We start from the raw sequence: 57,671 nt of genomic DNA on the forward strand, positions 1-57,671 counted from the left end.
CTGGCTCATACCCAAATTGCGTTGAGCGGTCAGCGAGGCGACGTTCGTATTGATGGTGGAAGCCATTGCAAATCTCCTAAAAAGAACTGGCTAGATATGGCGTTGCCGCCGGCTGAGACCATGCCCTGGGACTGATCTCGTTGCCCCCAACAGCCCGGTGCCGGTCGGTGAGCAGCGGGCCGCTCGCGGTCCGTTGAGTTAGTTTTCGGGTGCGCCACGGAAAACTTAAGGGTCAAACGAAAAGTTTGTCTGGCTTTTCTCCCCCTTATTGAGCCAACGCTTCCGCACGCCATCAACACAATCACTCCATCGTTCCCACATCTGAGCCGGACTGGAGCACTCGAACCGGCGAACTTTTCGTCTTCGACGCCAAGGAGTACCGTTATGGCAGCCACTATCAACACGAACGTCGCCTCGCTGACCGCCCAGCGCAATCTGGGCATGAGCCAAGCGTCGCTCAATACTTCCATCCAGCGCCTGTCCTCGGGCCTGCGCATTAACAGCGCCAAGGACGACGCCGCCGGGCTGGCCATTTCTGAGCGCTTCACCAGTCAGATTCGGGGCCTGAACCAAGCGGCACGGAATGCCAATGACGGCATTTCGCTGGCGCAAGTAACCGAAGGTGCAATGAAATCCGCCGGAGACATCCTGCAGCGGGTGCGTGAGCTGGCCGTGCAGTCGGCCAATGCCTCCAACAGCGCAGGAGACCGCCAAGCGTTGAATCAGGAAGTCGGCCAATTGGTGGCTGAACTAGACCGTATCGCAAAAACAACAGAATTTAACGGCCAAAAGCTGATCGACGGAACGTTTGGTACGGCGCAGTTCCAGGTCGGAGCCAACGCCAATCAGGTTATCGTCGCCTCCACGGCCAACATGCGCACCAACGTGTATGGCAACAATCAAGTGATTGCTGCAGGTACAGGAGCGGGTACGGGGGCGTTTGGCGCCAATGACATCACTGCGGGCACTTTGGCTGTGAGCGGGTTCGTGGGAACCAAGAATATTGATATCGCAACCAGCGCCACCGCATCGGCCATTGCCGACAAGGTCAACGCCGTCAAGGGCCAGACAGGCGTGAGCGCTTCTGCCCGCACTGAAATGAGCCTGAGCTTCGTCGCATCGGGCGCCTACTCGCTGACGTTGCAATCGGACAACAGCACACCACAAACCATTTCCTTCACACTCTCGGCGGCGAATACCGCGGACGGACTTTCCGCTGCCGTGAGCGCGATCAATGACCAGTCCTCCAAGACGGGCGTTACCGCCTCGTTAAACTCTGACGGAACTCAGATCCTGCTGTCAAGTTCCACAGGCAACGATGTGCTGGTTGCAGATACCGCTGCAATATCGAACGCAGGCGACATTTCCGTCCAGAAACTCGACAACACAGGGACGGCTGTCGGTGCTGCGGTGACTTTGACCGCCGATGCCGTGGCAGAAAACGCGCTAGTTACGGGCTATGTGACCTTCGATTCAGAAAAGTCTTTCTCTGTCGTGCCGACCACGACCAACGCCATTAATGCAGGCACGTCATCCACGCTCATCAAAGTGTCAGACCTCGACGTCACCACGTTCGCCAAGGCCACAGAGGCGATGAAAACAGTTGACTCTGCACTAGCGTTCATCAATGGAGAACGCGCCAAGCTCGGTGCGCTGCAGTCTCGGTTTGAAACCAGCATCTCCGCCTTGAACATCACGTCCGAGAATCTGTCTGCATCCCGTTCGCGCATTCAGGATGCCGACTTCGCCGCCGAAACTGCGAATCTCTCACGCGCACAGATCCTGCAACAGGCTGGTACCGCCATGGTGGCGCAAGCCAACCAGATTCCACAAGGCGTGCTGCAGTTGCTGAAGTAGTCGCTTCACAATAGGGAGCCCAAAATCAAGCGCTTATTCAAGCGCTTGATTCTTTTGTAGAGCAGCAAAACCATTCGTCTGGCAGTGGTCAGCCCGTCAGACCGTCGTAACTACTGACACACGCCCCCATTTGCAGGAGAAGCATCGCATGAAGCCAATGGTCCAGCATGTTGACCCGATCGACGCGCAACTGCGGGCAGCCCACTCGGCACAGGACTGGCGGCGCCTCACGCAACTATGCAAGCAAGCGTTGCGAAAAAAGGGGCGCCACCTGCTGGCGCACCGGTATCTGGGCTATTCACTCAAGATGCAGCGTCAGATTGAACCGGCGATACAGGCGTTCAAACAGGCGGCCATCTATTTCCCGGACGACGCCGAACTCCTGGCCAACTACACCAACCTGCTGCTCGAGCAGGCTCGCCACCTCGACGCACTCCCGCTTCTTGAACAACTGTGTGCGTTGCGTCCCACCGACTCCAGCGGTTGGAGCAAGGTCGCACAGTCTTGCTATTCCATTGGTCTGCATGAAAAAGGCTTTGGTTCAGCCATGGTGGCCTACAACCTGGCCAAGACCGATATGGAAAGGGCCGCCGCGCTCACGCAGCGCGCGATTCACCGTCGCGAACTGGGACAAATACGAAATGCGGTAGAAGACTGTACGGCGGCCATCGCCCTTACCCCCACCGACCCGGCAAATCACACCAACCGGCTGCTGTTCATGCTGGGCGACCCGGACACCAGCGCAGAGCAACTGGCCAAAGCGGCGCGCGAATACGCGTCCATTTTTGAGCCCCCTCACAAGCCCCACTGGCCTAACTATGCAGAACGCCGTGGTGACCCATGGCGCAAGCTGAAAATTGGATTTCTTTCCCCGGACTTTCGTGTCCACGCGGTCATGTGTTTTGCCGAAGGGATCTTGGCACAGCTTGATCGCAGGCAGTTTGAGGTGTATGCCTTCCACCTTTATCCCAAAGATGATCTGGTAACAGAGCGCGTGAAATGCCATGTGGACCACTTCATTCGTCTCTCCGGCATGAGCCACGACGCACAGGCTGAGCGCATTCGCTCCCACGAGATCGATATCCTTATCGATATGACCGGCCACACCGGAAACAATGCCTTGCTTACCATGGTGCGCAAGCCCGCCCCTGTCCAGGTAACTTGGCTGGGGTTTGTAGCCACCACTGGACTGACGGCTATCGACTACTACCTGACCGACGAAATCATCACCCCCCCGGGCGTTGAGCCGCTGTTCAGCGAGACCTTGTTCCGTTTGCCCACTTACGCAGGTTCATATCGCGCGCTCAGCCGCAATCCCCTTTGGCGATACCAGCCCCTTTTCGCCGTCAGGCCCACCCCCGCGCTGCGCAATGGCTACATCACTTTCGGATCCTGCAATAACCTCGGAAAACTCACCGACGACGTACTGAGGCTTTGGGGACAATTGCTGCAACAAATGCCTACCGCGCGGTTGCTGATCGAAGGCAAAGGATTCGGAAAAGCAGAATTCGCCGACAGTTACCGCGCGCGCTGCGCGCAACAAGGGATTGACCCGGATCGGATTGATCTGATAGCGCTGGATACCAACAAGCAATACCTCGCCTACCACGACATCGATATCGCATTGGATCCCTTCCCGTTGACCGGGGGCACCACCACTTGCGACGTACTGTGGATGGGAGTTCCGCTGGTATCCATGGAAGGCCACAGCTCCCCCAGCCGGATGAGCACAGACGCACTCACCCATCTGGGCCGCACAGAATGGTTGGCCCAGACTCCAGAGCAATACCTGGCAATTGCCAAAGACCTTGCATCGGACATTGAACGCCTCAACACATTCCGCCTTGGATTTCGCGACGAAGTAGAGCACTCACGACTGATGCGCGACGACATCGTGTGCCACCACTTTGCTGAAGCGTTGCGCACCATGTGGCTGCGCTGGCAAGCACAACAGGATTTTCCGCAAGACGCACAAGCACGCGAACGGGCTGTTGCGACTTGGAATGCAGCACGACCAGCAGCGCTGGACGGGCCTCCACCATTGCAAGTAGGCCTGCCTAGCGGCGAGAAGATTCTTTTGACTGAGGCGCACCAACGATTGCAAAACCTCGTGAACCGAGCTCTCGCCAACAGCAAGGACAGAGTCGCAAGGTCTGCCCCGGGCCCCATGAACAAACAATGGATCGCCATCACGGAGCTGGCGGAATTGGTTCTGTGCGCCGTACCCAATGATGCCGTGGCGCTGGCATGCCTCGCCGAGGTGGAGCACGCCCACGGTCATACCGACTTTGCGGTGACCTATCTTCAGTACGCTACCAAAGCTCTTCAGTACAACGCACCGCTTGTTTCTCACTGATATGAACACCAACCCTGCCCTCAAGGAAGCCACCGTCCATGCCTACCAGACCCTGCGTAGCCAGACTCCGTGGCAACATGAAGGGAGCGAGATCCTGCACCATCGAATTCTGCCTTTCGCCACCCTCGCACCATGGCTGGCAGACCCCACGTTCATGGCGCTGTACGAACAGATCCAATCCAACACCCTTGTAGACATTTACAGGTGCTACGAGCTTTGGTCGCTCGCACAACAAGCGCGCTATGTGGAGGGCGATGTGCTGGAGGTAGGCGTATGGCGCGGTGGTACGGGTGCCATACTGGCCTCAGCCTTGAAGGATTCCAGTGACAAGACCATCTTTCTTGCAGACACCTTTGAAGGTGTTGTGAAGGCTGGCATGCAGGATACCCGCTACAAGGGCGGTGAACATGCCGATACTTCCGTTCAGCTGGTCGAAAGCCTGATGGTGCAACTCGCACTACCCAACACGCGAATACTCAAGGGCATTTTTCCAGACGACACGCAGGCGGCCATCCCCGGGAAAATTGCCTTCCTCCATTGCGATGTTGATGTCTACTCATCCAGCAAAGACATCGTGGAGTGGTGTCTACCCAGACTCTCCGTAGGTGCGAGCTTGGTGTTTGACGACTATGGGTTCTTTGGCTGTGAAGGCGTGACCAGGTTCTGTAATGAGCTACGCAATCGCAAGGACATGCGCTTCATCCACAACCTGAACGGACACGCCATCTTCGTGAAGCTGTTCTAGCATCGGCCTCTGGCAAATCAGATCCCCAAAAGGCGCCTGAGCCAGCTAATACCCTCTACCGAAGGATGCGCAGGGTTGCCGGCTTCGGTACTCGAGAGGCCATAGCCCCAGCGCGCACAGAAAAAAGGCACATCGCATGCCTGAGCAGCTAGCCGGTCTTCATCCCGGTCGCCCACATATAAGCAGTCTGCAGCTTGTAATTGGTGCAGCATCAGTATGCGGTCTATGAGCTCTGCTTTGGAAGGCAGTCGGGGCTCGAATGCGTCCAAGGCATAAGCCTCCTGGAACAGGTCTGTCCATCGCAAGTGTTCAAGAATCAGGCGAGTCGGCCGAATTCTCTTGTTCGTGGCGATGAGCAGGCGATAACCAGCCGACTGGGAATCACGCAACAGAGCATCCACTCCATCAAAGACCTGGGTTTTGAGATAACCCAAGTTGTCGTAGTGCTGCATGAAGGCCTGGGCCAAATTTGTGACGACTTCATCGTCCCCTTCCCCAGCGAGCTGCTGCAAGGTTTGCTGCAGCGGGGGGCCGATGATCGAGGAATCAAGTGGAATAACAGGCTCCTGCCCTGCACTCAAAAAAGCGGCCCGGTATGCATCCAGGATGCTTTCGGAGCTGTCGATCAGGGTGCCATCCAAATCAAAGATGACAGCGGATATGGTGGTGCTCATTCAGTCAGCTCCCTTGATTCCCCGAGCGGCCGCGATGATGGCATCCCTCAAGGGTACGGAAACACGCACTGCCAGCGCCTCTTGAGCCTTGGTGATATCAGGGATGTACGTGTTGCGCTGGTACAAGCCTTGGGAAGCAGCCCCCAATATCTCCACGGGCTTGCCAGGTGCAAGGGTATCTCGCACGAGATGCGCCAACTCGAGAACGCTGATGGCCTCATCCGAACCCACGTTGTAGGCTTGGCTGCCTTCTCCGCGCATCAGAAGCTCCATGAGCCAGTGCGCCAGATCAGATTGGTAGAGGTACGAACGCAGCGGGCTGCCATCCCCGCCTACGACAATACGCTCAGACCACAAAGCGTCCCGAATGAAGTTACCGATTGCGAAATGGACGTCTAAGGGAAGGTCTGGTCCCACAAACGCGAAGCATCGTGCGATGACTACCTGCAACCCGCCGGGCCGGGCATGAAGCACGCAAAGATGCTCCGCTGCGCGCTTGGCCACCCCGTAGGCATTCGCTGGATCAAGAGGGTCGGGCATACCCCGCCATGACTCTGGGATCTTCACAAGTCCCGGCGGTGGCGCCCCATAGACGGCGCCAGAGCTGGTAAACAATAGCTGGCGGGCACCAGACTGCACTGCCAGTTCAAGCACGTTGCGGGTTCCCTCCAGGATTTGGTCAAAGCGCTGCAAAGGGGAGAGTTGAGGTCCGAGCGTGGAGTCAGCGGCAGCGTGGATCACGTGGGTGAACGCTCGCCCCCTGGGCAAACTGGCAGGATCGCAGATATCGCCGGCTACCAACTCCAGCCCCGGCATGGCACACAGGTCAGGGTGGGCCTGCCTGAACCGGTCCGGACTCCTCGATACCACTGTCACACGCGCAGGCACCAGCATTGCGTCTCCGCCCTCAATCCAGCGACGCAAGAGAGCCCGGCCGAAAAACCCTGTTCCCCCTGTCAGTAGAAGGTGCTGCGGTGCTTCCGCCATGATCACTCGGGCTTTTCGTAAAGGAGGATGAGCGGGTTGTCCCATTGGGCGGACAACTGGCGCGAAATCTCGGCCTGCGCCCTATAGGAAGAGATCACAACAGGAACTTCTGGATACCCCTGCAATGTGGCGGGCTCCTGGATAACCCATTGGCCCAGCGTCTTCCCAACCAAGTTAGGGTTTTTATCTACAACCGCCAGAACCTCACAAGCACTAGTGTTACCTAGCTGCGGCAGCAACCGGGCGGTGTGAGAGCCAGCACCATACACAACCAACGGTGAAGGTGGTACCCGACTGAGGGCCCGCTGCATCGTTGAATGGGCGTCGCGCACATAGGTCTCCAGCATATGACCTGTGTCCGGCACCACTTCGTGCAAAGGCTGCAGATGACCGGACCATTCGAAGACACCAAACAGCGTCCCGCAGTGGATTGCGGGTAACTCCACAGTGCTCACGTGCATAGTTCGTGCGCCCAACTGCTCAAAGAAATTGCACAAAGACCTGGCGGTAAAAAACTGGATGTGCTCCAACGAAAACTCACCAAAAGGCTCTGATCGATCCGAAGCAAACCACTCCACGGCAGGCACTTCTACCAGCAGCTTGCAACCAGGTCGCAGCTTGACCAGCAAATCCGCCATGTTTTGACGCAGCTGCGGCAAGTGTTCGAGTACAGCCATGACGCTCACCACTTCTGCATCTGCCAGCGGTGCCGACAAATGAGCCCGCGCCATCGTGGCGCATTGCACCGAATCCAGGCCAAAAAGCTCCAGCGCGCGAATGGGCGCCTGAGGCGCCGGATCCACCCCGGCCAACCGACTCCAGCCAGCCTCCGAGAGGACATTCAGAAACGCTCCATATCCACACCCGATATCCACAATCAGTGAGTCTTTGGCAAACTGGGCTTCACAAATTTCCACAGCAGCGCGAAACCTCTCCTGATCCACACCAGAAACCGCCACGCCCAGATCGTATTTGGACGCCGCACGGTAGTAGCGCTCATACACGGTGGAGTCGGGCAATTGGTCTGCATAATAAAAGCCGCAGACTGCGCAAGAGCCTACCGTGTAGCTCATATCGAGGCCATCGAGCACCGCCATCCGATTGGCGTACAGGCGATGCACCTCAGAGTGACTACAGACGGGGCAGGATCGATGCATCAAAGGGCCTCACGAAACACGCATCGGCTCAAACCACGGCATAGAGCACTGCGTCGAAGCTGTTGGCATGGTGCTGCCGTAGAAACAGACGGTAATCCGCGCACAGTGACAAGACCCTGGAGGGAATTTCCCAAAGATCGTGCGGGTGGTGGTAGAGGGAGAGCGCAAGCACAGGGCGGTCACGTGCGATCAAGGCAGAGGCACCCTCAAGGGCCGCCACTTCGGCGCCTTCTACATCAAGCTTGAGAAAATCGAGTCTCTTGCCATGCACTATGTCATCCAGGGCGACCGAGGCGATCGTGGAGCCGCCAGCCTGGCCGATGGCGCCCGCTTCTCCATTACCGTCATGGAAACCCAACATTTCATACCCGGAAGATAGCGCCAGAGGCAGGCAAACCGCTGGAAAATTCACGTCACGGCATTGGTGCGTCAACTGCGCAAAGTTCTGTTGGCCAGGCTCAAAAAGATAGGCTATCTCAACAGCATGGTGCTTGGAAAACTCGATCAGCGTGTCGCCGTTATACGCTCCACCATCTACGTACACCGCAGGCTCTTTAGGGAGCGCTTTGAGCGTGATGGAATTGAAGTATTGGACATCCGAATGGACGAAGGCCGCATAGTCCGGCAGTAGCCCCATTCGGAAACGGCACAAATCTAGCAGGCACTGTCTGCTTGGCGCATCAGCCAGAGCCCAGTAGGTCTTTTCCAATAGGCTCGCATGGTCAGCGAGAAAACTGCTGGCTTCCAGCCAATAACGCCAGCCCATTTTTTCACGCACAAGGTCATAGACGTCCCACGGCATGAAGATGTCCTGAAACCCGGCGTCAGACGCCAGTGCATGCAGATGATTCAAGGGAGCGTCACGATTGAAGACGCCAATGACCAGTTGAGCCGTTGCTAAAGTTTCACGGGCCTGATCCCAGGTCAAGACCGGCAATCCGAGGGCAGAGGCCTGCCGAGGCTGAGACTCGACAAAACCCTGCACTTCTAACCCGCACGCCCTCAGTGCCGTGCAAAGGTCACGGCCAAAGCTGCCTACACCAAAGACCAGGATCGGCCTGCACGACACCAGTGCACGCGGAATAGCCTGTGCACGCTTCTGGCAGTCGAGCAGGAAACCCTCCCAATCTCTCTGTGCATCGTGCTCGCTGGGCATGGGGCAACCGCTCAGGACACTGCTGGCAGAGCCCGCGCCGACGCGCGCACCCGCTCCAGCACTTGTGGATCGAGAAATGGATGCATATCGTCAAGTTCAGGAGTTACAAACTTGCCCGCCTCATCCACACGCGACTTGATGCGGGGGACAAATTCCTGGCGCGGATCCACCACTAAGTCGATCAGCAGGGGCCCATTACCTTGCAGCAACAGATCAAGTTGCTCCAGGTCCTCTACCTGGCTGATCCTCGCAGCCCTTACCCCGTACGCTCTGGCGACTGCCACAAAGTCGGGAAACTCAACTCCGGATGCAGGAGTGGCACCCACCACACGACCGAAGAAGTTCTCATGGGTCTGCCAGATGGACAGATAGCCGCCGTTGTTCAGCACGACCACAATAACGTTGGCTCCGGTCGTCTTGAGAGTCTGCAGCTCCTGGATGTTCATCTGCAAGCTGCCATCGCCCGCGAAACAAATGACCCGACGCCCATCATCGTCACCACGAGCCGCTGCGGCCCCAATAGCCGCGGGCAGGTCGTACCCCATCGACGCTGATCCAGAATTGCTGAAAAGGCGCTGGCCCTTTTTCAGGCTGCCAATCTGGAAAGGCAGAATGCAGGCTGATGCATTTCCGCAAGCCACCACATCGTTCTCACGCAATTGACGAAAAATCCGGTCCACCACGCAATAGGGGTTGAGAGGGCCACCAGGTCTCTGCTGGTGCTCCCTTGATACCGCGTACTGCGCACCGATCTGCTGGCACCAAGCGCGCCAGGGCGCGTAATCAGGAAGCTTCTCGGCGCCGAGAGCAGAATCCATCGCAACCAGAAAATCAGATATGTCGGCAACCACTCGCTCGGCAGCCTGGACGCCAGGTTTTTCCAGTTCAGCGGGATCGATATCGACCTGTGCGATCCACGCATTTTTTCCGAAAGAATCCCAGTTGTAGCTGGTCTGCCGAATGTTGAGGCGCGACCCCAGCACCAAAATGAAATCTGCGCTCTGCAAACACAGGTTGCCCGCACGGGTACCGATGGTGCCAGGTCTCCCGGCGAAAAGAGGGTGGTCCGATGCGATCAGATCGTGGGTCCATGCTGTGGCCAATGGCACACCATGCCGCTCCACGAACGCGAGCAGCTGCTCAACAGCGCCGGAGAGCCGGACGCCAGAGCCACCCAGTATCAGAGGGCGGCGTGCCGCCTTCAACTGCTCCATGATCCGAAGGCAATGCCCGGGGAGCGCAGATGATGGTGCAGCACGGATGCCTTGGATACTAGGAATGGTCAATTCTTCGACCGCCGACTGGACGTCAAGGGGGATGTCCAGCCACACGGGTCCCGGCCGGCCTGTGGTGGCTAGCTTATACGCCTGTGGCAGAAGGTGCTCCAAATCCTTCGGAGCCCGGACGATTTCAGCGAGTTTGCACACGGATTTCGCCATGGCTATCGTCGGCCCCTCCTGATCGCCCAATTGACGGAGGTTGGGAAGGTCTTGGAACGACAAGCACGTCTCGCGCTTGACCTGACCCGAGAGCACGATCATGGGGATCGAGTCAGTGTAGGCACCAAACACACCATTGAAGGCATTGATGCTACCGGGACCAGTGGTGAGCATGACGACTGCGGGCTTGCCGGCCACACGCGCATAACCTTCGGCAGCCATGGCGCAGGCTTGTTCGTGGTGCATGAAGGTGCACTTCAGTCCGGACTCGCCGCCCAGGGCTTGGTTCAGGAACATGGCGCCCCCCCCGGTCACGGCGAATACCTGCTCGACACCCTGTCGAACCAGCCACTGGGCAATATGCTCGGAAACGCGCTGCATTCAAAGACCGCGGTTGAGAATCAGGTTCTTGAGGCTCTGATTCTGGTTGTAAGGGCCACTGACGTGGTCAATGGTCAAGGAGTCATGGGCCTTGATGCCCGCAATCAACTTTTCACCGTTCATGACCTCGCGGCAGGACAACTGGCCCTTTCGTAAAGGAATTGCCAGATAGAAATCACGCTCAAAGCTGTCTTTGGTGAAGACATACCCCTCTTCCATGTCACGACGTGCATAAGCACCGCGAACCAGTGCGTCCAGATATTCCGTTTCCCGTTTGGAGATGACGCGTTTGGAGCGGCTGCGGCCACCACACATCTCCGCCGCCTTGTGAAATGCCTTGAACCAGGCATCGCACTGATGGGGGAGCGAACAATAGGGGGAGACAGGCACCGCGTTGTAGTCGATATCTACATGGCGCTCCCAAGTTCTGGCCCCCTTGCCGTAGGAAATCAGCATGGAGGAATGCCAGTCGTGGTATTCATGGGTAGAGAGCCCCACCACATGATCAGGGTAACGCGCTCGCAAATAATCGATCTGGTCGAGCTCCAGCTCACCATCCTCAGACGGGTACAAGGATACGCAGTGGTTGATGGCCAGGGGAATGTCACGCTTTTCAAAAAAGCTCACCAGATCATCCAGATCCTTCTCCGATGCGCCGCCCGTGGAGACGATAGTGGGCCGACGGGTGGAAGCGATCTTTTCAATCAACACCCAGTCATTCATGTCAGAGCTGGCGATCTTGATGATCGGCATGTCGAATTCCACACACAGATCGACGGACGCTTCGTCGAACGGCGTGGCCATGGGGATGCAGCTCACCGAGCGAATCTCCTCCACCATGCGCGCAAACTCCGCACGGCTGAGTTTGGTGTCTTCGGTTTTTTTGATGTAGCGCAGCTCGCTGCTGCCCTTGAATTCAGGGTGGATGAATTCATCCACATCACGGAACTGCAGTTTGATGGCCGCCTTGACATTGTTGTAGCGCACGATGGCGCCATGGTCTCGGATGATCTTGAGACCGCGCTCCAGGCTGCCCCAGTGGTTGTTCGCAAGTTCCAGAACAAAGAAGTTCTCGAACAGGTCGCGATCGCGTTGCGTGATGAAACCCATACCGATTTCTCCTGTAGTGGTCAGAAACACACGCCCAGGAAGGCTTCGATCTTGCTGGCAGCAAAATCAAGCATCTCCTGGGTCAGTGCAGGCTGCACACCGATCCAGAACGTGTTGTTCATGACGTTGTCAGTGTTCACCAGATCACCGCTGATCCGGTAGCAGGCCTCCACCATATAGGGTTGGCGCACGAGGTTTCCGGCAAAAAGAAGGCGGGTTCCCACCCTGTTCTGGTCGAGATAAGTCAATAGGTCCAGGCGCGTCACAGGACTGGTCTGCTTGAGAGTGATGGGAAAACCAAACCACGAAGGGTTGGAATGCTCGGTCGCCACCGGCAGATGCACAAACTCTTCGCAATCCCGAAGACGCTGCCTCAGAAAAGCAAAATTGTCTTTGCGCGCCTGAATGAATTGCGGCGCTTTTTCCAGCTGAGCCAGTCCACAAGCTGCCTGCATGTCCGTGATCTTGAGGTTGTATCCCAGATGGCTGTAGGTGTACTTGTGGTCATAGCCCTTAGGCAGGCTGCCCATCTGCTGACAAAACCGCTGTCCGCAGGTGTTGTCTTTACCCGGTGCGCAATAGCAATCACGCCCCCAGTCACGGAAGCTCTCGGCAATACCAATCAGCTCATCGTTGTTGGTAAACACCGCTCCTCCCTCGCCCATGGTGATGTGGTGCGCAGGGTAAAAACTGAGGGTAGCGATATCGCCGAAGGTGCCCACCATTTGTCCACGGTAAGTCGAGCCCAGCGCATCGCAGCAGTCCTCTACAAGCCACAGACCATACTTCTTGCACAGTGCGGTAACCACGTCCAGATTGAACGGGTTGCCGAGCGAGTGCGCCAGCATGATGGCTTTGGTCTTGGGGCTGATGGCAGCCTCAATCTTGTCGGCGTCAATGTTGTGGGTCAACGCATCCACGTCCACAAAAACCGGAACGGCGCCGTACTGAAGGATAGGATTGACAGTGGTAGGGAAACCAGCAGCAACACCAATCACCTCATCCCCTTGGCGGATGGCTCGGTCTCCGAGCTTGGGTGATGTCAAAGTGCTGAATGCCACCAGATTGGCGGACGAGCCGGAGTTCACCGTGATCAGGTGTTTGACGCCAACGAAAGCTGCCAGTTTGCTCTCGAACTCCGCGTTGAAGCGCCCCGTGGTGAGCCACCCATCCAAACTGGCCTCCACCATGTATTTGAGCTCTTGCGCGTCCAACCACTTCCCAGACGGAGGCACTGCCGTAGCACCCGGAAGAAAGGGAGCGGGGCGCAGGCTTAGGGCAGCATACTGCTCGACCAGCCGTGCGATTTCAGAGCGAATTTCTTGGGGTTTCTTCATGCATGCGCCTCAAACGCGTCGATATCTGCGGCACACAAGGCGCGCGCGTCCTCTCCATCCACAAACCGGCGATACCAGCGCACAGAGCGCTCCACTGCGGTATCCAAGCCCCAATGGGGAATCACGCCCAAAACATGGCGCGCCTTCGCCGTCTCCAGTGCCAATCGCCCGGTCTCGTGGGGACCTTGAGCGCCTTCATGAATATCCACACTGCCGCCCCCAAACGCCCGGGCGGCAAGGCGTATCACATGCTCGACTGCTGCGGCCTCGTGGGGCTCAGGCCCAAAGTTGAAGGCCGCGGCCAACTCGGGACGATCCCACAACCGCTCTGCCAAACAGAGATAGCCTGCCAAGGGTTCCAGCACATGCTGCCATGGGCGAGTAGCCTGGGGACTACGTAGCACAAGCGTCTGGCCGCTAGACCAAGCGCGGATCGCATCCGGCAATAGCCGATCCTGAGACCAGTCTCCACCCCCAATCACGTTGCCGGCACGAGCAGACGCCACCGCCACCCCACGACCCGCCAGAAAAGCGGCGCGATAGCTTGCAATGACCAGTTCGCTGGCTGCCTTGCTCGCACTGTAGGGGTCATGCCCTCCCAGCGCGTCCCCTTCACGGTAGGGATAGATCTGCTCCAAGTTCTGATAGACCTTATCGGTTGTCACCATCACCGCGACGCGCACCGTAGCGACAGCGCGCAAAGCCTCCAGAAGGTGCGCTGTCCCCATGATGTTGGTGGCCATGGTATCCAGCGGCGCGGCATAGCTCGCGCGCACCAGGGGTTGGGCCGCCAGATGCAAAACAATCTCGGGCGCTGCAGCGGCGACCATTCGCGCGACGGCAGCAGCATCGCGAACATCACATAGGTGGCTGGACAGCCCTGAAGCCACCTGAGCAGCCTCGAACAGGCTGGGCTGCGTCTGCGGTGCCAATGCGAGCCCCGTCACCCGTGCACCCATCCGCTCCAGCCACAGGGCCAGCCAACTCCCCTTGAAGCCAGTGTGGCCGGTAAGCAACACACGCTTATCACGCCAGAATTCGGAGGTTGGACGCATGGTTACCAACTTTTCCACGGAGCCCGTCCCGACTGCCAGAGATCTTCAAGTTGGTTTTTGTCACGCAAGGTGTCCATGGGTTGCCAGAAGCCGTGGTGTTCATACGCGACCAGTTGCCCTTCACGGGCAAGCCCCACCATAGGATCCGCTTCCCAAGGCATGGAGTCTCCAGAGATCCGCTCGATCACCTCGGGTTGAAGAACAAAAAAGCCTCCGTTGATCCAGCCGCCGTCACCTGGCGGCTTTTCCTCGAAACCAACGACAGCATCGCCCTCACGCACCAGCGATCCAAAACGTCCCGCAGGCTGAACAGCAGTTACCGTCGCCAGACATCCATGGGCCTTATGAAAAGCAAATTGCGCAGCCATATTCAGATCGGCCACGCCATCGCCATAGGTAAAACAAAAGGGTTCCCCAGCCGGTAGGTACTCCTGCACCCTGCGTAAGCGCCCCCCAGTCTGGGTGCTCTCACCGGTATCCACCAACGTCACACGCCAGGGCTCGGCGTGGCGGTGGTGCACCTCCATGCGGTTATTTGCCATGTCAAAGGTCACATCGGACATGTGCAGGAAGTAGTTGGCAAAGTATTCCTTGATGACATAGCCGCGGTAGCCAAGGCAGATGATGAAATCGTTGACGCCATGGGCAGAGTACATCTTCATAATGTGCCAAAGAATGGGCCGCCCACCGATCTCGATCATGGGCTTGGGACGCAGGTGCGACTCTTCCGAGATGCGGGTGCCCAGCCCCCCCGCGAGCAGTACGGCTTTCATGCCCGCAGCATAGTGCAGCCCTTCGCGACCAAAAAGGTGCAGTCGTTGCTGAAATACCGCCCAAATAAGACATTTGCCTGCGGCGCGATCAACCAGCGAGTGCTGGCTCCCGGCATCCTCAGCATCAGATCAGTGCAAAATTGATAGCAATCCAGGCAGCAATTACGTTCACATCAGCGCATTGCAATGCAAATTCAGAGGAAATATCAGCCCCTGAATCAGCCCTGCCCCGAGGAGGCGCTCAACAGCCCTACCCAGCATGCGCACGCTCTCCAGCCATCTCGCAAGCCAGTTGCCCCTCTCCAGCCGGCGCGAATCATTTGCCCAAGAAGCCCCCTGTTGACCGTTCTCATGGGGCATTTCGCGTTCTGCAATCCGATACATTTGCAGTAACCTTCGGTCAATCCGTGGACTGCAGCCCTCCCCAGCGCAGTCGTGCCCCTGCCGCCGCCCTAAACGTCTAAAGCATGTTTGTCATCATCGGTTACGTCGTCTGCCTCGGCTGCATCTTCGGTGTGTACATCATGCACGGAGGCAATATCAGCGTGATTCTCAAGGCACTGCCGTTTGAGATCATCACCATTTTGGGCGGCGCACTGGGCGCGTTTGTGGTGAACAACCAGCCCAAGGTGATCAAGGCCACCTTGGCCGCACTGCCGATGGCGCTCAAGGGTTCCAAATACACCAAAGAGCGCTACATGGAGTTGATGGCGATGCTCTATGACATCCTGCAAAAGGCCCGCAAAGAGGGGCTGATGGCCATTGAGAAGGATGTGGAAGCGCCCCACGAGTCCGAGATCTTCAAGAAATACCCCACGGTGGGCAGTGACCACCACGTGATCGAGTTCACCACCGACTACCTGCGCATGATGGTGTCGGGCAACCTGAATTCCCACGAGATCGAGGCGCTGATGGACAGCGAAATCGATACCCACCACCAGGAGGCCCATGCTCCCGTGGCTGCGCTGGCCCGGTTGGCAGGCGCCCTGCCCGCCTTCGGGATCGTGGCCGCCGTGCTGGGCGTGGTGAACACCATGGGCTCGGTGGGGCAGCCGCCCTCTGTACTGGGTGGGATGATCGGCTCGGCGCTGGTGGGGACGTTCCTGGGCATTTTGCTGGCCTACGGCGTGGTCGAGCCCCTGGGTGGACTCGTCGAGCAAAAGACCGAGGACGCCGCCAAGGAACTGCAGTGCATCAAGTCCACCCTGCTCGCCAGCATGCAGGGCTACAACCCCGCCACGGCCATTGAGTTTGGCCGCAAGGTGCTGTTCTCCAACGTACGCCCCAGCTTCTCGGAGCTGGAAGGACACGTGAAGGGCAAGAAGTAGCCGCCGCGAATGCGGTAGCCGCGCCGTAACGCCCCACCACCACCATGGCAGAAAAGAAGCTCCAGCCCATCATCATCAAGCGCGTCAAGAAAGGCGGCCACGCGGTGCACGGTGGCGCCTGGAAGATCGCTTATGCCGACTTTGTGACGGCAATGATGGCGTTCTTCTTGCTGATGTGGCTTTTGGGCTCCACGGCCAAAGGTGAGCTGCAGGGCATCGCGGCATATTTCGCTTCGCCGCTCAAAGTGGCGATGACCGGTGGCGACGGTGCAGGCAACAGCTCCAGCGTCATCCCCGGTGGCGGCAACGATCTGGCCAAGGTGCATGGCCAGGTGCGCCGCTCCGATGTGGAAGAAGCCAAGCAGCGCCGCATGAGCATCGATGCCGCGCGGGCAGAACGGGCCAAGCAGGACCAGGAACGCATCAAGGCCCTGGAGGCCAAGATCGATGCGCTGATCACCGAGAACCCGCGCCTGAATGAGTACAAGTCACAGATCCGCATCGACATCACGCCCGACGGGCTGCAGATCCAGATCATCGACGACCAGAACCGCCCCATGTTCGACAGCGGTAGCGCGTTGGTAAAACCCTACATGCGCGACATCCTGCGCGAAATTGGCGCAGCCCTCGGTGGCGTCGAAAACCGCATCAGCCTTGCAGGCCACACCGACGCCGTACCTTATGGCAACAGCGAAAAGGGTTACAGCAACTGGGAGCTATCGGCAGATCGCGCCAACGCCTCGCGGCGGGAACTGGTCTCTGCGGGCATGCCAGACGCTAAACTGGGCCGCGTGGTGGGCTTGGCCGCCAGTGATCTGCTGGACCCCAAGAACCCACGCTCCCCCTCCAACCGGCGCATCACCATCACGGTGTTGACCCGGGAGGCCGAAGAACGGCTCATGGGCAAAGGGATTCCTGAAATCACGTCCACAGAACTGTTGACGGAAAAGCGGGAAAATCCCCCCCCAAGCAGGTAACAGTTACGACTTGTCACCAAACCTGCCACCCATGACAATGCTTACAGTAAATCTCGACTGAAAGGGTCCCAAGTGACCACAGCCCTTCGTTTTTTGATCGTTGACGACTTCTCCACCATGCGACGCATCGTTCGCAACCTGCTCAAGGAGAGCGGGTTTGCAGACGCCGACGAGGCCGAGGATGGTGTCGCCGCACTCAACAAGCTGCGCAACAGCAAGTTTGACTTTGTGGTGACCGACATCAACATGCCCAACATGAACGGCTTCCAGCTGCTGGCCGAGATCAAGAAGGACGACAAGCTCAAACACCTGCCCGTCCTGATGGTGACCGCCGAAGCCCGCAAGGAAGACATCGTTGCCGCCGCCCAGGGAGGTGCTGCGGGTTACATCGTCAAACCCTTCACCAAGGCAACTCTGGAAGAGAAAGTGACCTTGATTCTGAAGAAGATGGGGTTATGACACCATGGACGACACACCGGACAACAGCCAGCCTGCCGATGTTCATCACAAGATTGGCCTGCTGACACGTCAGCTTCACGATTCGCTCAACGAGCTGGGTTATGCCGACAAGCTGCGCGGCTCCATGGGCGAGCTCCCCGACGCGCAGAGCCGACTTTCCTATATCGCCCGCCTGACGGGAGAAGCGGCAGAGAAGGTGCTCAACCGCGTCGAACAGGCCAAGGCCCAGCACGACTACATTGCGGCGGAAACGCGCCGGGTCGTCAACTCGCTGGTGGCGGACCCGGTGGCGGCCGTGGCCAAGGGCGAAATCTTCAACTTTCTGACCGACGTGGAGCGCGTGACCAAGGAAGCCGACACGCACCTCACCGAAATCATGATGGCGCAGGATTTTCACGACCTCACCGGCCAGGTGATTGCGCGCGTGGTGAATCTGGCAGCCACCATTGAAGAGCAGCTGGTGCAACTGCTCATCCAGACGGCTCCGCCCAGCGCCCAGGCGCCCGCCGAGCCCGCCCGCGCAGCGCATCTTCAGGGCCCGGTGGTGGACCCGGAGAACACCCCCGACGTGGTCACCGACCAGTCCCAGGTGGACGACCTGCTGGCCAGTCTGGGCTTCTGACGCTCCGTTTTCAGTCTGACAACCCTCCAGCGCTAGTGCAATATGACCTGATTGCTATCATTTTTAAAAAGAATGGCAGTAATCCACGGCGCGGGTCAGACACAGACCCGCCGCTAGACACACCCCAGGCACCACCGAAAAGAGGGGGCTGCAGCCCCCTTATCAGCCTTTAGATTTCCAGGTCGCTCACGACAATGGCATGACACCAGCCGTCATGCCACCATGGAATCCAGCCAAGAAAAAAGCCTCCCCGCGTCAGAACGCAAGCTGCAAAAAGCGCGCGAAGACGGCCAAGGGGCACGCTCGCGCGACTTGTCGCACCTGGCCATCCTGGGCGCGGGCGCCGCATGCATGCTGCTGCTGGCCCCACAGCTGATGGACCGCATGCAGTGGGCCATGAGCCAGCAGCTGGCGTTCAATGCGGCCACGGTGATGACGCCAGGCACCATGCTCTCGCGGCTGCAGGACATGGTCATCGTGGGCTTGGTGGCCAGCACGGTGTTTGCTACCCTCACCAGCGCTGCGGGGCTGATCAGCGCCATCGGGGCGGGCGGCTGGATTCTCAGTGCCAAGCCCATCACACCGCAGTTCAACCGACTCAACCCGATCTCCGGACTGGCCAACCTGTTTTCCAAGCAGCAGATGGCCAACGTGGCCAAGATGGTGCTGATGACCGCCATCCTGACCTACGTGGCCTGGAAGTTCCTGGGCAACAGCCTCGAAACGGTCGCCATGCTGGTGCTGCAGCCCTCGCCGCTGGCCATCCGCCAGATTGCAGACTGGCTGACCTCGGGCATGAGCCTGTTGCTGCTGGTCGTGTTTCTGGCAGCTTTGGTGGATGTGCCTTTGCAGGCGTTCTTCTTCAAGGAACGACTGAAGATGTCGCACGAGGAAGTCAAGCAGGAGCACAAGGAGTCTGACGGCAACCCCCACACCAAGGGCCGAATCCGCCAGAAGCAGCGCGAGATCGCCGACCGGGCCAGCGTAGGCGCCGTCCCTAAGGCCGACTTTGTGGTGATGAACCCCACCCACTACGCCGTGGCCCTCAAATACGACGAGAAGACCATGAGTGCACCCCAGGTCATCTCGCGCGGCACTGACCTCATCGCCATGAAGATCCGCGACGTGGCCAAGGAGCACAACGTGCCCGTGCTGCAGTCGCCCATGCTGGCCCGTGCGCTGTATGCCCATGCCGAGCTGGACCAGGCCATCCCCGCGACGCTCTACACCGCCGTTGCCCAGGTGCTGGCCTATGTGTACCGCCTCAAGGCGGCCCTGCGTGGCGAAGGCCGCATGCCCGACAGCCTGGTGGAGCCTTTCGTGCCGCCTGAACTCGATCCGCTGAACCGCACCACGGTGCAAGGTGCTGCCGTATGAACACCTCCGTAAAGTCTTTGCAGCAATGGGCGGGCACCAATGCCAGCGCCCTCCAGGGCCTGTCGGCACCACTGCTGGTGGTGGCGATTCTGGCGCTGATGGTGCTGCCCATCCCCCCGTGGCTGCTGGATGCATTTTTCACGCTCAACATCGCCGTCGCGCTGATGGTGATGATGGTGGCGGCGTACATGCTGCGTCCGCTGGACTTCGCGGCATTCCCTTCGGTGCTGCTGCTGACCACACTGATGCGCCTGTCGCTGAACGTGGCCTCTACGCGCGTGGTGCTGCTCGAAGGCCACCAGGGCCCTGGCGCAGCGGGTGCAGTGATCGAGGCCTTCGGCCACTTCCTGATCGGCGGCAACTTCGCCGTCGGCCTGATCGTTTTTGCGATCCTCGTGGTGATCAACTTCGTGGTGATCACCAAGGGCGCCGAGCGCATTGCCGAAGTGTCGGCGCGCTTCACCCTGGACGCCATGCCCGGCAAGCAGATGGCGGTGGATGCCGACCTGAACGCCGGCCTGATCGACGAAAAAGAAGCCAAGCGTCGCCGTGCCGAAGTGGCGGAAGAAGCCAACTTCTTCGGCTCCATGGACGGCGCGTCCAAGTTCGTGCGCGGCGACGCCGTGGCGGGCATCCTGATCCTGCTCATCAACATCATTGGCGGCTTCGCCATTGGTGTGTTGCAACACGACCTGTCGGCCAAGCAGGCCGCAGACAGCTACATCCTGCTGGCCATTGGCGATGCGCTGGTGGCGCAGATTCCCGGCCTGCTGATTTCGGTGGCAGCCGCCATGGTGATCTCGCGCGTGGGCAAGGACCACGACATGGGCCGCCAGATCGTTCAGCAGCTGTTCATGTCGCCCCGCGTGCTGGGCGTGACGGCAGGCATCCTGATCCTGCTGGGTTTGATCCCCGGCATGCCGCATGTGGTGTTCCTGACCATGGGCAGCCTGCTGGGCTACGGCGCCTGGATGATGTACGAGCGCCAGAAGGTTCCCCCGGTGGTCGAAGCCCCACCGCCGCCCGCCACCGATGGCGAAGCCACCTGGGACGACTTGCAGCCCGTGGACCTGCTGGGCCTGGAACTGGGATACCGCCTCATCAGCCTGGTGGACAAGAGCCGCCAGGGCGACCTGCTCACCCGCATCAAGGGCGTGCGCCGCAAGTTTGCACAGGAAGTCGGCTTCCTGCCCCCTGCCGTGCACGTACGTGACAACCTCGAACTCAAGCCCAGCGGCTACCGCATCACGCTGCGCGGCGTGGTGGTGGGCGAGGGCGAAGCCTTCCCTGGCATGTTCCTGGCCATCAACCCCGGCGGCATCACCACGCCGCTGATCGGCACGGCCACCACCGACCCTGCCTTTGGCCTGCCAGCACACTGGATCGACGATCGGCAAAAGGAAGCCGCACAAATGGCCGGTTTTACCGTCGTTGATTCCGAAACCGTGATGGCCACCCATTTGTCACACTTGATGCAAGTGCAAGCCGCCAAGCTCCTCAGTCGCACGGAAACGCAGCAACTGGTGGAACACGTGGCCAAGCTGGCCCCCAAGCTCATCGAAGAAGTGGTTCCGAAAATGGTCTCCATCGCAACGTTCCAGAAAGTCCTCCAGCTGCTGCTGGAAGAGTCTGTGCACATCCGCGATATCCGCACCATCATCGAAACGCTGGCCGAGCATGCTGGCGGCGTCTCGGACCCCGTCGAGCTGGCCCGCCGCGTGCGCATTGCGCTCTCGCCCGCCATCGTCCAGCAGATCTACGGCCCCACCCGCGAGCTCAACGTCATTGCCATCGAGCCCGGCCTGGAGCGCCTGCTGGTGCAAGCCCTGGGCAACACGGCAGGCCCCGCGCTCGACCCCGGCGTGGCCGACATCCTCACACAAAAGGCCGCCGAAGTGGCTCTCAAGCAGGAAGAGATGGGCCTGCCCGCCTGCCTGCTGGTTCCCGACCAGATCCGCAATGCCATCTCCCGCCTGGTGCGCCGCGTAGCGCCCCGCCTGCAGGTGCTGGCACACAGTGAAATTCCAGAGACCCACACCATCCGTATTGGGCCGATCCTTAAAGGTGCATCAGCATGAACATCAAACGCTTTACCGCCCCCACCTCCCGGGAGGCTCTGGCCAAGGCGCGCATGGCCTTTGGCGACGGCACGCTGATTCTGTCCAACCGCCCCACGGCCAACGGCGTGGAAGTGGTGGCCACGGCCGAGGACACGCTGTCGGCTCTGGACGGTGGTGTGCCCACCGCTTCGTCCAATCCGCCCCTGCTGGCGCCCAGCACTGCGCGCAGCACCCCACAGCACGCCAGCCAATCGGCAGCAGCGTCGGGCCTGGGCCGCAACCCGGTCGAGGAAGACACCGAACAGCTGGCCATGAGCACGCTGTCGTTCCAGGACTATGTGCGCGAACGCATGCTGCGCCGCCGCCACGAGGCACTGAATGGTCCCTCGGAACCCCAGACACTGTCTGAACGCAGCCGCGACCAGGAACCAGAACGTGAACGCATGCCCGCGCCCTCGGTGGCGCGCCACAACCCGCTGCGCACCATCCCGATGGACATGCCGCCCGAGCCACCGCGCCGCCGGCAGGAAGCTCCCAGCGCCCACCTGATCCAGTCGAACAACCAGCAGAGCGTGATGAACGAGCTTCACGCGATGAAAGAGCTGATCGAAGACCGCTTCAACACGCTGGCCTGGCTGGGGCAGGCGCGCCAGAACCCGATCCAGTCCAACCTGATGCTGAAGATGATCCGTGCCGGATACTCCCCGTCGCTGGCCCGCGCCGTGCTCGAACGCATGCCCGAAGACCTGTCGGCGGGCGAATCGGTGCGCTGGCTGATGGAGGTGCTGGAACGCAACCTCAAGACCGACCAGACCGATCCCCCTCTTTATGAACAGGGCGGCATCTTCGCCATGGTGGGCTCTACGGGTGTGGGCAAGACCACCACCACCGCCAAGCTGGCTGCCATGTGCGCCCGCATCCACGGCCCCGGCAGTGTGGGGCTGATCACACTGGACACCTACCGTGTGGGCGCGCACGAACAACTGCGCACTTACGGGCGCATGCTGGGCATCGTGGCCCACCTGGCACACGACCGCGCCGCGCTGCAAGACCTGCTGGGTCTGCTCAGCGGCAAAAAAATGGTGTTGATCGACACCACCGGCGTGGCTCCCCGCGACCCCCGCAAGCGCGACATGCTGGATGTGTTGGACCTGCCCCATGTGAACCGCCTGCTGGTGCTCAACGCCGGCTGCCATGGCGACACGCTGGATGACGTACTGACCGCCTTCAAGACCGACGGCTCGCAACAGGCCATCCTGTCCAAGGTGGACGAGGCCGTGAAGCTGGGCCCCGCCATCGACGCACTGATCCGCCACCAGATGGTGCTGCGCGGCGTGACCAACGGCCAGCGCGTGCCCGAGGACTGGGAGCGTGCCAACGCCCACCAGCTCATCAGCGCCTCCATGCGGTCGCCGGCGAAGTCGGCTTTCGACCCCAAGGCCACGGACCTGAACTTCTTCTTCTCGCACTCTCCTGACACCGTGACGGAGGGGGGGCTGGTCGATGCTTGATCTGGGTTTTCACCAGGCGGCCAGCCTGCACAGCCTCACCCCGCAGGCAGAGCTGCGGCTGCTGGCAGTCGCCAGCCAGGGCAACACGGCGAGCGGCCTGGAAACGCTATGGCAGATCTGCGCCAGCCTGCAGCGGCTGGGCTATCCGGTGGTGGTACTCGACGGCACGGCGCAGGAGTCCGACGACAGCCCCGGGCTGCTGCACCTGCTGCAACATGCAACGTGGAATGACGGCGCCAGCCTGAACCTGGGCGCCACCGCATCCTCCCTCGCCGTGATTCCAGCGGCCAAGGGGCTGCAGCACCTGAGCCGCAAGGCCAGCGGCAGCACACGCTCGCCCATGGAGAGCTTGCTGCCCTGCTTCAGGACTTACGGCCTCATGGTGATTCACGCACCAGCCTCCACCCTGGGGCCCCTGCTCACCCACACGGCCACGGTGCCGCTGGTGGTCATGGGCAGTGGCGCAGCGGGCGTGATGACCAGCTACAAGAGCCTCAAGCAGATTGCGCTACACACTGGCTTGCCCTGCATGGTGGCCGCTTTGCTGCACGGCAACACCGCCGCCGAACGCCGCAAGGCCCAGTCCCAGCTGATGACCTTGCAGGCATGTGCCGAGCGCCATCTGGGCGGCCCGATACGAACCACCACCATTGCCACTCAGAACCCCCAGGAGCTTCAGCGCCTGGCCTTGCAACTGCTGGAAAATGCGGGCACTATGAACGGAGCGCTGGCTGCGCTGACACCCAGCAACTTGACAGGCATGCCTGCGCATTTTGTCCGGAGCCACTGACCAGAGCCTGTGATGCACCTCTACGTACGCACGTTGACCCGAAACGCTTCCCACGGTCTGGCAAGTTGCTGGCCCCGGGCGGCGGAAAAAGATCGGGTGATGGCCCCCCAAAGCGGCTCCAGAACAAGATCGCATACCCGCCCTACCAGTGCATAACACCCTCTCTATGTACACCGCCAAAGGCCAGCTTGATCGCGATGCCATGATCCGCCAGCATGTACCGCTGGTCCGGAGGATTGCGCACCACATGATCGCCAAGCTGCCTCCCAATGTCGAGCTGGATGACTTGATCCAGGTCGGCATGATGGGGCTGGCCGAAGCCCTGTCGCGCTACGAAGTGGCACAGGGCGTGCAGTTTGAAACCTTTGCCACCCAGCGTATCCGGGGCGCCATGCTCGACGAGCTGCGCGAGGGCGACTGGATGAGCCGCAGCTCGCGCAAGAGCCAGAAAGACATTGAACACGCTGTGCACCGGCTGGAGCAAAAGCTGGGACGCAGCCCGCTGGAGTCCGAAATAGCCAGCGAAATGGGCATGAGCCTGGCGGACTACCAGAATCTGCTGGGCAAGGTCCGGGGTACCCAGCTGGTGTACCTCGAAGACATGACGCATGGCAACGACGACGAGGATGGGTTTCTGGACCGCCACGTTGCCGACAGTGCAGCCGACCCGGTGGAGCTGCTGCGTGATCAACGGCTCAAGACGTCACTGGTCAACGCCATCAAAACCCTGCCGGAGCGCGAGCAGCACATCATGGGCATGTACTACGAACATGACATGAACCTCAAGGAAATTGCCGCCGTGCTGGGCGTCACCGAGTCGCGCGTGTGCCAGCTGCACAGCCAGTCCATTGCCCGGCTGCGGGCCAAGATGCGCGCGCACTGAGCGCCCCCACCGGCGAACACCAGGCGCCGCGCAGGTCGTTGCGCAGGGCCATAGGGTTACGGGCCGCCGCTTTTCGCGACCGGGCCCACAACCCCTTCAGAACAATGGATGCCGCTCAGCCTGCAGAGCGGTAGATGCGCGCCACACCCGGCGCGGCTCCGCGCGCCCCCAGGCCATTGCCATAAGTAGCCGCCGCATTGGGGGGCAACAGGCCAGCGGCTTGGCGGTCCGTGCTGGCAGCAAGCCGGGCCAGGCTTTCACGGTGCAGGATCAGCATGCTGCGGATCGCATCCGCGCGCTTTTGCAGCGACGCTGGCAAGGGCAACCCCCGCGCGGCCGCCTGCTCCAGCGCACGCGAAAAATCGGCCGCTGCATCACGCAAGGCCGTGCTGTTTTTTTCCAGGGAGGTGGGGTCGGCCGCGAGAAGTGCGGCGGAGACTTTTTCGATCAGCTGCTCAACAGCCGAGAGAGATTCTTCCAGAGACATGGCGCATTGTGCGATGGATTGCGCCCGGTAGCAAAACGCCGGTCAACCCCGCGAGCGGGACAGGATCTCCTGGGCGTTGGACAACAGCTTGTCGGCGATGGCTTCGGCGTCGACCGAGAATTCGCCCTTTTCGATGGCAGCGCGCACTGCCTTGACCTTGCCTGCGTCAAAATCTGCCGTGCTGCGGGTGGCAGGGCTGAGCGCCCGGGCCGCGGTGGACACAGTGACAGGCACACCGGCGGATGACGCCATCAGTGCGTCCTTCGTGGCTCCTTCAGCAGCGCTGGCTGGGGCCTTGGCTTGCTTGGCAAGCCCCGTCGGCGGCAACCCGCCCGGCAGTTCCGGTGTTTGACCTATCTTCATCGCTCTCTCCACCACCCCGTTGGATGTGGGGCATCAGTAGCAATGTTTTCGACCCATTTGGCCCGGACTTTAGCCATTTATTACCGGGGCGTCATCACAGAGTGACATCCACTGTCCCAGAATCATTCACAGTTCCACTTACGATTCGGCCATTCTCCATGCGCACGCGCACAGTCTGTCCGGCAGAGCCTGCGGTCAACGCCTGGCCCGCAGAACTGACCGCATAGCCTGGCCCCTGGGCCACCACTTTCACCTGGGCACCGGCCTTGAACAGCAAGGGGGCACGCACCATGGCCTGGCGCACCGCCTGCCCCGCCACCAGTTGGCGGGCCGCGGTCTGCCCTACCCACAGCTCGGGATTGGCCATGACGGGAGAGGAATCGGCCGCCCAGTCCACTTCGGCCTCTGTGGCGTCATTGGCCGTCAACACGGCACCGGGCGCCACATTGTTGGTCAACACCCAGGCTGGGCCAAACGCCTTGATGGTGACGGGCAAAAACACGTTCCATGCGGTGGCGCCCTCCACGCAGCGCAGCCCCAGACGGGTCCGGCCCCACAGGCGGGCACCTACGGGCAGATAGGGTTCAACGCGCGCACAGGGCGCCAGCCGCAGGCGCGAATCCAGTGAGCCAACACTCACTTCCATACGCAGTGGCAGCGCGGAGGACGGATTGCGGGCCAACGCATCGTCCAGCCAGCGCTGGGTAAGCGGCCCCAGGTCCGCCGCGGGGTCTGCCGCCGACTGGGCGTGCGCAACACCATGGGGGCCCAGCGCAGCCACAGCCAATACACCCACCAGGCAGAACGTACGCACCAAGGCGCCGGCACGCACAACGTGCGACTGCCGGGTGGCGCCCCACAGCGCGGCGTCGGTGTTGGCGTCAGAGAAAAGGAAGTGGGCGGTCATAGGGGCCTCCTGGGCATCGGCTGGCCAGGCTGCCCGCGCACGGGGTGCTACGGAAGGCAGGGGCCATTTCACCCCTGGAACTATAGGCAGATGACCCGGACGCAAAACCCGGAACTGCGCATCCATTTGCCACTTCTTCGCGCTTTAGAAAAAGGGCGCGGTTTCCATAATCGAACCACGCCAAAAGCCCCCCGGGGATGGCGACTTTGCAACCGACGGTGTGAGGCACACATGCTTGACAAGATGACCAACCAGCTGAATTTTCACGGCAACGCCCTGGTGCTGCGTGGGGAACGTCAGCGCGCCATCGCCAGCAACATTGCCAACGCCGACACCCCTGGCTATGTGGCACGCGACTTCAAGTTCGGCGACGCGCTGCGCGAGGCCACGGGCATGACTTCTTCCGCCACAGGCACTGCCGGCGCGGCGGTCACGCGGCTTGCAACCGGAAGCTCGTACGGAACTGCGGGCACGACCGATCCGCACCATACTCCGCTGCCCACCGTGAATTCCAGCACCAGCATCGACCGGCAAGGCGCCCTGGGCTATGCGGTGCAAACGCAACCGAGCCTGGACAACAACTCGGTGGACCTGGACCGCGAGCGCGCTAACTTCGTCGACAACGCCGTGCGCTATGAAGCCACGCTGCGGTTCATCAACGGCAACGCCAAGACCATGCTCAGCGCCATCCAGGGCCAATAACCAGCCAGCCCCGCAGCGCAGAAAGCGAGCCACCCCATGTCCATGTTTTCGATTTTCAACGTATCGGGCAGCGCCATCAGTGCGCAGTCGCAGCGGCTCAACGTGGTGGCCAGCAACCTGGCCAATGTGGACGCCGTGGCAGGCCCCGATGGTCAGGCCTACAAGGCACGCCAGGTGGTGTTCCAGACAGCGCCCATGGGGGCCGACAGCTCTGCGGGTGTCAAGGTCAGCGGTGTCAGCGAAAGCAATGTGCCGGGCCGCCGCGTGCACGACCCCAGCCACCCGTCGGCCGACGAGCAGGGGTATGTGACGCACTCCAACGTCAACGCGGTTGAGGAGATGGTCAACATGATCTCTGCCTCGCGCTCGTACCAGAACAACGTCGAGGTCATGAACACGGCCAAGTCGCTGCTCCTCAAAACCCTGCAGATGGGCCAGTAAGGCAAGAGCCTGCTCCAAGAAGGACACCACCATGATTCTCAGTGCCACCAACGCCCCCACGGTGACGGACTCGTCCAGCACCAAGGCCAACGCGTCCACCGACCCGGCTGCCGCGCAAGACCGCTTTTTGAAAATGCTGGTTGCGCAGCTGAACAACCAGGACCCGATGAACCCCCTGGACAACGCCCAGATGACTTCGCAGATCGCGCAGATCAACACGGTGACCGGCATCCAGCAACTGAACCAGACCATGCAGAGCATGGCTTCGCAGTTCAACTCGCTACAGGTCATGCAGGGCACAGCCCTGGTGGGCCGCAATGTGCTGACCGAGGGCTCCAGCCTGGCGGTGGCGGACAAGACCGGCAAGGGCGGCTTCGAGCTGGGCTCGGCCGCCACCAACGTGAAGATCGAGGTCACAACCGCAGGCGGGCAGGTGGTGGACACCATCGACCTGGGTGCCAAGGCAGCGGGCCGCCACACCTTCGACTGGGACGCCAGCCAGTACACCGGCTCCACCGAAGGGCTGCAGTTCCGCGTGACGGCCGTCAATGGCTCCACAAAGCTGGACTCCACCGCACTGAACCTTGCCAAGGTGACGGCCGCAGGCGCCGAGGACGGACAGCTGGTGCTGAGCCTGTCCAACGGCAAAACCATCAACTACAGCCAGATCAAGGCCTTGGTGTAACACCAGCCTGCTTCGTATCGCGTCAACAGGAGAACACCATGAGTTTTCAGCAAGGCCTGTCCGGCTTGAACGCCGCCAGCAAGAACCTCGATGTCATCGGGAACAACATTGCCAACTCCAACACCGTCGGGTTCAAGGCCTCGCGGGCCGAGTTTGCCGAGATGGTGGCCTCTGCCATCGGCTCGGCAGGGGGCTCCAATGCAGGCATCGGCGTGGAAGTGGGCGCCGTGGCGCAGCAATTCACCCAGGGCAACCTGACCATCACCGGCAACAGCCTGGACGTGGCCATCAATGGCAATGGGTTCTTCACCCTCACGCTGCCCGATGGCACCGCCGCCTACACCCGCTCCGGCAACTTCAAGCTGGACAAGGAAGGCAACATGATCACCAACGACAACGCGTCGGTGATGGGCTACCCGGTAGACCCGGTGACGGGTCTGCGCACCGGCACCGACCCCATCCCCATGGTGTTCCCGACCGCCGAGCCGATTCCCGCCAAGCAGACCACCACGATCACGGCGGCCTTCAACCTGGATGCCCGCGCCACCGACGCGGCGGGCAACCCCGCAGCCACGCCCCCCATCCCGGCCACGCCGCGCGCCACCTATGGCACGTCGATCAACGTGTTCGACAGCCAGGGCGTGGCCAAACCGGTGAGCCTGTACTTTCAGAAAACCGCCACCGCCAACACCTGGGACGTATACGACGCCCTGGACGACCCCACCGCTGTGCCGCCCGTGGTGGCCACGCCCATCGGCCAGATCACTTTCGACAACAACGGCGCCATCACCGGCCCGGTGGCCACGCCACCCGCCACGGGCTTTTCGCTGCCGCTCACCATCAACCCCACGCCGCCCAACCCCAATAACCTGCCCACCTATACCGTGGACGTGAGCCTGGACAAGGTGACGCAGTTCGGCAAGAAGTTTGCGGTGTCCAACCTGAGCCAGGACGGCTACACCTCGGGCGAGCTGACCGGCATCAACATCGAGAACAACGGGATGATCATGACCCGTTATTCCAACGGCGTGACGCGTGCCGAGGGCCAGCTGGCGCTGTCGAGCTTCCGCAATACGCAGGGCCTGGCCTCGGTGGGCAGCAACAACTGGGTGGCCACCTTCGAGTCGGGCCAGCCCGTCGTCGGCACCGCCACGGATGGCAGCTTTGGCTCGCTGCGCTCGGGCGCCCTGGAAGACTCCAACGTGGACCTCACGGCCGAGCTGGTGAACATGATGACTGCCCAGCGCGCCTACCAGGCGAATGCACAGACCATCAAGACGCAAGACCAGGTGATGTCCACCCTGGTGAACCTGCGCTGACCGGCTGACCCCCCACTGAACCCGTCCAGGACCCCGGAGATCCCCCATGGACCGCATCATCTACACCTCGATGACAGGCGCCAACGCCGCTGCCCACCGGCAGGCGGTGCTGTCCAACAACCTCGCCAACGTGTCCACCGGCGGGTTCCGCGCCGAGATGTCCACCTTCCGCTCGGTGCCGCTGCAGGGCGACGGCGCCAAGACGCGCGTGTTTGCGCTGGAGGCCACCTCGGGCTACGTCAATACCCCCGGCCCCGTGCAGCGCACCGGCCGCAATCTCGACGCGATGGCCGCAGGCAATGCCTGGTTTGCGGTGCAGGGACTGGATGGCACCGAGGCCTACACCCGCGCCGGCAGCTTCGAGGTGTCGGCCACGGGCCAGCTGCTCACCCCCACCGGACTGCCTGTGCTGTCGGATGGCGGCGCGCCCATCGACGTGCCGCCCGGAGCCGATGTGTCGCTCGGGTCGGACGGCACCGTGACCTCCAAGATTCCGGGCCAGCCCGCCCAGGCCATTGGCCGCCTCAAGCTGGCCACGCCCACGCCCGAAGATCCGCTCAAACGCGGCGACGACGGGCTGTTCCGCACCACCTCGGGCGACCCCATGCCCAACGACGCCAACGCCCGCATGCTGTCGGGCGCGCTGGAGGGCTCGAACGTGAACCCGGTCGAATGCATGGTCGGGATGATCGCTGCATCGCGCCAGTTCGAGCAGCAGATGAAGCTGCTGCAGACCGCCCAAACCAACGACAAGACCGCCAGCCAGCTGCTGAGCATGAACGGCTGATGCCGCTGCCCCACCCTGCACGCACCCGCCAAAAGGAAGCACCATGATCAACTCCCTCTGGATCGCCAAGACCGGCATGTCTGCCCAGCAGACCCAGCTCGACGTCATCTCGCACAACCTGGCCAACGTCTCCACCACCGGCTACAAGCGCAACAACGCGGTGTTCGAAGACCTGATCTACCAGAACCTGCGCCAGGTGGGCGCCAACACCACCGAGCAGAACCAGCTGCCCACCGGCCTGCACCTGGGCCTGGGCGTGCGCACGGTGGCCACCAGCCGCAACTTCATGCAGGGCAGCCTGCAGGAGTCCAAGAACAACCTGGATGTCGCCATCAACGGCAACGGCTTCTTTGAAGTGACCATGCCCGATGGCACCGTGGGCTACACCCGCGACGGCTCCTTCCAGGTCGATGCCCAGGGCCGCATGGTCACGTCCAGCGGGCTGCCCGTGGTCAATGGCATCACCATTCCGGCCAACGCCACCAGCGTCAGCATCAGTGCCGAAGGCGCCGTGGCAGTCACCGTGCCGGGCAACACACAGCCGCAGACCGTGGGCAACCTGGCCATGGCCAGCTTCATCAACCCGGCCGGCCTGGAGCCGATCGGGCAGAACCTGTTCAAGGAATCCGCCGCCTCCGGCCAGCCCCAGCAGGGCACCCCCGGCACGAACGGCCTGGGCATCATCAAGCAGGGGTTTCTGGAAGCCTCCAACGTCAACGTGGTGGAAGAGCTGGTCACCATGATCCAGACCCAGCGCGCCTACGAGATGAATTCCAAGGCCATCCAGACCTCGGACCAGATGCTGGCCAAGCTCGCCCAGCTGTGACCGGAATGCCCCCCGCGCTTTTGCCCAGGACCTTCGCCATGCGCACTTTCACACGCCCTCTTCGCCTGCTGCAGGCACTTGGCTCGCTGCGTGCGGGCATCCCCGCGCTGGGCGCAGCACTGCTGTGCGCCGGCTGCGCCACCCTGTCGCCACCGCCGCCGGTGGACATCCTGCCCACCACCCCGCCCCCGCTCGCCGCTGCACCGCGCACCCCGCCCCCGGTGACGGGCGGACTGTTCCACAACGCCAGCTACCGGCCCGCGTTTGAAGACCGCCGCGCGCGCCTGGTGGGCGACAACGTGACCATCCAGATCGTGGAAAACGTGACGGCCAGCCAGAAGTCGTCGTCCACGGTGGACCGCACCTCCGAAGTCTCTGCCGGCGTGACCGCCCTGCCCTTCACCAGCAAGACCTTCACCGACAAGCTGGGCGTGGGCGCCAATTCGGGCAATGCGTTCTCCGGCAAGGGCGGCACCGAAAGCGCCAACACCTTCACCGGCTCCATCACCGCCACGGTGGTGGATGTGCTGCCCAACGGCCACCTGGTCATCACTGGCGAGAAGCAGATCGGCGTGAACCAGAACGTGGATGTACTGCGCTTTTCGGGCACGGTGGACCCACGCGCACTGCAACCCGGCAGCATCGTGAACTCGACCCAGGTCGCCAATGTGCGCGTCGAATCGCGCGGACGCGGTGCACAGAACGAAGCCCAGGCGATGGGCTGGCTGGGCCGGTTCTTCAACACCGTCACGCCGTTCTGACCAGCCCGGGCGCCCTGAGTGCGCCATCACGCCCAGTACGCCCCTCCCCCTCCTCCCGGTATCTGGCGGGAGGTTGGGTGCTGCTCTATTCACTACGAATTTGATAGCTATTGGCGCATATTGCACTGGCGCCTCCGGCCGTTTTTGCTCAAAAATGGCCCGCCAGACCGCTCACAGGCCGCGTCTGCGCACCCTTTGCCAACGCGGCTTCAGACGCAGCCAATAAGCCGGTGAACCCGCTTCTTTTTGGGTTTTAGTTCTGGCCATGGCCCACCACAATGGATGCCATGAAAGCCTCGTCCCACTCCCCCCTGACCCGCACGGCGCGCGCGCTGTGGCTGCTGCTGGCCCTGGCGGCCGCAGGTCTGGCAACGCCTGCACAGGCCTTGCGCATCAAGGAAGTGGCGGCGGTGCAGGGCGTGCGCAGCAACCAGCTGACGGGCTACGGCCTGGTCGTGGGGCTGGACGGCACGGGCGACCAGACCACGCAGATGCCCTACACCACGCAGGCCATGTCCAACTACCTGCAGCAGATGGGCATCAGCCTGCCCCCCGGCACGGCGTCGCAGTTGCAGCTCAAGAACGTAGCGGCGGTAATCGTCACGGCGCAACTGCCCGCCTTTGCCCAGCCGGGCCAGCAAATCGACGTGAACGTTTCGTCCATGGGCAACGCCAAGTCGCTCAAGGGCGGCACACTCATCGTCACACCGCTGCGTGGCGCGGACGGCGAGATCTATGCGCTAGCCCAAGGCAACATGGTGGTGGGCGGCGCTGGCGCGTCGTCCGGTGGCAGCAAGGTGCAGATCAACCACCTGAGCGCAGGCCGCATTCCGCTCGGTGCGCAAGTGGAACGGGCCGTGCCCACCCCGCTCAACGAAGGCGACACCATCAACCTGGGCCTGAACGCCTCGGACTTCCAGACCGCCCGCCGCGTGGCGCAGGTGATCAACGCCAAGCTGGGCAACGGCCTGGCCACTGCGCTGGACGGCCGCACGGTGCAGGTGCGCGCTCCCATCGACCCCGGCGCCCGCGTCGGCTTCATTGCCGACCTGGAAGAGCTGCCGCTCGAATCCTCCACGCCCTCTGCCAAGGTGGTCATCAACGCCCGCACGGGCTCAGTGGTGCTCAACCAGTCGGTCACGCTGGGGCCTTGTGCCATCGCCCACGGCAACCTGTCGATCACCATCAGCTCCACGCCCGTGGTCAGCCAGCCCAATGCGCTCTCCCAGGGGCAGACGGTGGTCACGCAAAAGAGCGACATCACCATCAACCAGGAACCGGGCAACGTGATCCAGATGCCCGCGTCGCCGCAGCTGGCCGACGTGGTCAAGGCCCTCAACACGCTGGGCGCCACACCCGGCGACCTGCTGGCCATCCTGCAGGCCATCAAGGCCGCCGGCGCGCTGAACGCCGAGCTGGAGGTGATCTGACATGGCTCGCCCTGCTGCTGCCGCTGCGCGCATCATCCACCGGGAGCGACCATGGCCCTGACCCTGCCCTCGTCCAGCACCTCCAGCCCCTCGAACGCGCTGGCGGTCGATATCCGCTCGCTCAACTCCCTCAAATACGACGCGGGCACCGCCAACAGCGCACAGGTCACGCGCGAGGCAGCCAAGCAGTTTGAATCGCTGTTCATGCGCGAACTCATCAAGAGCATGCGCGACGCCACCATGAAGTCCGGCCTGATGGAGGGCGAGCAGACCAACCTGGGCCAGGACATGCTGGACCAGCAGCTGTCTGTGAATATGTCAGGCCTGCAGGGCGGCCTGTCCGAAGCCATCGCCCGCCAGCTTTCGCGCCAGATGGGCGGTGCGGACACCAACTTCTCGGTGCCGTCCACGCTGAGCTTGCCGCAGGCACAGAACCGGTCTGCAACCTCCGCCACCACGTCTTCCGTCGATACCACCCTGCCCGTCCCCAAGGGCCGCGAAGGCTTTGTGCAGCACCTGAGCGGCACCGCCGAGCGCGTGGCGCAGGAAAGCGGCATTCCCGCCAGCTTCATGCTCGGCCAGGCCGGGCACGAAACCGGCTGGGGCAAGAGCGAGATCAAGACCGCCAACGGCGGCAACTCGTTCAACCTGTTCGGCATCAAGGCGGGCAAGGGCTGGACCGGCAAGGTGGCCGAGATCACGACCACCGAATACATCAACGGCACACCGCGCAAGGTGGTGGCCAAGTTTCGCGCGTACGACTCGTACGAGGATTCCTTCCGCGACTACGCCAAGCTGATCACCGACAACCCGCGCTACGAAAAAGCCCAGGCCACCGCCAAGACGGGCTCTGCCGTGGCCTACGCGGCCGAGCTGCAAAAGGCCGGTTACGCCACCGACCCGGAGTACGCCAAGAAGCTCAGCGGCGCTATCAACAGCGCGCTGCGTGTACAGCGCGCCCAGGCGTGATGGACGAGAAGAACCGAGGTAAGCCATGAGTCTGCTCAACGTCGGCGCCCGCGCCCTGCTGGCCAACCAGGTGGCCTTGCAGACGGCAGGCCACAACATTGCCAACGTCAATACACCCGGCTATTCGCGCCAGACGGTGGTGCTGCAAACCGTCCAGGGCCAGTTCACGGGCGGCGGCTACATCGGCCAGGGCGTGGATGTGCAGACCATTCTGCGCAACCAGAGCGAGCTGCTCACGCGCCAGTCGGCTGCCGCCGGATCGACGCAGGCTGCGGACGCCATCCGCGCCCAGCGCCTGAGCCAGTTGCAGGAAGTGTTCAGCGGCGGCACCCAGGGCCTGGGGGCCGCCATCAACGACATGATGAACGCGTTCTCGGACGTGGTCAGCAGCCCCACCGACATCACGGCACGCACGGTGGTTCTCACGCGGCTGGACGAAACGGCCGCACGCATGCGCACCGCCAGCGACCGGATCAACGAGATCGAATACACCGTCAAGGAACAGCTGCAGAGCAGCGTGACCGCCATCAACAGCCTGGCCACGCAGATGGCGGCGATCAATGAGCAAATCGCCCGTGCCACCGGCAATGGCCAGAGCCCCAACGACCTGCTGGACCAACGCGACCAGATCATCCGCGACATTAACCAGTACGTGCAGACCACCCAGATCCCGGCAGATGACGGCACCGTAGGTTTGTTCGTGGCGGGGAGCCAGCCCTTGGTGCTGGGCAGCACGGCCACCAGCCTGTCGCTGGGAGATGCAACCGCGTTCCCTGGCAGCGGCCAGTCCAAGCTGTTTTTCAACCGCCCTGGCGCCACCCCCGTTGAACTCGACGAGAACGTGCTGGGTGGTGGCACCGTCTCGGGACTGCTGCGCTTTCAGAACACGGACCTGAGCGAAGGGCGCAATCTGCTGGGCCGCATGGCGCTGGCCATCGGCATGACGATGAACGACCAGCAGAACCTGGGCCTGACGCTGGACGGCGTGCCAGGCAAGGACCTGTTCGCCTTGCCCACCAGCATGCCGGGCTATACCAACGGCGCAGGCGTGGGCACGGTGTCGTTCACGGGTCCCACGCAGTTTGAAGCCTCGGACTACGAGATCCGCTTTACCACCGGCACGGCCGGCCAGGTGGTGCGTCTGTCCGACGGCAAATCGACCCCGTTCACCGACGCCGCCAACCTGGCCACGCTGCAGATCGACGGGCTCAACTTCAACCTCACCACGCCCGGCAACCCCGGCGAGCGCATGCTGTTCAAGCCGTTCAGCACGGCCGCCAACAACATCCAGGCGCTGGTGTATTCGCCGCGCGACTTGGCCGCAGCCAACCCCATCAACGCAGCCATGGGCACCGCCAACGGCGGCACCATGCAGCTGGGCAACCTCAAGGCCACGGGCCTGCCCAACCCACCGGGGCTAGTACTGCCGGCAAACGCCAACCCGACAGCTGTCCCGCCTATCCTCGGGGGCATACAGCTGCAGTTCAATGCCGGCCCCCCCACCACCTACGACGTCCTCGACCGCGGCACCGCGCCTCCCACGTCGCTCGCCACCGCACAGCCCTACACATCGGGGCAACCCATCTCCATCAACGGATGGGAGATCACGCTGCAAGGCACCCCCAAGACCGGCGACACCGTCGTGATCGGCAATGCCCTGGACCCCCAGTACGGCGACGCCTACACGCGCAATGCAGGCAACGCTAATGCCCTGATGGGGCTGCGCGACGTCAAGATGTTCGACGAATCGACCCTGAGCGACGGCTACGCCAGTGCCATTGCCCAGGTGGGCACACGCACCCAGAGCGCCAAGTTTGCAGAACAGCTGTCCTCCACCATCGCCGCCAACCTGGAGCGCGACCGCACGGCCGTATCGGGGGTGAACCTGGACGAAGAGGCCGCGAAGCTGATCCAATACCAGCAGGCCTACCAGGCCTCGGCCAAGATGATCCAGATTGCGCAGAACATTTTTGATTCGCTGATCCAGGGCCTGGGCCGATGAACGGAGCCCTAGCGTGAGGAGTTCGACATGAGCACAAACATCTACCGCGTCGGCACGGCCAACATGTATGACAACGCGCTGCGCAACCTGGGCGCGCGCCAGACGAGCCTGACCACGCTGCAGGAAAACCTGACCTCGGGCAAACGCGTGGTGCGCGCCAGTGACGACCCGGTGTCGGCAGCTCAGGCTGAGCGAGCGCTTAACCGCCTGTCGCGCATCCAGACCGAGCAGCGTGCATTGGAAACCCAGCGCAATGCCATTGCGCAAGGCGAATCCTCCTTGGGCGACGCAGTGAATCTGATCCAGAACTTTCGGGAGCTGGTGGTCAGTGCGGGCGACGCCAGCATGACCCCCAACGACCGCGCTACGGTGGCCAACCAGCTCCAGGGTTTGCGGGAACAACTGGTCGAAGTGGCCAACCGAAAAGACACCAACGGCATTCCCTTGCTGAGTGCCTTGGGCAGCGCGCTGGCGCCGTTCCTGGGGCCCCTGAGCAGCTCGCCCGACTACATCTTCCAGGGCTTGCCGGGTCAGACGGCGAGCAACGGCGTGACGGTTCCCGGGGCACTCGACGGCGATTCTGCCTTTATGTTCGACCCCAACCGTGACGGTGTTTACACCGCCGGGGTCAGCAGCATTCCGGTAGGCCGACAACTCACCACGACGGCCATCACGCCCACCAACAAAGCGTTGGTGACGGGTGACAACTACACCATCACCTTCAGCGCCGTCGGTCCCGGCGCCACCACGGGCACCAGCACCGCGACGTACACCATCACCAACACCACCACAGGTGCTGTCTCCGCCCCGGTGGTGGTGCCAGACTACCCGACCGACAAGCCGGTCACCATTTCAGTTCCCGGTATTCCGGGGCTTTCCTTCGACATCAAGGGCAACCCGGCCAACGGGGATACCGTCACCCTGCAACCCAGCGCGAGCATGTTCAGCACGCTGGACAGCGCCATCAATGGCATTCGCAACGCTCCCAACAACAACGGTGCGATCCAGGCCGTGGGACAGGCCCTGGCCAACATCGACATCGGACTGGAACGCGTACACAACATGCGCAGCTACGCTGGCGAGCTGCTCAACCGCGCAGACCGCATCACCGGCGACCAGGACAAGCGTTCCATCCAGCTGGAAGGCGACCGTTCGCGGGCAGAGGATCTCGATATGATCAAGGGCATTTCCGACTTCCAGAACCAGCAGGTGGGGTATGAGGCTGCACTCAAGTCCTACGCGCAGGTTCAGAAGTTGTCGCTGTTCAACTTTATTGGCTAGCAGCCTGCGCGGCAGGGGTGTTCGGGCGTGGCGTCCGGCGTACCCGGTGCCTCCAGGCGGCAGCACCGGCTGGTGTACGCGGCGACTCCCATCCCGCGCGTGCTGGCCGGCCCCGTTTTTTGCCTGAGAGCACATGGTCCAATCCGTCCTAGGTAGCCTGATCCTGGGCTACCGCCCTCTGTGGAACCGAGCCCGCAAACTCGCAGGCATCCAGCTGTACGCCCACAACGAGGCCTCGGCCACCGTCGATGGCGGCCACCTGCTGCGCACGCTGCAGGAGCTGTGGTCGGCCAGCTCGCCGCCGCTGCTGATCTCGGCGCAGACCCGCCAGCTGCTGTGCGACCTGCTCGAAAACGCTCCGCGTGCCGCGCCATGGATCGAGGTGCGCGGCGAGTGGCTGTCGGACTCGGCCATTTATGACCGCGTGAAGGCCGCGCACCAGCGCGGGCTGCGCCTGGTGTGGCGTGGCGACATGGACAAGTTGCCCGAACCCGAAATAGCCCGCTGCTTTGACAACAGCCTGCTGACACTGCGCCCCGAAGACGCCGTGGCCGCATTGCAGACCACACCACCCCGCCCGGGCAGCGCCGCAGCCGCTGCGCCCCCACCGGCGGCCAAGCGGGCTCCCAGCCCGGTGCTGGCCGGCCAGATGTACGAAAACATTGCCAGCCGGGCCCTCATGGAACACTGCCTGGACCAGGGCAACGCGATGGCCCTGGCCGGCTGGCCGACCGAGGACGTGCTCTACAGCCTGCGCCACCACCCGCAGCAGCCGTCACACGCAGTGATCTTCAAGCTCATGAAGGCCATCGACGACGAGCAGTCGCTGGAGACGTTTGAAGACATCATGGGCGAAGACCCGCTGCTCGCCTACCGCTTCATGGTGTACACCAACTCGGCCGCGCTCGGCCTGCGCACCGGCATCGATTCGCTGCGCCGGGGCCTGGTGATGATGGGCTACAGCTCCATCAAGCGCTGGCTGTCCGACCAGCTGCCCCATGCGAGCACCGAGGCCAACATGCAGCCCGTGCGCGAAGCCATGGTGATGCGCGCCCAGCTCACGGCACGGCTGCTGGATGCAGGCATCGAGAACGACCTGCGCCGCGAGATCTACCTGTGCGGCCTGCTCTCCCAGCTCGACGAGCTGCTGGGCGAGCCGCTCGGCACCATCCTCAAGCGCCTACCCCTGTCCGAACGCATCTACGACGCCACCGTGCTGCGCACCGGCCCCTACACCGGCGGCCTGCAAATGGCCTGCGCGCTGGAGACGGACGACGCCAGCGCCATCCGCCAGCTGTGCGAGACCTTCGAGATGGACCTCGAAGAGGTCAATCGCGCGCTGCTGCGGGTGTTGTCGGATCTGGAAGTGGAAAGAAAATAAGCCCTGCCGAGCAGCTGCGCGTGTCCTCCCCAGAGGCTGCCTCCCGTTGACCCAGTGAGGCGCCAGCTTCGCCCGACGGGGCCGCTCTCAGCGACTCACCGGGCCTGCTCGTCGCGCACCCGTGCAAAGGTCTTCCAGAACGCCGCCTCCTGCGTCGTCGCAAAGTTGATGCGCATGAGGGTGCTGGGTTTGCGCTCGGCATGGAACAGCGCACCGGGCGCCAGCAGGTAGCCCTCGTCCAGCATGCGCTGGGACAGCGCATCGGTGTCCACCCCGGTTTCCACCCAGCCAAACAAGCCCACCGGCTCGGCCGCAAAGGTGCAGCCCGCCCCCAGCGCTAGCTTCACGCTGCGCGCGCGCGCCGCATCCAGCCGGGTGCGGATACGTTCGGCGTGGCGGCGCAACTGGCCCTGCTCGATGCACAAGGCCAGGGCTTTCTCCAGCAGCGCGGGCGTGGTCAGCGTGGCCAGCAGCTTGGTGTCGAGCAACTGCTCCACCAGCGCGGGTGGCGCGGCCATGAAGCCGATGCGCCAATTGGGCGCGAGGATCTTGGCAAAGCCGCTCACGTAGATGGTGCGCTGCAGGCCATCCAGCGCCGTGAGGCGCGTGGCATGCTCAGGCGCAATGTGGCTGTAGGTGTCGTCCTCCACCACATGGAAGTTGTGCTGGTTGGCCAGCTGCAGCACGCGGTGGGCGCTGCCCGGCGTGAGGCAATAACCCGTGGGGTTGTGGAACACGCTCACGCTCACGTAGAGCTTGGGCTTGTGCACCTCGCAGTAGCGCGCCATCACCTCCAGGTCCGGGCCATCGGCGCGGCGCGGCACGGGCAGGATGTGCATGCCAAGTGCCGCCAGCCGCGCAAACTCCACCGCCCAACCGGGCTCCTCCACCATCACCGGGTCGCCCGGGCGCAGCAGGGTGCGGCTCACGATGTCGAGCGCATGGGTGGCCCCCACGGTGGTGATGATGTTCTCGGGCACCGTGTGCACGTTGAGCGTGGACAGCTTCTTGGCCAGCACACGCCGCAGGCCTGCATCGCCCAGCGGCTCGCCGTACTGCAGCGAGAAGTCCTGCAGGGCCCGTGAGTTGGTGACCTTGCGCACGGCTGCAGGCATGAAGGTGGACTCCAGCCAGTCGGGCGGAAAGACCCCCATGCCAGGCTGGGGTTTGTCGCTGATCTTGTGGAACATGCCCCGGATCAGCGCCGTCGCGTTGACGGGCGACACGCCTGGGCCCGCGCGGCCGGCCGCACGCGCCGCAAACCAGTGCGCCGTGCTCCAGTTGGCGGCCGCACTCTCCAGCCCGGGGTCCACAGGGTGGGCGTCCTCGTCGTCGGCAACGTGGGCCGCGCGGCCACTTTCGCGCACAAAAAACCCCCGGTTCTTGCGCGCCTCCACCAGCCCTTGGGCCAGCAGCTGGTCATAGGCCGCCACCACGGTAGACGGGCTCACCCCGTTTTGCTGCGCACACTGACGCACCGACGGCAAGCGCGCTCCGGGCGCCAGCAGGCGGTTGCGGATGCGCTCCGAGATCCGGGCCGACAACTGCTCGGTGAGCGACTGGGTGGAGGATTTCATCAGCATGGCAAGGCCCCGGGTGGTGTACTGTCTTCGCAACCAATACAGATTCAATACTGCGCTGAATGACTGTACTGGTCATGTATTGGTTTGCAAGATTACATTGAACCCACACATCCGACAAGAACCCCCTGCCATTCCCCATGAGCGTCGCCGAACTCACCGCCCTGCTGCTGTTTTGCACCGCCATGAGCTTTTCGCCGGGGCCGAACACCACCCTGTCCACCGCGCTCGCGGCCAACCTGGGCCTCAGGCGCGCGCTGCGCTTTTGCTTCGCCGTCCCTGCGGGCTGGACGCTGCTCATGCTGGGCAGCGGCCTGGGCCTGGGTGCCCTCATCACCGGCGTGCCCGCCCTGCGCTGGGCTGTGACCTTGCTGGGCGTGGCCTACATGCTGTGGCTGGCTTTCAAGCTCAGCCGCGCTGGCCAGATGACGGCCATCGACACTTCGCGCCTGAACGTGACCTTCTGGCAGGGTGTGGGCCTGCAGTTCGTCAACATCAAGGCCTGGATGCTGGCCCTCACGCTCAGCGCGGGCTGGGTGGTCAACGCCGCCGGGCAGCCCGCCGCCAACCCGGGTGAGCGCCTGGCCATCATTTGCGGCGTGATGATGGTGTTCGCCTTCACCAGCAACTTTGTCTATGCGCTGGTGGGCTCGCTGCTGCGCCAGTGGCTGGCGCAGGGCGCGCGGCTGCTGTGGTTCAACCGCGCGCTGGCACTCGTGCTGGTGCTCACTGCGTACTGGATGCTCACCCTATGAACCGCGCACAGGAAAAAGAAGCCCTGCTCTGGGGCCTGGTCGGCGTCACGCTGTTTGCGGCCACGCTGCCCATGACGCGGCTGGCAGTGGGCTCTACCGATGCGCCCCAGCTGTCCCCCTGGTTCGTCACGTTCGGGCGTGCCGCCGTGGCGGGCTTGCTGTCGATTGGCTACCTGCTGTGGCAGCGCACGCAAGGGCGCCTGAACCTGCCGGTGCGGGCCGAGTGGCCACTGCTGGGCGTCACGGCGTTTGGCGTGATTGTCGGCTTCCCGCTGTTCCTGGCGCTGGCACTGCGCCATGTGCCCAGCACCCATGGCGCCGTGGTCACAGCCCTGCTGCCGCTGTCCACCGCCCTGCTGGGTGCACTGTGGTACCGGCAGCGGCCCTCTGCAGGCTTCTGGGCCTGTGCAGTGCTGGGCAGCGGGCTGGTGCTGGGCTTCATGGTGTGGCGTGCGGGCGGCCTGTACCTGGGCGCAGCCAACATCTACCTGCTGATCGCCATGACCACAGGCGCCCTGGGCTACATCGGCGGCGCCCGCCTCACGCCCCGCCTGGGGGCCGAGCAGGTCATCTGCTGGGTGCTGGTGTGTTGCCTGCCACTCACCCTGCCCGTGGCCTGGTGGTTCGCTCCCGCCGTGCCCTCCAGCATTGGCGCGATGAGCTGGGCGGGCTTCCTGTATGTGGCCCTGTTCTCGATGTGGATCGGCTTCTTTGCGTGGTACCGCGCCCTGGCGCTGGGTGCCGTGCGGGTCAGTCAGATCCAGCTTATCCAGCCCTTTTTGAGCCTGCTGTTTGCAGTGCCCCTGCTGGGCGAACACCTGGATGCCGTCACCCTGGTGTTTGCAGTGGCCGTGATCGCCACCGTCTTCGTGGGCAAACGGATGCCCGTTCAACAACAAGGAGCCCCCGCATGAGTGCCATGACCCCAGAACAGCGACTGCAACGGCTGGGCCTGGTGCTGCCCACCGTGTCCGCCCCGCGCGGCAACTTTGACGCCTATGTGCTGGACGGCAACACGCTGTACCTGTCGGGCAAGGGCTCGCCACTGCGCAACGACATGGTGGTGGTCCCCAAGGTGGGCCGCGAGATCAGTGCCGACGAGGCACGTCAGCACGCCCGCGAAGTGGGCCTGCAGCTGATCGCCACCATGCAGGCAGCACTCGGAGACCTCTCGCGCGTGCGCCGTGTGGTCAAGCTGCTGGGCATGGTGAATGCGGTACCCGACTTCATGCAGCACACCGAGGTCATCAACGGCTGCTCCGACCTGCTGGTAGAGGTGTTTGGTGATGCAGGACGGCACGCACGCTCGGCCGTCGGTGTCGGCTCCTTGCCGCGTGGCTTTGCGGTGGAGATCGAGGCCGTGGTGTCGATCAAGGACTGAAAACCATGCATTTGCAGAACATTCCCTTTGCCACCACCGACTGGGCCTGCATTCCGCGCGAAGAAAAAAGCGCCGCAGCGGGCCAGGCCTTCTGGCGCACCCAGACATTTGGCGACGCGCGCGTGCGCATGGTGGAGTACACGCCAGGCTATGTGTCCGACCACTGGTGCACCAAGGGCCATGTGCTCTTGTGCCTGAGCGGCGAGCTGCACACCGAGCTGGCTGACGGCCGCCACTACACCTTGACACCCGGCATGAGTTACCAGGTGGCGGACAATGCAGAACCTCACCGGTCCACCTCCCCACAGGGCGCCACCCTTTTCATCGTGGACTGAGAAGGTGTGAACGCACCCGCCAGGGCTGCTGCACACCCATTTTTTTGACGACAACTTTGCAACCGTAGCGGCCCAGGCGGCCACCCGCAGGAGACGAGAGTGAAACTGAACGACCTTCCCACCAACAGCACGTGGACCCTGGCACGCCGTGCCGAGCGCATGAACCCCTCGGTCATCCGCGAAATACTGAAGGTCACCGAAAAGCCCGGCATCATCAGCCTGGCAGGCGGCCTGCCATCGCCCAAGACCTTCCCGGTCTCAGCGTTTGCCGCCGCTTCTGCCGCCGTGCTGGCCAACGACGGCCCCGGCGCCCTGCAGTACGCCGCCAGCGAAGGCTATGGCCCGCTGCGCCAGGCGATTGCCGACTTTTTGCCCTGGGACGTGGACGCTGACCAGATCCTCATCACCACCGGCTCGCAACAGGCGCTGGACCTGATCGCCAAGATCCTCATCGACACCGACAGCCGCGTTCTGGTGGAAACGCCCACCTACCTGGGCGCGCTGCAGGCCTTCACGCCCATGGAGCCCAACGTGGTGTCCGTGGCCAGCGACGACCAGGGCGTGCTGATCGACGACCTGCGTGCCAAGGTGGGCACTGGCGCGAACAAGGCGCGTTTCCTGTACGTGCTGCCCAACTTCCAGAACCCCACGGGCCGCACCATGAGCGACGCGCGCCGCGCAGAGCTGGTGGCCGCCGCCGCCGAGCTGAACCTGCCCCTGGTGGAAGACAACCCCTACGGCGACCTGTGGTTCGACGCACCGCCGCCGGCCCCGCTCACGGCCCGCAACCCCGACGGCTGCATCTACATGGGCTCATTCTCCAAGGTGCTGGCCCCTGGCCTGCGCCTGGGCTACATCGTGGCGCCCAAGGCCGTGTACCCCAAGCTGCTGCAGGCCAAGCAGGCGGCCGACCTGCACACCCCCGGCTACAACCAGCGCCTGGTGGCCGAAGTGATGAAGGACGGCTTCCTGGACCGCCACGTGCCCACCATCCGCGCGCTCTACAAGCAGCAGTGCGAGGCCATGCTGGCCGCACTCGACAAGGAAATGCAGGGCCTGGGCGTGCACTGGAACCGCCCCGACGGCGGCATGTTCCTGTGGGTGCGCCTGCCGGAAGGCATGAGCGCCATCGAGCTGCTGCCCAAGGCCGTGGAGCGCAATGTGGCCTTTGTGCCCGGGGCGGCCTTCTATGCCGACAACGCCGACCACCGCACCCTGCGGCTGTCGTTCGTGACCTCCACCGTCGACCAGATCGCCACCGGCATCGCGGCGCTGGCGGCAGCCATCCGCGAGAGCAAGGGCTGAGTCACCATGCTGAGGCTCTGGGGTCGCCTGTCGTCCATCAACGTGCGCAAGGTCGTTTGGGCCGTGCAGGAGCTGGGCCTGCCCTCAGTGCAGCGCACCGACGCGGGCGGCCAGTACGGCATCGTGCGCGAGGCGCGCTATCTGGGCCTCAACCCCAATGGCCTGGTGCCGCTGATCGAGGACGAGGACACGGGCGTGACCCTGTGGGAGTCCAACGCCATCGTGCGCTACCTGTGCGCAAGGCATTCGCTGGGCAACCTGTGCCCCGAAGACCTTCCCTCGCGTTTTGTGGCCGAGCAGTGGATGGACTGGCAGCAGACCACGCTGAACCCGGCCGGGCGCGACGCCTTCATCCAGTGGATCCGCACGCCTGCGGCCCAGCGCAACGATGCGCTGATCGCCGCGTCGGTGGCGGCCACGGAGCCCCTGCTGGCCCTGCTGGATGCCCACCTGGCCCGCCAGCCCTTCATGGCGGGTGAGCGGTTCACGATGGCCGACATCCCGGTGGGTTGTGAGATCCACCGCTGGTGGGGCTTGCCGCAAGAACGCGCCGCACGTCCCCACCTGGAGCGGTGGTACAACACGGTCAGCACCCGCCCCGGCGCCCGCGGGGTACTGGACCAACCCCTTTCCTGACCGCGCCTCTCCATGCACCAGCGCCCCTTCAAGCAGATCGACGTGTTCAGCGACCGCCCCGGCTACGGCAACCCCGTGGCCGTGGTGCTGGATGCCGACGGCCTGAGCGACAGCGACATGCGCCGCTTTGCGGCCTGGACCAACCTGTCGGAAACCACCTTTCTGATGCCGCCCACCGACGCCGGGCGCGCGGCCGGGGCCGACTACCGCCTGCGCATCTTCAGCCCCAATGGCGAGCTGCCTTTTGCGGGCCACCCCACACTGGGCACCTGCCACGCCTGGCTGCAGGCGGGCCACCGCCCGCAACAAGACGGCATGGTGATCCAGGAATGTGCGCTGGGCCTGGTGCGCATTGCCCTGAGCGGCGACACCCTGGCGTTTGCCGCGCCCCCGCTCAAGCGCAGCGCCCCCAGCCCCGCGCTGGTGCCACTGATCGCGAGCGCCCTGGGCCTGCGTCCGCAGCAGATTCTGGGCGCGCAGATGCTGGACAACGGCCCCGTGTGGCTGGGCCTGCTGCTCGACAGCGCCGACACGGTGCTGGGCTTGCACCCCGACCACGCCCGCCTGAAGGACCTGGGCCAGGACGTGGGCGTGATCCATGTGGGCCCTGCCGCCAGTAACACCGCCCAGCCCGGCGTGGTGGTGCGCGCGTTTGCCGCCCCCATGGGCAACCCCGAAGACCCGGTGACGGGCACCCTGAACGCCAGCCTGGCCGAATGGCTGATTGCCGACGGCCTCGCCCCCCGCAGCTACCTGGTGGCCCAGGGCGAATGCCTGGGCCGCGCGGGCCGCGTACACATCCGCCAGGACGATGACCACCAGCTGTGGGTGGGCGGCCGCGCGGTCACCTGCATTGAAGGCACGGTGCTGCTATGACCCCGCACCGCCCTGCCCCGCACCCCAGCGGCTGATTGCCCCTCGGCCCCGCCAGGGCGCCGAGCCACAACCACCTGTTTGAACACCGTGCCACACCCCGGTGAGCCCCCGGCGTGCCCGGCCCAACCCGCTTCACTGCTTTTTTGTTTCCAAGGACCTGACCACCATGCACCAACGCCCCTTCCAGCAAGTCGATGTGTTCACCGCCACGCCCTACCGTGGCAACCCCCTGGCCGTGGTGCTGGACGGCTCCGGCCTCAGCACCGAAGCCATGCAGGACTTCACCAACTGGACCAACCTGTCCGAAGCCACCTTCTTGCTGCCCCCCACCCCGGAAGGCCGCGCCGCCGGAGCCGACTACCGCGTGCGCATCTTCTGCCCCGGGCGCGAACTGCCTTTTGCAGGCCACCCCACACTGGGCAGCTGCCACGCATGGCTCAAGGCCGGCGGCCAGCCCCAGGTCGCAGGCCAGGTGGTGCAGGAATGTGGCGTGGGCCTGGTCACGCTGCGGCAGGATGGCGAACGCTTGGCCTTTGCCGCACCGCCCCTCATCAAAAGCGGCCCGCTGGCCGAAGAGGACGTGGCGCTGATCGCGCGAGGCTTGGGCGTGGAGCGCAGCGACATCCTGCACCACGCCTGGTGCGACAACGGCCCCCACTGGCGCGGCGTGATGCTGCGCAGCAGCGAGCAGGTGCTGGCGCTGAAGCCAGACGCCAGCCTCCTCGGCCAGTTGGATGTGGGCGTGGTGGGCCCGCGTGGCAAGGTGGGTGTCATCGGCAGCACCGACGCCGAAGGCATCGCTTTTGAAGTGCGCGCCTTCTTCCCCGGCAACAACGGCCTGGCCGAAGACCCCGTGACCGGCAGCCTCAACGCCGCGCTGGCCCAGTGGCTCATCGGCGCCGGGCTGGCCCCTGCCCAATATGTGGCCGCCCAAGGCACCTGCCTGGGCCGCGCCGGGCGGGTGTTTGTAGAGCAGGACGGCGACACGATCTGGGTGGGCGGCAGCTCGGTCACCTGCATGGCCGGTGAGGTGCTGCTGTGACCGCCCCCTCCACCCAACACGCCCCCTGCGTGGACCACCTGGTCGTGCTGGCGGCCGACCTGGCCAGTGGTGTGGACTGGTGCGCGCGCACGCTGGGCATCACCCCCACGGCGGGCGGCGAACACCCGCTGATGGGCACGCACAACCGCATCTTCAACGTCTCCAGCCCGGCGCATCCACGCGCCTACCTGGAGATCATTGCTATCAAACCAGGAGCGCCCAAGGCAATATCCACTGACGCAAGACGTTGGTTTGACATGGATGACGCCAATTTGCAGACCCAGGTGGCACAACACGGCCCCCAGCTCATCCACTGGGTGGCGAGCGTGCCCGACGTTGCGGCTGCGTGCACCGCGCTGTCGGCGCTGGACATGGATCGCGGCGCCGTCATCACCGCCAGCCGCCCCACGCCCCATGGCCTGCTGCAATGGCAGATCACCGTGCGCGATGACGGATTGCGCCTGATGGACGGCTGCCTGCCCACGCTCATCCAGTGGGGCGCGGCGCACCCCTGCGACAGCCTGCCCGCCAGCGGCGTGCAGCTGGAGCAGCTTGCACTGCAGCACCCGCAAGCCGCCACATTGCAGGCCGCGTGCACAGCCGTGGGTGTCGCCGCCTCCGCCCTCGTCACGCCGGGCACCGCGCCGAGCCTCTCTGCCCAGCTCCGCACGCCACGGGGCCCCGTCACCCTCACCTCAGTCACCTCTCAGGAGTAAACCGCCATGCTGTTTTCGTTGCAGGAATTGCTGTTCTTCGCGCTCGCCGCGCTCGTGCTGGTGCTCACGCCGGGCCCCAACATGGTGTACTGCGTCTCGCGCAGCCTCACCCAGGGGCCACGCGCCGGGCTCATCTCGCTGACCGGTGTGGTGCTGGGTTTTGTCGTGCACCTGCTGGCGGCGGCGCTGGGCCTCACCGCGCTGCTGGCGGCCGTGCCGCTGGCGTTTGACGCCATCCGCTACGCCGGCGCCGCATACCTGCTGTGGATGGCCTGGCAGGCCGTCAAACCCGGTGGCGCCGCGCCGTTTGAAGCGCGCAACCTGCCGCACGACAGCCCGCGCACGCTGTTCCTGATGGGCTTCATGACCAACCTCCTGAACCCCAAGGTGGCCATGTTCTACCTATCGTTCTTCCCGCAGTTCCTGCACCCCGAGCGCGGCCAGCTGCTGCAACAAAGCCTGACGCTGGGCGCGGTGCAGATCAGCACCAGTGCCGCCGTGAACGCGCTGCTGGTGCTGGGTGCCGCGCGCGTGGCGCTGTTCCTCAACCGCAATGCTGCATGGATGCGTGCCCAGCGCTATTTCATGGGCACCGTCCTCGGTCTGCTCGCCCTCAAACTGTTGACTGAAAAGAAAGCCGCCGCATGAACACCCGCCTCGACCCCACCGCCCTGCTGCCCACCCTGGCCGACATCGAAGCCGCTGCCCAGGTGGTGTACCGCGACTTCGCCGCCACGCCCCAGTACCGCTGGGGCCTGCTCAGCCAGCGCCTGGGCACCGACTGCTGGCTCAAGCACGAGAACCACACGCCGGTGGGCGCCTTCAAGATCCGCGGCGGGCTGACCTACTTTGACCAGCTCGCACAACGCGGCTCGCTGCCCATGGAAGTGATCAGCGCCACACGCGGCAACCACGGCCAGAGCATGGGCTGGGCCGCGCGCCGCCACGGCGTGGCCTGCACCATCGTCGTGCCACGCGGCAATTCGGTCGAGAAAAACGCTGCCATGCGCGCACTGGGCGTCACGCTCATCGAACACGGCGACGACTTCCAGGAAGCGCGCGAACACGCCATCCAGCTCGCGGCCCAGCGCGGCGCCCACATGGTGCCCAGCTTTCACCCCGACCTGCTGCGGGGCGTGAGCACCTACTGGTGGGAATTTTTGCGCGCCGTGCCGCAGCTCGATGTGGTGTACGTGCCCATCGGCCAGGGCTCGGGCGCGTGCTCAGCCATTGCGGCCAAGCTGGCGCTGCAGCACGCGGTGCGCGTGGTCGGCGTGGTCAGCAGCCACGCCACCACCTATGCCGATTCGCTGGCCGCAGGCCGCGTGGTGGAGGCACCGGTGACCACGCAGCTGGCCGACGGCATGGCCTGCCGCGTGGCCGATGCCGAGGCCCTGGCCGTGATGGCGCCACACATCGACCACATCGTGCAGGTGAGCGACGCCGAGGTGGCCGCCGCCATGCGCGCCCTGTTCACCGACACCCACAACGTGGCCGAAGGCGCAGGTGCGGCGGCGCTGGCGGCGGCGCTGCAGGAACGCGACCAGCTACAGGGTTTGCACGTGGGCCTGGCGTTGACGGGCGGCAACGTGGATGCGCCCATGTTCGGCAGCGTTCTGGCGGGCTGAAGCCCTTGCAGCTTCAACCGAAAAAGCTACACATTTAATAGCATCGGTCGCTTTTGCGACAAACGCCTGCGGCGGGTTCTGATCACAATCCGCCGCATGGGAACCCTCTACCTCGTGCGCCACGGCCAGGCCTCGTTTGGCGCAGATGACTATGACGTGCTCAGCGCGCGGGGTCGCGAACAGTCCGTGCGCCTAGGCGAATACTGGCGCGCACGCGGCATGCGCTTTGACGCCGTCATCACCGGCACGCTGCGCCGCCACACGCAAACGCTGGAAGGCATTGCCGAGGGCCTGCAGACCACCCCCGAGGTGCTGCAGTTGCCAGGCCTCAATGAATACGACAGCCATGCGCTGATCGCCGCCATCCACCCCCAGCCCCTGGGCCCGGCCGACACGCCAGAGCGCTACCGCGCGCACTTTCGCATCCTGTGCGACGCGCTGGCGCAGTGGATGGCAGGTGTCATCAGCCCCCAGGGCATGCCCAGCTGGAACGAGTTTTCGGCCGGTGTGCGCAGCGCGCTGGACCATGTGCGCCACCACCATGCGGGCCAGAACGTGCTGCTGGTGAGCAGCGGCGGCCCCATCTCGACCGCCGTGGGCGAGGTGCTGGGCACGGCGCCCGAGGTGACCATTGCGCTGAACATGCGCATCCGCAACAGCGCGGTGACGGAGTTCTCCATCTCGCCCAAGCGGTTGATGTTGCAGACCTTCAACACGCTGCCGCACCTGAACGAGCTGGAGCACGCGCAGTGGGTGACGCACGCCTGAGCACCGATATTTCGGTTTTCTGAGCCTTTCAGGCCGCTTGCGCTAGTGGATCATGCGCCGGAAGCTATCAAAAATATAGCAATCCGGTTCAGCGCAAGTGGGGGCCATCCGCCAGGGTAGACAGCGGCAGCGCCTGCAGCTCCTGCAGCAGCGCCACCAGTTGCTGCGCTGCAGCGTCCACCACCGCTTGTCCCTTGTCGGCCGTGGCTGCGGCCGCGTTACCCACGGCACCCGCCGGGTGGTAGTCCTGCATCTGCCAGCCCAGCTTGGCGCTTTTGCCGTTGCCCAGGATGGCGTAGCGCTCCGACCGGTCCTGCGAGGTGGAGCGAAAGTTTTGCGCCTGTGCCATCTGCACGGTGGCGGGCGCGAGGTGCAGCATCATCGATGTCTCGATGTCGCCCGCATGGATGCCAAAGCGGTGCTCCTGGGCGCTGAACTGGCCCGCCACCGCATCGGGCAGCGGCAGGCTGAACCAGCTGGCGCTGTAGACGATGAGGTCGCTGCGCGTGCGCAGCTCGCGCGCCACGATGTCCATCACGCTCACCTGTCCGCCGTGGCCGTTGAACAGCAGCAGCTTCTTGATGCCCGCGCGGGCCACGCACTCGCCGATCTCGGTCCACAGCGCAATCACCGTGGCGGGCGACAGCGTGAGCGTGCCGGGAAAGCGGATGTGCTCCGGGCTCAGGCCCACGTTCTGTGGCGGCAGGAACAGCACTGGCAACTCGGCGGGCAGGTGCGGCAGCGCGGCATCGATCACGCCCTGCAGCAGCGTCGCATCGACCGACAGGGGCAGGTGTGGCCCATGCTGCTCGACAGCCGCCACGGGCAGCACGGCCACTACCTGTTCAGCCTGCCCGCTGGCCTTTAGCGCCGCGAAATCACGGGTGGACAAGTCGGCCCAGAAGCGGGAGGGCAAGGGGGTCAAGGCAGCAGAAGTCATGCGTGCATGGTAGCGGCGCTGCCGGCCTCTGGGAAACGGCCAGTGGCGCGGCTAACATGCCACCATGACCCAAGACCTCTTCCGCCAAGACGCCTACCTGCGCGAATGCAGCGCCCACATCACCGCTGTCACCGATACCGGCATCGTGCTGGACCAGACCGTGTTCTACCCCCTGGGCGGCGGCCAGGCCGGTGACAGCGGTGTGCTGGTGCTGGCAGACGGCACACAGATCACCATTGCCGACACCCGCAAGGGCAAGGACGCCGACGGCAACCCCACCAGCGACATCGTGCACATCCCCGCCCCCGGGCAGGAAGACCGCGTGGCGCAGCTCACGCCTGGCACGGCTGTCACCGCCCGTATCGACTGGGAGCGCCGCCACCGCATGATGCGCCTGCACACCACCAGCCACCTGCTGTGCCATGTGGTGCCGCAGCTGGTCAACGGCTGCTCCATCACGCCCGACTACGCGCGGCTGGACTTTGCGATGACCGACCCGCTGGACAAGGAGCAGCTGACCGCCGCCATCGCCACCCTGGTGGCTGCCGCGCACCCACTCACCGTGGCCTCGATCAGCGATGAAGAACTGGACGCGAACCCCGCGCTGGTCAAAAGCATGAGCGTGCAGCCCCCACGCGGCACCGGGCGCATCCGCACCATCCGCATCGGCGGCGAAGCCGACGCGCCACCGATCGACCTGCAGCCCTGTGGCGGCACGCATGTGGCCAACACGTCAGAGATCGGCGCCATCGTGGTGACCAAGATTGAAAAGAAAAGCGCCACCACCCGCCGGGTGGTGCTGGGCTTCGCCCAGTGAGCGCAGCGAAGATCGCTTTTCTTTGGGGTGCACTCACTTGTGCGCAGCGCAAGTGAGTGCGCACCGAAAGACACGGTCCTGAGCCACCACCCGCCGGGTGGTGCTGGGCTTTGCCCAGTGAGCGCAGCGCAGAGCGCAGCACCCCACTGTCAACAATCTTGAACCACCCACCCCCACCTGTTGCAATGGCTTACCTCGGCTGACGCACTGCAGGGACAATAGCGGCTCGCGCGCGACCCCTCTGGTTTTTCGCCAGCCCCCGGGGCCGCAGCGCCCACCCTAGCCTGCCGCCATGCCGATCTCCCTGCGCTCCGTCTCTTTTGCCTCTTTGCGCCAGCACCGCTGGTTCCGCCCCGCCGTCCGCGCGCTGGCGGGTTTGATCGCCCTGTGGCTGGTCACCTGGCTCGCCATTCCGCCGCTGGTCAAGGGCCCGCTGGAGCGCATCGCGTCCGAGCAACTGGGGCGCACCGTGACGGTGGGCGGCATCGACTTTGAGCCCTGGAGCCTGGAATTCGCCCTGCGTGACGTGACCGTGGCGGGCGCCAACGGTGCGCCCCCACAGCTGACCATTGGCCGCATCTATGCCGATGGCGAGCTGCAATCCCTGCTGCGCTTGGCGCCCGTGGTGGATGCCTTCACCATCGAAAACCCGGTCCTGCGCATCACCCACCTGGGCGACGGCCGCTACGACGTGGACGACATCATTGCCAAGGTCACCGCGCCCAAGAGCGAGCCCGAGCCAGACACCGGCCCCGCGCGCCTGGCGCTGTACAACCTGGCGCTCACCGGCGGCAGCATCGACTTCATCGACAACACCGTCAGCGAGACCCACGAGGTGCGTGCGCTGGCGCTGAAAGTGCCGTTCATCAGCACCCTGCCCTCGCAGCGCGAGGTGAAGGTGGAGCCCCACCTGGCATTCACGCTGGACGGCAGCCGGTTTGACTCATCGGCCCAGGGCACGCCGTTTGCACAGACCGGCAAAGCCGACGCGCAGATCCGGCTGGATGGCCTGAACCTCGCACCCTACCTGGGCTACCTGCCGGCCAACCTGCCCGTCAAGGTGTTGGGTGCCACGCTGGATGCGGATGTGAAGGTGGCCTTTGAACAGCACCCGCGCATGGCCGTGAAGCTGACCGGCACCGTACAGGCCAGCGGTGTGCGCATGGCCGACCGCCAGGGCGCCGACCTGCTGACCTACGAGCGCCTGAAGATCGACATGGCCGATGTGCGCCCGCTGGACCAGGTGGTGCGCCTGCAGCATGTGGAGCTGACGGCGCCCGTGGTGACCGCCACCCGCGACGCCAGCGGTCAGATCAACCTGGCGCAACTGGCAACGCCCACCCCGCCAGCGCAGCCTTCCACGCCCGCCAAGGGCAAGCCCGCCACACCTGCGGCACCCGCCTCAGTTGACACTGCCGCTTCGCCACCGGCCAGCGCAGCATCCGCCCCAGCATCCCCCGCCTCCACAGGCAAAGCCAAGGCCAAGGCAGCCGCTCCCGCCTGGGCGGTGGAAGTCGCCACCGCCGCCGTGCGCGGGGGCACCCTGCGCTGGGCCGACGCCACCACGCGCCCCGCTGCCGCCCTGCAGGCCACCGACATCACGCTGGATGCGGCCGACGTCGCCCTGCCCTTTGCCAAGGACAACGCCAAGCCCTTCAGCTTCAAAGGCGGGCTCAACCTGCAAGGCAGCACACTCAGCTTCACCGGCGAAGCCACGGACCAGAAGGCCCAGGTCAACGCCACCCTGAACGCCCTGGCCCTGCAACTGGCCGCGCCCTACCTGGCCCAGACGCTGGAGCCCACGGTGACCGGCCAGCTCAGCGGCGATGTGGGTGTGGCGTGGCAAGCGCCCACGCCACAGGCCGCACAGGCGGGCGCCACCGGCGTCACCCTCAAGGCAGGCCCCCTGGCGCTGGAGCAACTGGCCGTCAAGCAGGGCAAGACCACCTTGGCCAGCCTGGGCAAGCTCGACATTGCGGGCGCCGAGGTGCCCCTGGATGCGCGCAGCGCCACGCTGGAGCGCCTGGCCATCAGCCAGCCACAACTGGCGGTGGAACGGGGCGCGGACGGGCGCTGGATGTTCGAGCGCTGGCTGAAGGCAGCGCCAGGCAGCACCGCGGCCCCGGCGGCAACGGCTGACGCAGCACCCGCCAGCACCAGCACACCCTGGAAGCTGCGCGTGGCCGACTTCTCGCTGCAGGGCGGCACCGTCTCGCTGGCCGACAACGCCCAGCCGCGCCCCGTGGCGCTGGACGTGACGGCCCTGGGCATCACCGCCCGCAACCTGGCCAGCGACGGCAGCAAGCCCGAAGCCTTCACGCTCACCGCCCGCGCCGCCGCACCGGGCAAGGGCAGCAAGGCCGCGCCGGGCAAGCTCGACTACCAGGGCACGCTGGCCCTGCAGCCGCTGACCACCCAGGGCAAGCTCGACGCCACCCGCCTGCCGCTGCACGCACTGGACGGCTACCTGGCCAGCCAGCTGTCGGTAGAGCTGCTGCGCGCCGACGTGGGCTACCGGGGCCAGGTGGCCCTGGCGCAGACCGACAAAGGAGTCGGCCTGCGTCTGAGCGGTGATGCCGTGGTGGAAGACCTGCAGGCCAACAGCACCGCCGCCTTCACCCCCAAGACCGAGGCCCAGGTGGGTGAGGAACTGCTGGCCTGGAAAAGCCTGAACCTGCGCGGCCTGGCCGTGGCCACCGCCCCCGGCACCGCGCCGCGCGTGGAGGTCAAGGAGACCAGCCTGGTGGACTTTTTTGCCCGGGTCACCATCAACGAGGCCGGCCGCATCAACCTGAGCGACATTGCCAAGACCCCGGCCGAGGCACGGGCGGCCAATGCGGCCAGCGCCGCAGCCAGCACGGCCGCCCCCACGGCATCAGCCCCCGCCTCAACCGCATCGGCAACGCCCACCGCTCCTGCTCCTGCGGCGGTGGCCCAGGCCGACCCACTGGCCCCTGTGGTGGTCTTTGGCCCCGTGAGCCTGGTCAACGGCAAGGTGCTGTTTTCGGACTTTTTCATCAAGCCCAACTACTCGGCCGACCTGTCGGAGCTGACCGGCAAGCTCAGCGCGTTCTCGTCCGAAGCCTCGGGTGGCGAGCCCGTGCTGGCCGACCTGGAGCTGCGCGGCCGCGCCGAGGGCTCGGCATCGCTCGAAGTCACCGGCAAGCTCAACCCGCTGGCCAAACCGCTGGCCCTCGACATCGTGGGCAAGGTGCGCGACCTGGAGCTCCCCCCGCTCACGCCCTATTCCGTCAAATACGCGGGCCACGGCATCGAGCGCGGCAAGCTCAGCGTGGATGTGAACTACAAGGTGCTGCCCAACGGCCAGCTCACCGCCAGCAACCGGCTGGTGCTCAACCAGCTGACCTTTGGCGAGCCCGTGGAGGGCGCGCCCAACAGCCTGCCCGTGAAGCTGGCCGTGGCCCTGCTGGCCGACCGCCAGGGCGTGATCGACCTGGACCTGCCCATCAGCGGCTCGCTCAACGACCCGCAGTTCCGCATCGGCCCCGTGATCTTCAAGATCATCGTCAACCTCATCGGCAAGGCGCTGACCTCGCCCTTCAGCCTGCTGGCCAGCGCGTTTGGCGGTGGCGACGAGATGAGCAACGTGCCCTTTGCCCCGGGTAGCGCCACGCTCACGCCCGAGGCCGAGCAAAACCTGGGCAAGGTGGTCAAGGCCCTGACCGACCGCCCCGCGCTCAAGATCACCGTGACCGGCATGGCCAGCCTGCAGGACGAGCGCGAAGGCCTGCAGCGCGAAAGCCTGCAACAACGGGTGCTGGCCGAAAAACGCCGCGCCAACCCGGCGGACACCGCCCCCGTGTCGGCCGCCGAATACCCCGCCCTGCTCAAGGAGGTGTACCGCCGCGCCGACATGCCCAAGCCGCGCAACCTGGTCGGCCTGGCCAAGGACCTCAGCGTGCCCGAGATGGAAGCCCTGCTGCTGGCCAACCAGCCCGCCACCGAGGCAATGGCCGCCGACCTGGCCACGCAGCGCGGCCAGGCGATCCGCGCGTACCTGGTGTCGCAAAAGCTGCCGGTGGAGCGGCTGTTTGTCGCGGCACCCAAAGCGGGCAAACAGGCAGAAAAGTGGACACCGCGTGCGGAATTGAGCCTGGCGACACAATAAGCTGCTGGCTGGCGAGCGGTTCTGGGCGAATCTCCCGCCAGCCAGTCCCATCGCCCCGCAGGCTGAGCGCAGGGCGCCGGAACCAATCCCGCCCCGCCCGCTCCCACACTGCACCATGCCTTCACGCCTGTTCCACCGCCTTGCAGCCACTCTCTTTTTTATAGCTGCCAGCGCTTTATGGACTAGCGCTAGCGCCCAATTGGGCACCAAAACCAGCGGACAGGGCACCAGCGTGGTCACCACGCCCTATGTGCGTGCCGAGCTGCTGGCCCATGCGCCCCAGGGCGTGGCGCCCGGGCAGCCGCTGTGGCTGGGCCTCTCGATCACCCACCAGCCCGAGTGGCACACCTACTGGAAGAACCCTGGCGACTCCGGCCTGCCCACCGACCTGGCCTGGACGCTGCCCGCCGGCCTGGATGCGGGCGAGATTGCCTGGCCCCTGCCCAAGAAGATCCCCATCGGCACGCTGGCCAACTATGGCTATGAAGGCACGGTGCTGCTGCCCGTGCCCGTCACCGTGGCCAGCACCTATGCCCCCGGCCCGCTGGCCAAGGATGCCACCATCAAGCTGCGCGCCTCGTGGCTGGTGTGCCGCAAGGAGTGCATTCCCGAAGAAGGCGAGTTCACGCTGCAGCTGCCCATCCAGAGCACCACGGCACTGAGCGGTGCTGCCTTTGAGGCGGCCGCCAAGGCCCATCCCCGCGCCGTGGTGGCAGGCACCAGCGGCATCGTGCCAGACAGCCAGGCGCAGATCGCGGACGGCAACCTGCTGAACGTCAGCGTGCAGGGCCTGCCCGTGGCGCTGCGCGGCAAGACGCTGGACCTGTTCCCCGAAACCGCCGAGGTCATCGACAACGCGGCGAGCTGGAAGCAGAGCTGGAACGGCAGCGTCTGGACCGCACAGATTCCCCTATCGGCCCAGCGGAGCGCCAGCCCCAGCCTGATGCCCGTGGTGCTGGCCGAGCAGGCGGCCCCGGGCCACGGCCACGGCACCGGCCCCGACACCCGCACCGGCTACCGCGCCGAACTGAAGGTGCTGGGCACCTGGCCGCAGGGCGCATCGGTGGCCAGCGTGTCGCCCGCCCTGGAAGCCGCGCTCAAAGCCAATGCAGCGCAGGCTGGCGGCGCAGCAACGCCTGCCGCAGCCTCCGGCGCATCGTCCCTTACCCTCACTGCAGCGCTGCTGGGCGCCTTGCTTGGCGGGCTCATCCTCAACCTCATGCCCTGCGTGTTTCCGGTGCTGGCGATCAAGGTGGTGGGCTTCACACAGCATGCGCAAGACCGGCGCGCGCACCGCATCAGCGGCATCGCCTACACAGCGGGCGTGGTGCTGTCGTTCATCGCCCTGGGCGCGCTCATGCTGGGCCTGCGCGCGGCGGGCGAGGCGG

At 63.9% G+C, this 57,671-nt stretch carries 53 protein-coding genes (1 of these 53 running past the window's edge); 39 read left to right on the top strand and 14 right to left on the bottom strand.

What is annotated here, in order from left to right; translation table 11 throughout:
• The first annotated feature begins 384 nt into the window (after nucleotides 1–384).
• From N4G42_RS21340 to N4G42_RS21350, 3 genes are all read left to right on the top strand, one after another.
• Nucleotides 385–1,857 (top strand): flagellin, encoded by a 1,473-nt coding sequence (locus N4G42_RS21340; protein ID WP_260668643.1) that lies wholly within the window; start codon nucleotides 385–387, stop codon nucleotides 1,855–1,857.
• A gap of 148 nt (nucleotides 1,858–2,005) precedes the next feature.
• Nucleotides 2,006–4,213, top strand: coding sequence for an acetylglucosamine transferase (locus N4G42_RS21345; protein WP_260668644.1), 2,208 nt, complete (start codon nucleotides 2,006–2,008; stop codon nucleotides 4,211–4,213).
• Between the two features lies 1 nt (nucleotide 4,214).
• The gene (locus N4G42_RS21350) at nucleotides 4,215–4,958 is read left to right on the top strand and encodes a TylF/MycF family methyltransferase (RefSeq protein WP_260668645.1); all 744 of its coding nucleotides are present in this window, start codon (nucleotides 4,215–4,217) and stop codon (nucleotides 4,956–4,958) included.
• Nucleotides 4,959–4,975: 17 nt separating this feature from the next.
• Here the strand turns inward: N4G42_RS21350 and N4G42_RS21355 are convergent, their stop codons facing one another.
• The 9 genes from N4G42_RS21355 to rfbF all read right to left on the bottom strand — a co-directional run bounded on the left by N4G42_RS21355 (nucleotide 4,976) and on the right by rfbF (nucleotide 15,027).
• Nucleotides 4,976–5,632 carry an HAD family hydrolase gene (locus tag N4G42_RS21355; protein ID WP_260668646.1) on the bottom strand — a complete coding sequence of 219 codons (657 nt, stop codon included), beginning with the start codon at nucleotides 5,630–5,632 and terminating at the stop codon, nucleotides 4,976–4,978.
• Nucleotides 5,633–6,664, bottom strand: a complete 1,032-nt coding sequence (locus N4G42_RS21360) for an NAD-dependent epimerase/dehydratase family protein (protein ID WP_409557856.1) — start codon at nucleotides 6,662–6,664, stop codon at nucleotides 5,633–5,635.
• A complete protein-coding gene (locus N4G42_RS21365) occupies nucleotides 6,622–7,740 on the bottom strand; it encodes a class I SAM-dependent methyltransferase (RefSeq protein ID WP_260668648.1) in 1,119 nt (372 codons plus the stop codon). Before N4G42_RS21365 ends, N4G42_RS21360 begins: the two co-directional genes overlap by 43 nt.
• Before the next feature lie 64 nt (nucleotides 7,741–7,804).
• Nucleotides 7,805–8,932, bottom strand: coding sequence for an FkbM family methyltransferase (locus tag N4G42_RS21370; protein ID WP_260668649.1), 1,128 nt, complete (start codon nucleotides 8,930–8,932; stop codon nucleotides 7,805–7,807).
• A gap of 11 nt (nucleotides 8,933–8,943) precedes the next feature.
• Nucleotides 8,944–10,752: a thiamine pyrophosphate-binding protein gene (locus N4G42_RS21375; RefSeq protein WP_260668650.1), complete on the bottom strand. Its 1,809-nt coding sequence runs from the start codon at nucleotides 10,750–10,752 to the stop codon at nucleotides 8,944–8,946.
• Nucleotides 10,753–11,862, bottom strand: coding sequence for an N-acetylneuraminate synthase family protein (locus N4G42_RS21380; protein WP_260668651.1), 1,110 nt, complete (start codon nucleotides 11,860–11,862; stop codon nucleotides 10,753–10,755).
• Between the two features lie 20 nt (nucleotides 11,863–11,882).
• Nucleotides 11,883–13,199 carry a lipopolysaccharide biosynthesis protein RfbH gene (gene rfbH / locus N4G42_RS21385; protein WP_260668652.1) on the bottom strand — a complete coding sequence of 439 codons (1,317 nt, stop codon included), beginning with the start codon at nucleotides 13,197–13,199 and terminating at the stop codon, nucleotides 11,883–11,885.
• On the bottom strand, nucleotides 13,196–14,254 hold the full coding sequence (gene rfbG, locus N4G42_RS21390; RefSeq protein WP_260668653.1) for a CDP-glucose 4,6-dehydratase: 1,059 nt from the start codon (nucleotides 14,252–14,254) through the stop codon (nucleotides 13,196–13,198). The genes rfbH and rfbG overlap by 4 nt, the downstream gene beginning before the upstream one ends.
• A gap of 2 nt (nucleotides 14,255–14,256) precedes the next feature.
• A complete protein-coding gene (gene rfbF, locus N4G42_RS21395) occupies nucleotides 14,257–15,027 on the bottom strand; it encodes a glucose-1-phosphate cytidylyltransferase (RefSeq protein ID WP_260668654.1) in 771 nt (256 codons plus the stop codon).
• Nucleotides 15,028–15,494: 467 nt separating this feature from the next.
• On the opposite strand from rfbF, the gene motA reads away from it, so the two are divergent.
• The 9 genes from motA (at nucleotide 15,495) to N4G42_RS21440 (ending at nucleotide 25,034) form a co-directional block, all read left to right on the top strand.
• A complete protein-coding gene (motA, locus tag N4G42_RS21400) occupies nucleotides 15,495–16,355 on the top strand; it encodes a flagellar motor stator protein MotA (protein ID WP_056065696.1) in 861 nt (286 codons plus the stop codon).
• Nucleotides 16,356–16,399: 44 nt separating this feature from the next.
• A complete protein-coding gene (gene motB / locus N4G42_RS21405; protein ID WP_056065694.1) occupies nucleotides 16,400–17,332 on the top strand; it encodes a flagellar motor protein MotB in 933 nt (310 codons plus the stop codon).
• Between the two features lie 72 nt (nucleotides 17,333–17,404).
• Nucleotides 17,405–17,791, top strand: coding sequence for a chemotaxis response regulator CheY (gene cheY / locus N4G42_RS21410; RefSeq protein WP_010466076.1), 387 nt, complete (start codon nucleotides 17,405–17,407; stop codon nucleotides 17,789–17,791).
• Between the two features lie 4 nt (nucleotides 17,792–17,795).
• A complete protein-coding gene (locus N4G42_RS21415; RefSeq protein WP_260668655.1) occupies nucleotides 17,796–18,413 on the top strand; it encodes a protein phosphatase CheZ in 618 nt (205 codons plus the stop codon).
• Between the two features lie 222 nt (nucleotides 18,414–18,635).
• On the top strand, nucleotides 18,636–19,790 hold the full coding sequence (locus tag N4G42_RS21420) for a flagellar biosynthesis protein FlhB (protein WP_260668656.1): 1,155 nt from the start codon (nucleotides 18,636–18,638) through the stop codon (nucleotides 19,788–19,790).
• Nucleotides 19,787–21,868, top strand: coding sequence for a flagellar biosynthesis protein FlhA (gene flhA, locus N4G42_RS21425; protein WP_260668657.1), 2,082 nt, complete (start codon nucleotides 19,787–19,789; stop codon nucleotides 21,866–21,868). Before N4G42_RS21420 ends, flhA begins: the two co-directional genes overlap by 4 nt.
• Entirely contained in the window at nucleotides 21,865–23,361 is a 1,497-nt protein-coding gene (gene flhF / locus N4G42_RS21430; RefSeq protein WP_260668659.1) for a flagellar biosynthesis protein FlhF, read from the top strand. Before flhA ends, flhF begins: the two co-directional genes overlap by 4 nt.
• Entirely contained in the window at nucleotides 23,354–24,151 is a 798-nt protein-coding gene (locus N4G42_RS21435; RefSeq protein WP_056065678.1) for a hypothetical protein, read from the top strand. Before flhF ends, N4G42_RS21435 begins: the two co-directional genes overlap by 8 nt.
• Before the next feature lie 166 nt (nucleotides 24,152–24,317).
• The gene (locus N4G42_RS21440; RefSeq protein ID WP_056065675.1) at nucleotides 24,318–25,034 is read left to right on the top strand and encodes an RNA polymerase sigma factor FliA; all 717 of its coding nucleotides are present in this window, start codon (nucleotides 24,318–24,320) and stop codon (nucleotides 25,032–25,034) included.
• 115 nt (nucleotides 25,035–25,149) lie between these two features.
• Here N4G42_RS21440 and N4G42_RS21445 read toward each other — a convergent pair whose 3' ends face one another.
• The 3 genes from N4G42_RS21445 to flgA form a co-directional block, all read right to left on the bottom strand.
• Nucleotides 25,150–25,521 (bottom strand): hypothetical protein, encoded by a 372-nt coding sequence (locus tag N4G42_RS21445; RefSeq protein WP_260668660.1) that lies wholly within the window; start codon nucleotides 25,519–25,521, stop codon nucleotides 25,150–25,152.
• 42 nt (nucleotides 25,522–25,563) lie between these two features.
• Entirely contained in the window at nucleotides 25,564–25,884 is a 321-nt protein-coding gene (flgM, locus tag N4G42_RS21450) for a flagellar biosynthesis anti-sigma factor FlgM (RefSeq protein ID WP_056065669.1), read from the bottom strand.
• A gap of 94 nt (nucleotides 25,885–25,978) precedes the next feature.
• A complete protein-coding gene (gene flgA / locus N4G42_RS21455; protein ID WP_260668661.1) occupies nucleotides 25,979–26,791 on the bottom strand; it encodes a flagellar basal body P-ring formation chaperone FlgA in 813 nt (270 codons plus the stop codon).
• A gap of 231 nt (nucleotides 26,792–27,022) precedes the next feature.
• Here flgA and flgB point away from each other — a divergent pair, with 231 nt between their 5' ends.
• From flgB to N4G42_RS21515, 12 genes are all read left to right on the top strand, one after another.
• A complete protein-coding gene (gene flgB / locus N4G42_RS21460; RefSeq protein WP_260668662.1) occupies nucleotides 27,023–27,493 on the top strand; it encodes a flagellar basal body rod protein FlgB in 471 nt (156 codons plus the stop codon).
• Nucleotides 27,494–27,529: 36 nt separating this feature from the next.
• A complete protein-coding gene (gene flgC, locus N4G42_RS21465; protein ID WP_056065662.1) occupies nucleotides 27,530–27,934 on the top strand; it encodes a flagellar basal body rod protein FlgC in 405 nt (134 codons plus the stop codon).
• 31 nt (nucleotides 27,935–27,965) lie between these two features.
• Entirely contained in the window at nucleotides 27,966–28,619 is a 654-nt protein-coding gene (locus N4G42_RS21470; protein WP_260668663.1) for a flagellar hook assembly protein FlgD, read from the top strand.
• A 38-nt stretch (nucleotides 28,620–28,657) separates the two neighbouring features.
• Nucleotides 28,658–29,938, top strand: coding sequence for a flagellar hook protein FlgE (gene flgE, locus N4G42_RS21475; RefSeq protein WP_260668664.1), 1,281 nt, complete (start codon nucleotides 28,658–28,660; stop codon nucleotides 29,936–29,938).
• 46 nt (nucleotides 29,939–29,984) lie between these two features.
• A complete protein-coding gene (gene flgF, locus N4G42_RS21480) occupies nucleotides 29,985–30,725 on the top strand; it encodes a flagellar basal-body rod protein FlgF (RefSeq protein WP_260668665.1) in 741 nt (246 codons plus the stop codon).
• A 43-nt stretch (nucleotides 30,726–30,768) separates the two neighbouring features.
• Nucleotides 30,769–31,551, top strand: coding sequence for a flagellar basal-body rod protein FlgG (gene flgG, locus N4G42_RS21485; protein ID WP_056648212.1), 783 nt, complete (start codon nucleotides 30,769–30,771; stop codon nucleotides 31,549–31,551).
• 38 nt (nucleotides 31,552–31,589) lie between these two features.
• A complete protein-coding gene (locus N4G42_RS21490) occupies nucleotides 31,590–32,312 on the top strand; it encodes a flagellar basal body L-ring protein FlgH (RefSeq protein WP_055398313.1) in 723 nt (240 codons plus the stop codon).
• 278 nt (nucleotides 32,313–32,590) lie between these two features.
• A complete protein-coding gene (locus tag N4G42_RS21495) occupies nucleotides 32,591–33,742 on the top strand; it encodes a flagellar basal body P-ring protein FlgI (protein WP_409557857.1) in 1,152 nt (383 codons plus the stop codon).
• Between the two features lie 51 nt (nucleotides 33,743–33,793).
• Complete coding sequence (gene flgJ, locus N4G42_RS21500; protein WP_260668667.1) at nucleotides 33,794–34,711, top strand: flagellar assembly peptidoglycan hydrolase FlgJ; 918 nt, start codon at nucleotides 33,794–33,796, stop codon at nucleotides 34,709–34,711.
• A 25-nt stretch (nucleotides 34,712–34,736) separates the two neighbouring features.
• Nucleotides 34,737–36,713, top strand: a complete 1,977-nt coding sequence (gene flgK / locus N4G42_RS21505; protein WP_260668668.1) for a flagellar hook-associated protein FlgK — start codon at nucleotides 34,737–34,739, stop codon at nucleotides 36,711–36,713.
• A gap of 27 nt (nucleotides 36,714–36,740) precedes the next feature.
• Nucleotides 36,741–37,994: a flagellar hook-associated protein FlgL gene (flgL, locus tag N4G42_RS21510; protein ID WP_260668669.1), complete on the top strand. Its 1,254-nt coding sequence runs from the start codon at nucleotides 36,741–36,743 to the stop codon at nucleotides 37,992–37,994.
• A 133-nt stretch (nucleotides 37,995–38,127) separates the two neighbouring features.
• Complete coding sequence (locus N4G42_RS21515) at nucleotides 38,128–39,375, top strand: HDOD domain-containing protein (RefSeq protein ID WP_209820597.1); 1,248 nt, start codon at nucleotides 38,128–38,130, stop codon at nucleotides 39,373–39,375.
• A gap of 95 nt (nucleotides 39,376–39,470) precedes the next feature.
• On the opposite strand, the gene N4G42_RS21520 is transcribed toward N4G42_RS21515, so the two are convergent.
• Nucleotides 39,471–40,958: a PLP-dependent aminotransferase family protein gene (locus tag N4G42_RS21520; protein WP_260668670.1), complete on the bottom strand. Its 1,488-nt coding sequence runs from the start codon at nucleotides 40,956–40,958 to the stop codon at nucleotides 39,471–39,473.
• Nucleotides 40,959–41,095: 137 nt separating this feature from the next.
• Here N4G42_RS21520 and N4G42_RS21525 point away from each other — a divergent pair, with 137 nt between their 5' ends.
• From N4G42_RS21525 to N4G42_RS21580, 12 genes are all read left to right on the top strand, one after another.
• Nucleotides 41,096–41,710, top strand: a complete 615-nt coding sequence (locus tag N4G42_RS21525; protein ID WP_260668671.1) for a LysE family translocator — start codon at nucleotides 41,096–41,098, stop codon at nucleotides 41,708–41,710.
• The gene (locus N4G42_RS21530; protein ID WP_260668672.1) at nucleotides 41,707–42,624 is read left to right on the top strand and encodes a DMT family transporter; all 918 of its coding nucleotides are present in this window, start codon (nucleotides 41,707–41,709) and stop codon (nucleotides 42,622–42,624) included. The genes N4G42_RS21525 and N4G42_RS21530 overlap by 4 nt, the downstream gene beginning before the upstream one ends.
• Nucleotides 42,621–43,091, top strand: coding sequence for a RidA family protein (locus tag N4G42_RS21535; protein ID WP_260668673.1), 471 nt, complete (start codon nucleotides 42,621–42,623; stop codon nucleotides 43,089–43,091). Before N4G42_RS21530 ends, N4G42_RS21535 begins: the two co-directional genes overlap by 4 nt.
• Nucleotides 43,092–43,096: 5 nt before the next feature.
• The gene (locus N4G42_RS21540) at nucleotides 43,097–43,426 is read left to right on the top strand and encodes a DHCW motif cupin fold protein (RefSeq protein ID WP_260668674.1); all 330 of its coding nucleotides are present in this window, start codon (nucleotides 43,097–43,099) and stop codon (nucleotides 43,424–43,426) included.
• A gap of 99 nt (nucleotides 43,427–43,525) precedes the next feature.
• Complete coding sequence (locus N4G42_RS21545) at nucleotides 43,526–44,731, top strand: PLP-dependent aminotransferase family protein (RefSeq protein ID WP_260668675.1); 1,206 nt, start codon at nucleotides 43,526–43,528, stop codon at nucleotides 44,729–44,731.
• Nucleotides 44,732–44,737: 6 nt separating this feature from the next.
• Entirely contained in the window at nucleotides 44,738–45,367 is a 630-nt protein-coding gene (locus N4G42_RS21550; protein WP_260668676.1) for a glutathione S-transferase, read from the top strand.
• Between the two features lie 12 nt (nucleotides 45,368–45,379).
• The gene (locus N4G42_RS21555) at nucleotides 45,380–46,243 is read left to right on the top strand and encodes a PhzF family phenazine biosynthesis protein (RefSeq protein ID WP_056065622.1); all 864 of its coding nucleotides are present in this window, start codon (nucleotides 45,380–45,382) and stop codon (nucleotides 46,241–46,243) included.
• A 166-nt stretch (nucleotides 46,244–46,409) separates the two neighbouring features.
• On the top strand, nucleotides 46,410–47,285 hold the full coding sequence (locus N4G42_RS21560) for a PhzF family phenazine biosynthesis protein (protein ID WP_260668677.1): 876 nt from the start codon (nucleotides 46,410–46,412) through the stop codon (nucleotides 47,283–47,285).
• Complete coding sequence (locus tag N4G42_RS21565; RefSeq protein WP_260668678.1) at nucleotides 47,282–48,001, top strand: VOC family protein; 720 nt, start codon at nucleotides 47,282–47,284, stop codon at nucleotides 47,999–48,001. Before N4G42_RS21560 ends, N4G42_RS21565 begins: the two co-directional genes overlap by 4 nt.
• Nucleotides 48,002–48,007: 6 nt before the next feature.
• Nucleotides 48,008–48,649 (top strand): LysE family translocator, encoded by a 642-nt coding sequence (locus N4G42_RS21570; RefSeq protein ID WP_056747989.1) that lies wholly within the window; start codon nucleotides 48,008–48,010, stop codon nucleotides 48,647–48,649.
• The gene (locus tag N4G42_RS21575; protein WP_260668679.1) at nucleotides 48,646–49,629 is read left to right on the top strand and encodes a threonine dehydratase; all 984 of its coding nucleotides are present in this window, start codon (nucleotides 48,646–48,648) and stop codon (nucleotides 49,627–49,629) included. Before N4G42_RS21570 ends, N4G42_RS21575 begins: the two co-directional genes overlap by 4 nt.
• 96 nt (nucleotides 49,630–49,725) lie before the next feature.
• Entirely contained in the window at nucleotides 49,726–50,397 is a 672-nt protein-coding gene (locus tag N4G42_RS21580) for a histidine phosphatase family protein (protein ID WP_260668681.1), read from the top strand.
• An 88-nt stretch (nucleotides 50,398–50,485) separates the two neighbouring features.
• On the opposite strand, the gene N4G42_RS21585 is transcribed toward N4G42_RS21580, so the two are convergent.
• Nucleotides 50,486–51,337, bottom strand: coding sequence for a creatininase family protein (locus tag N4G42_RS21585; RefSeq protein WP_260668682.1), 852 nt, complete (start codon nucleotides 51,335–51,337; stop codon nucleotides 50,486–50,488).
• Nucleotides 51,338–51,401: 64 nt separating this feature from the next.
• Here N4G42_RS21585 and N4G42_RS21590 point away from each other — a divergent pair, with 64 nt between their 5' ends.
• From N4G42_RS21590 to N4G42_RS21600, 3 genes are all read left to right on the top strand, one after another.
• On the top strand, nucleotides 51,402–52,154 hold the full coding sequence (locus N4G42_RS21590; protein WP_260668683.1) for an alanyl-tRNA editing protein: 753 nt from the start codon (nucleotides 51,402–51,404) through the stop codon (nucleotides 52,152–52,154).
• Between the two features lie 292 nt (nucleotides 52,155–52,446).
• Nucleotides 52,447–56,283, top strand: a complete 3,837-nt coding sequence (locus N4G42_RS21595) for a DUF748 domain-containing protein (protein ID WP_260668684.1) — start codon at nucleotides 52,447–52,449, stop codon at nucleotides 56,281–56,283.
• 115 nt (nucleotides 56,284–56,398) lie between these two features.
• Nucleotides 56,399–57,671: the 5' portion of a protein-disulfide reductase DsbD gene (locus tag N4G42_RS21600; RefSeq protein WP_260668685.1), read on the top strand. The gene runs 980 nt beyond the window's last position; 1,273 of the gene's 2,253 nt are visible here — the first part of the coding sequence; it begins with the start codon at nucleotides 56,399–56,401; the stop codon falls past the right edge of the window.

The organism is Acidovorax sp. K2F, from assembly GCF_025246485.1.
Classification (GTDB): Bacteria; Pseudomonadota; Gammaproteobacteria; order Burkholderiales; family Burkholderiaceae_C; genus Acidovorax; species Acidovorax delafieldii.

Bases quoted from the DNA above. Each gene is read 5' to 3' on its own strand.
- N4G42_RS21370 (WP_260668649.1), bottom strand. From the start codon at position 8,932: ATGCCCAGCGAGCACGATGCACAGAGAGATTGGGAGGGTTTCCTGCTC.
- flgF (WP_260668665.1), top strand. From the start codon at position 29,985: ATGGACCGCATCATCTACACCTCGATGACAGGCGCCAACGCCGCTGCC.
- N4G42_RS21490 (WP_055398313.1), top strand. From the start codon at position 31,590: ATGCGCACTTTCACACGCCCTCTTCGCCTGCTGCAGGCACTTGGCTCG.
- N4G42_RS21355 (WP_260668646.1), bottom strand. From the start codon at position 5,632: ATGAGCACCACCATATCCGCTGTCATCTTTGATTTGGATGGCACCCTG.
- motA (WP_056065696.1), top strand. From the start codon at position 15,495: ATGTTTGTCATCATCGGTTACGTCGTCTGCCTCGGCTGCATCTTCGGT.
- rfbG (WP_260668653.1), bottom strand. From the start codon at position 14,254: ATGCGTCCAACCTCCGAATTCTGGCGTGATAAGCGTGTGTTGCTTACC.
- flgE (WP_260668664.1), top strand. From the start codon at position 28,658: ATGAGTTTTCAGCAAGGCCTGTCCGGCTTGAACGCCGCCAGCAAGAAC.
- N4G42_RS21420 (WP_260668656.1), top strand. From the start codon at position 18,636: ATGGAATCCAGCCAAGAAAAAAGCCTCCCCGCGTCAGAACGCAAGCTG.
- N4G42_RS21580 (WP_260668681.1), top strand. From the start codon at position 49,726: ATGGGAACCCTCTACCTCGTGCGCCACGGCCAGGCCTCGTTTGGCGCA.
- N4G42_RS21515 (WP_209820597.1), top strand. From the start codon at position 38,128: ATGGTCCAATCCGTCCTAGGTAGCCTGATCCTGGGCTACCGCCCTCTG.
- flhF (WP_260668659.1), top strand. From the start codon at position 21,865: ATGAACATCAAACGCTTTACCGCCCCCACCTCCCGGGAGGCTCTGGCC.
- N4G42_RS21570 (WP_056747989.1), top strand. From the start codon at position 48,008: ATGCTGTTTTCGTTGCAGGAATTGCTGTTCTTCGCGCTCGCCGCGCTC.
- flhA (WP_260668657.1), top strand. From the start codon at position 19,787: ATGAACACCTCCGTAAAGTCTTTGCAGCAATGGGCGGGCACCAATGCC.
- N4G42_RS21585 (WP_260668682.1), bottom strand. From the start codon at position 51,337: ATGACTTCTGCTGCCTTGACCCCCTTGCCCTCCCGCTTCTGGGCCGAC.
- N4G42_RS21360 (WP_409557856.1), bottom strand. From the start codon at position 6,664: ATGGGACAACCCGCTCATCCTCCTTTACGAAAAGCCCGAGTGATCATG.
- N4G42_RS21595 (WP_260668684.1), top strand. From the start codon at position 52,447: ATGCCGATCTCCCTGCGCTCCGTCTCTTTTGCCTCTTTGCGCCAGCAC.
- N4G42_RS21590 (WP_260668683.1), top strand. From the start codon at position 51,402: ATGACCCAAGACCTCTTCCGCCAAGACGCCTACCTGCGCGAATGCAGC.
- N4G42_RS21345 (WP_260668644.1), top strand. From the start codon at position 2,006: ATGAAGCCAATGGTCCAGCATGTTGACCCGATCGACGCGCAACTGCGG.
- N4G42_RS21540 (WP_260668674.1), top strand. From the start codon at position 43,097: ATGCATTTGCAGAACATTCCCTTTGCCACCACCGACTGGGCCTGCATT.
- flgL (WP_260668669.1), top strand. From the start codon at position 36,741: ATGAGCACAAACATCTACCGCGTCGGCACGGCCAACATGTATGACAAC.
- N4G42_RS21575 (WP_260668679.1), top strand. From the start codon at position 48,646: ATGAACACCCGCCTCGACCCCACCGCCCTGCTGCCCACCCTGGCCGAC.
- N4G42_RS21560 (WP_260668677.1), top strand. From the start codon at position 46,410: ATGCACCAACGCCCCTTCCAGCAAGTCGATGTGTTCACCGCCACGCCC.
- motB (WP_056065694.1), top strand. From the start codon at position 16,400: ATGGCAGAAAAGAAGCTCCAGCCCATCATCATCAAGCGCGTCAAGAAA.
- flgJ (WP_260668667.1), top strand. From the start codon at position 33,794: ATGGCCCTGACCCTGCCCTCGTCCAGCACCTCCAGCCCCTCGAACGCG.
- N4G42_RS21415 (WP_260668655.1), top strand. From the start codon at position 17,796: ATGGACGACACACCGGACAACAGCCAGCCTGCCGATGTTCATCACAAG.
- N4G42_RS21445 (WP_260668660.1), bottom strand. From the start codon at position 25,521: ATGTCTCTGGAAGAATCTCTCTCGGCTGTTGAGCAGCTGATCGAAAAA.
- flgG (WP_056648212.1), top strand. From the start codon at position 30,769: ATGATCAACTCCCTCTGGATCGCCAAGACCGGCATGTCTGCCCAGCAG.
- N4G42_RS21340 (WP_260668643.1), top strand. From the start codon at position 385: ATGGCAGCCACTATCAACACGAACGTCGCCTCGCTGACCGCCCAGCGC.
- flgK (WP_260668668.1), top strand. From the start codon at position 34,737: ATGAGTCTGCTCAACGTCGGCGCCCGCGCCCTGCTGGCCAACCAGGTG.
- flgB (WP_260668662.1), top strand. From the start codon at position 27,023: ATGCTTGACAAGATGACCAACCAGCTGAATTTTCACGGCAACGCCCTG.
- flgC (WP_056065662.1), top strand. From the start codon at position 27,530: ATGTCCATGTTTTCGATTTTCAACGTATCGGGCAGCGCCATCAGTGCG.
- N4G42_RS21530 (WP_260668672.1), top strand. From the start codon at position 41,707: ATGAACCGCGCACAGGAAAAAGAAGCCCTGCTCTGGGGCCTGGTCGGC.
- N4G42_RS21350 (WP_260668645.1), top strand. From the start codon at position 4,215: ATGAACACCAACCCTGCCCTCAAGGAAGCCACCGTCCATGCCTACCAG.
- rfbF (WP_260668654.1), bottom strand. From the start codon at position 15,027: ATGAAAGCCGTACTGCTCGCGGGGGGGCTGGGCACCCGCATCTCGGAA.
- N4G42_RS21440 (WP_056065675.1), top strand. From the start codon at position 24,318: ATGTACACCGCCAAAGGCCAGCTTGATCGCGATGCCATGATCCGCCAG.
- N4G42_RS21550 (WP_260668676.1), top strand. From the start codon at position 44,738: ATGCTGAGGCTCTGGGGTCGCCTGTCGTCCATCAACGTGCGCAAGGTC.
- flgA (WP_260668661.1), bottom strand. From the start codon at position 26,791: ATGACCGCCCACTTCCTTTTCTCTGACGCCAACACCGACGCCGCGCTG.
- N4G42_RS21380 (WP_260668651.1), bottom strand. From the start codon at position 11,862: ATGGGTTTCATCACGCAACGCGATCGCGACCTGTTCGAGAACTTCTTT.
- N4G42_RS21470 (WP_260668663.1), top strand. From the start codon at position 27,966: ATGATTCTCAGTGCCACCAACGCCCCCACGGTGACGGACTCGTCCAGC.
- N4G42_RS21535 (WP_260668673.1), top strand. From the start codon at position 42,621: ATGAGTGCCATGACCCCAGAACAGCGACTGCAACGGCTGGGCCTGGTG.
- N4G42_RS21435 (WP_056065678.1), top strand. From the start codon at position 23,354: ATGCTTGATCTGGGTTTTCACCAGGCGGCCAGCCTGCACAGCCTCACC.
- N4G42_RS21520 (WP_260668670.1), bottom strand. From the start codon at position 40,958: ATGCTGATGAAATCCTCCACCCAGTCGCTCACCGAGCAGTTGTCGGCC.
- N4G42_RS21375 (WP_260668650.1), bottom strand. From the start codon at position 10,752: ATGCAGCGCGTTTCCGAGCATATTGCCCAGTGGCTGGTTCGACAGGGT.
- N4G42_RS21525 (WP_260668671.1), top strand. From the start codon at position 41,096: ATGAGCGTCGCCGAACTCACCGCCCTGCTGCTGTTTTGCACCGCCATG.
- N4G42_RS21495 (WP_409557857.1), top strand. From the start codon at position 32,591: ATGGATGCCATGAAAGCCTCGTCCCACTCCCCCCTGACCCGCACGGCG.
- rfbH (WP_260668652.1), bottom strand. From the start codon at position 13,199: ATGAAGAAACCCCAAGAAATTCGCTCTGAAATCGCACGGCTGGTCGAG.
- N4G42_RS21555 (WP_056065622.1), top strand. From the start codon at position 45,380: ATGCACCAGCGCCCCTTCAAGCAGATCGACGTGTTCAGCGACCGCCCC.
- flgM (WP_056065669.1), bottom strand. From the start codon at position 25,884: ATGAAGATAGGTCAAACACCGGAACTGCCGGGCGGGTTGCCGCCGACG.